The following is a 57,671-nucleotide window of genomic DNA, read 5'->3' on the forward strand; positions in this document are numbered from 1 at the left end:
TTCTAATTTTTATTAAATTTTTCAAGAACAAAAACCGACATAAACGGTGTGAATTTTATCTCTTCTTCTAGTTTCAAATTAGCTTTTTCAAATACGGTTTTCCAAGTTTTTCTTGAAAAAAAATGTATAAACCCAATTGAAAATGCTAAAAAGTTTGGTAAATCTCTAAGATGTTCAACTACTAAAATTTTTCCATCATCTTTTAAAACCCTAGAACATTCATTAAAAAAAAGCTCTTTCTCCTCATTAGATCTCACCTCATGAGCCGCTGAGAGTAAAAACAAAATGTCAATAGATGAATCTTTTAATGGAATTTTACTTGTACTAATCGATTTAGTAGCTGGGTATATCCTACTCACTTTTCTTGCTCTTTTTATAGCCTGTTCAGTATGCCTTGTTTGATCGTAAAAATCGAAAACCTGCAAATTTGATGACTGAAACTTGTTTTTTAGAATGAAACTAGTCTCATCAAAACCTGCGTTAATATTCACAAGGTTATTATTCCCTTTTAAGTTAATAGTATCTACCCACTTAAAATCATAGTATTTCGAAAAATCATATACATAAGCAGAGACTAGCAAGGGAGCTAACAATCCGTAAATAATAATTACAACTAAAAACCACTTTAGGTAATCATTGTAGTTAAATAAATAGTATCCCAAAACAACCGCTAACAAAGCTATTAAGCCAGTGTAATAAAAATGCCTATTGAAACTAAGTATGTTTAATACTCCTTGAAACTTTCTTCTTCTTCTTATTTCCATAATTCAATTTTCCCTCTTTTCCAGTAGTATGGAACGTTTTTAATAATAAATGAGTTAGCAACTCTCACATTTTTAAATCCAAGGTCTTTTATAAATGAAAAATTATAATCGACAATTTCAATAGGCTTGGGTTTCCAATTATTTCTTACTCCTTCAATTATTAATACTTCTTTTTTAGGCTTATTATATGTAAAAGTAAATGGTAAAGGCCCCGCAAAGCGCCTTGCTTCTTTCCAATCAGAAAAAGGCGAAAACTTTGGTAATGACACATCACTTTCTTGATCCTTAAACACTATTTTAAAATCTGATTTTATTGAACTAATACTTATTTTATCACCTAGTTTAGTCTGCTCAATATCAGAAGTTGTGTAGTTATAATGAGTAAATAAATTTCCGGCTATCTCCATTCTTTTACTATTCGTTTCTGATTTTAAAATATACAGTCCTCTTAGTCTCTTTCCTTTTGAATTGGTATATCTTACAAAAATGCGATAGCCAATTAAAAAGAAGTCATTCCCTAAAATTTTCGGAAATCCTTTTGGTCTTAAATTTTTAGTTTGTACCATGGCTACTGCTAAAAAAGCCCACTGATTATTAAAAGTATCCAAGTCCAAACATTCAGGAATAAAGTCTTCTAAATGTTCCTTTGGTATTGCTAAAGTTGTAACAATTGAAGTTTCAAAAAATGCTTCAACAGCAAATGGATGATTTTTTAGTTTCTCCTTCATGCTACAGTATTTTTAGGATTTAACTTAAATTCATTTACATAAACTATAAATACAAACAAAGCAGCAAAAATTATATTAAGCTTACCCCAGAGTAATATGTCTGAAGTAATCATAAATTCAATTACATTCATTGTTGAAACAATTACAATCTGTGTTATTGCGTTTAACCTTGATTTATAATTAGAAATGATCCATATGACCATGACAATTTCCAATATTCCTATCATCGTAGTTAACTCTCTTGCATAACCAGTATTGATTATTTCCCCTATTATTTCTTGATGTCTCGGAACGAGGTTAAGAATTTTACAAAAGATTCCATTTATCAACCAAACACAAACAATTAGAGGTATTAATATTGCAGATAAGTACTTTTTATTCATTTTTGAATTTTCAGAAATTTTTGAAAGATTATATATAAATTTTTTTACTTTTTAATCATTTTAGTAAAGTTTGATAACAACCAATGCTCGTCTGCTTTAATCGCTTTCTCCAAAATACCGTTAACTGTTTTAGTAACTGATGATAAATCATTCATTACTTTTTTAAAAGCTTCTGCTTCTTCTGAAGTGTCATGAACATCTTCTTGTAATTCATCTAATACTTTTAAAACAGGCTCAATTTCTCTTTTTTTACGTTCTTTAGTTACTTGTTTAAACAATTCCCAAATATCTTTATCGGCTACGAAAAATTCTTTTCGTTCTCCAACTACAAATTCTTTACTTACAATTCCCCAATCAATTAGAGCACGTACATTCATATTTACGTTACCTCTTGAAATCTTTAGAGTTTCCATAATTTCATCAGCAGAAAGAGGCTTTGTAGACACTAATAGCAACGCATGTACTTGTGCCATGGTCTTATTAATACCCCAGCTGGTAGCTAAACTTCCCCAAGTATGAATGTATTTTAATTTTGCGTCTTCTAATTTCATACTGCAAACATACAACATTTTATTAAACTTTCAATAATTATTGAAAATAAAAAAACAAAGATTTTAACCTAACTAAAAACAGTCTTTTTCCTTGAAAACGAATAATAAACATAGCATACTTTACTATTTTCTAATCAAATCATAAATAAACATGAGTGCACAATTGTATTTTATTACATCTGGTAAAATGACTATCCAATTAAACGGAATGGCCTTTGGTAAACATTTAAAAGATCCTGTAAAAAACATAAAACATTTCGGAACGAAACAACATAGTCTAGAATTGGTTTCTAATAATCCAAATAACTTTACTGATTGGGGGATTATAGAATTGATAGACCTACATCCTTCAATGGGACAGTTAACTGTATCTATTGATTGTGATGATTGGGGATGGTTCGGTACTGCCCAAATTCAATTAAAAATGAACAACCAAATTGTACTTAACGATAATTTTCAATCGGGAGTTAAAGGTCCAATAGGCAATCCACTTCGTATAAAAAGATTTCCTATTACCAATTTTTAAATTCTATTATTACATAAAAAACATTTTATTATCCTTACAATTAATTTTGTAAGGTTTTTTTTATTTTCAAAAAAAATGAAACTTTCTTGTAATAATTTTACTTTTCAGAATACCTATCAAGAAAACCAAATTTTGAGTAACGATTTTTATATAACATCCATTTTACCACATGCTGGTATTATTATTAAAATATGTAGAGCTTATACGGACTCTCAAGAAGACTTTGAAGACTTTTATCAAGAAGCTTGCTTACAAATATGGAAAAGTAGAGATGCATTCCAAAATAAGTCGAAATGGTCTACTTGGATTTACAGAATTACGTTAAATGTTTGTTTAACCTTAGCAAAGAGAAATACTAAAAAAGAATATTCTTTAGAGAAAACTCCCAATTTATCGGAGGATAATAAAGCTTTTCAAAACGAAGATTTAAACTTGTTATATGATGCTATTAAAAAATTATCTGAAGTCGACAGAGCGATAATTTTACTGCATTTAGAAGAAAATCCTTACAAAGAAATTGCTGCAATTATTGGAACTAGCGCTAACAATATTGCGGTACGCATTAACAGAATTAAAAAACAATTAAAAGTAATACTAGATGGAAAAATCAATTGAAAAAAGATGGAATGAAGCTTTCATTCATGAACAATCATTAATCGCTCCAAAAATTAACGACATCTACAACCAGAAATCTAAATCGGTCATTAATAAAATTAAAAGAACCTACGAATTTGACAACAAAGGCTTGCTTCCTATGGCTGGAATTGTAGTTATTGGGGGGATCCTTTTATCTGAAACTGTTATTGGGGCATACGGTGCTTTTTTAATCTTAAGTTTGTACTTTTTTAATACGAGATTATTAAAAAGATTTAAGACTATTGATGTTAAATCTGACAACCTAACCTATTTAAAAAATTATAGAAGTGTAATTAACTCGGTATCTAAAGCCACAAAAAAGCTATTTGTTTTTGCAATTCCACTAGCAATTGTATCAATTTTTGCTCTCGCTTATAGTGTGAAAGAAAAAAGCTTTCTATCGAACTATATTTCCAGTGACTCTTCATTCTTAGACATTATAGGAGTGGGACTCATCGTAGCAATTGTCACAGGAGGTATTGGTTTTATAATCTATACTATTTCCACTCGAATTTTATATCACAGCCTTATATCTAAACTTGATGATATTATTAAAGAAATGGAAGAATTAAAAAATTCTTAATCAACCATAAACCAGCGTTGTTGTATATGACTCTGGTTTACTTTTTTGTTCTTGTTCGCTTACGAAGTTTAAAAACTCTATCGTCATAATAGGCTTTCAATTCATCAACAAACGACATAGGGTTTTCATAGGTTGTTAAAACTTTATAGGTATAACTCTCTAATAAGTCTTTCAATACTTTTTCTAATCGCTCAACTTCTTTTACTAAATAAGAAGTGCTATTGGTTGTCTTTTGAATTAGCGAAATATCTTTATCAAAACATATAGTCGTATTACCTCCAAAAATATGTGCATGAAAAGCTGCCAACTCTTCCAAACTTCCATTTTGATATATTTCAATTAGCTTTGTTGTTGTTTCTGTCGCTTTAACTTGTTCATTTTCCTGCATCGAGAATTTATCAGGATGTACATGCAACATCGCTTCTTTATATAATCTTTTCTTCTCTTTTTGATTAATTTTTTCTACTATCTCTTTTTTTGAAACAGGCACAATCTCCTTAGGTTCTTTGTAATTTTTACCTTTTCGCTTTTGTACTAATCTTTTCTCTTTTTTTGCTTTCTTTTGTTTCTTATATAAAACAACTAGTTCTCGTTCTTCTACCAACAAATCAGCAATTGCATTGCGTAATGATTGTTCAAAAGGAAACAATTTAGTTTCAACGGAAGTAATTTCAATCTCAAGGTTTTTAATTCTCCCATGCAGTCTTGAAATTTCATCTGACTTAGATTCTGTAGGAAAGTTTTCTTTACTCATGTATAATAAACTTATCTCTTCCTTTGTAAAATAGTTAACCCTACTCGTATTTTCTCATATGGAACTTGTTCTCCTAAAAACTCAAAATACGGTTTTAAAGCAGTTTCATTTTTCAATACTTTTTTGGCATTTGCTACCAAGGCTAAGGTATCCGCTTCTATAAATTCATCCAAACTCACATCTTTCCCTTCTAAATACAGTTTGGATAAATGAGAAAAAATAGTGGTAGGTTTTAGTCCTCGGTTTTCTGCTATTTCTTCAACCGTAAACCCTTCTTTGTACAACTTAAAGGTTTCTAAAGTAGTGTCTTTTTTAGTCCGTTTCTTTTCGTTTAAAAAAGTTGTAATCTCTTCCATAAACTCTGCTCCATACACTTCTAACTTTCGTTGTCCCACTCCGCTTATTGCCAAAAACTCTTCATCGGACTGTGGCCTTTCGTTTTCTATTTCTCTCAGCGTAGCATCATTAAATACCAAATACGCTGCAATGTCTTCTTCTTGAGCAATACGATAACGTAGCTTTCGCAAACGTTCAAATAATGTGTCTTTAACTGTCTTTTTTCTCTTCTCTTTTATTGTTTCTTTCACTTCTTTTTGAAACTCTATAGGTGTAGTTAACTGTACTTTTTCTCCTTCAAAGAGTACTTTATTTGAAAAATCAGTAAGTTGTAAACTGTTATTTAAATGAAAAGCTATTTGACAATACCCTTGGTTAGTTAATTGAATTAAATAGTGCTGCCAATCTCTCCAAGAGATATCTTTGCCCACACCGTAAGTCTTTAATTTATCGTAGTTTTTATCTAAAACTGTAGCGTTTTTTGCTCCTCTAAGCACCTCTATCACCGTTCCCATAGCTTCTTTTCCTTGTAGTCGATAAATAGCTGACAACCCTTTTTGGGCAATCACAGTTCCATCAAAAAATTGTGGTGGATTCTTACACACATCGCAATTCCCACAATTATCTTCTATTAATTCTCCAAAATAACTAAGTAATATTTTTCTTCGGCAAACCGTAGCTTCCGCAAATTGCTTCATACGCTCTAATTTTGCCTCTTGTACTTCCTTATTCCCCGTATTTTCAATAAACTGACGCAATTGAATAACATCAGCATAGCTATGAAATAATAACGCTTTTGCTGGTAATCCATCACGACCTGACCTTCCTATTTCTTGATAATAGCCTTCAATGTTTTTAGGCATATTGTAATGGATTACCCAGCGAACATTCGACTTGTCAATCCCCATTCCAAAAGCAATGGTAGCACAAATTACCTCGCAGTCGTCTTTAATAAACGCCTCTTGAGTTTTAGCTCTATCTTCAAAAGATAATCCTGCATGATATGCTTTTGCATCAACATTGTTTTGTTGCAATTTGCTAGCTAATTGTTCTGTAGCTTTCCTACTTAAACAATAAATAATTCCTGCTTCGTTGGGTCTTCTTTGTATAAATTTGATGATTTGCTGGACTCTATCATTTGCTGGGCGTACTTCTAACCCAATATTTTCTCTATTGAAAGAACTTATAAATTGAGTAGCATTGGGTACTGCTAATTGCTCTAAAATGTCTTGTTGTGTAGCTTTATCTGCTGTAGCTGTAAGTGCTACGATAGGAACCTCTGGTAATGACTTTTTTAAAAAAGCTAGTTGTTTATAAGAAGGGCGGAAATCGTGTCCCCATGCAGAAATACAGTGTGCTTCATCTACAGCAATACAGTTTATATAAGATTGGCTCAATATATTTTGGAGTAAGGATAAACTTTCTGGAGCAACATATAGCAACTTTATCCTTTTTGAAGCTATGGCTTCAAACACTTCTTGTTGTTGTGCTGTTGATTGACTACTGTTAAAAAAAGTAGCAGGAATTCCGTTCGCTCTTAAACTATCTACCTGGTCTTTCATCAAAGCAATTAAAGGGGAAATTACCAATGTTACCCCTTCAAAAAACAATGCGGGTAATTGGTAACATATCGATTTCCCTCCCCCTGTAGGCATGATAACCAAGGTATCTTTTTTTGCCAGAACATTTTCAATAATAGCTTGTTGCTTTAAACGAAAACGATCGTACCCAAAATTTACTTTTAATTTTTCTAACAATTCTTGTTTTGTAACCTGCATCATTTGGCAAAAATAGGAATAAAAAAAACCAAGAATGGTTGTTTTTAAGAGTTGTTCTTAATGATTTTTAGTAAAAAAACGACTAAATACCTTACTAATAATAAAGAGTTTATTTTTTTTTTCTATCTTGGAAAACAAAAATAGATTTCATGAAAAAAATTATACTCTTATTCGTCGCCCTAATAGCTTTCAATTTATCTGCTTTTTCTCAAGCAAAGAAATTATCCATTATAGTAAAAGGACCTGATAACAAACCTGTTTCTGGTGCCGTAATTCTTATTGACAATGTAAAACAAAAAAGATGGACTAACGCCAAAGGTGAGTACAAAATAAAATTAGAAAAAAGCCCCAAAGAAATTAGCGCGTATTCTCCTAAAATAGGAATTATTAAAGTTCCATACAATGGAGAAAAAAAAATAATCCTTAAAATAAAAGAAGGAAGCGACCATTATGTTACTGGCGATGCCAGAAGTAAAAGTATAAACCCTATTCAATACAGAGATATTTACGATTACCTTAGAGGTCAGGTTCCGGGTGTTAACGTATCAGGAGCTAACAACATTAATATAAGAGGCTATAATAGTGTAAATGGGAGTACGACTCCATTGTTTATATTAAATAACACTGCTGTAGATAAAACTATTTTTAGCAACATTGTTCCTACTACTATTAAATCCATAAAAGTACTTAAAGGTCCTGAAACCTCTGCTTATGGATCTAGGGGTGCCAATGGTGTTATTATAGTCGAAACACGTTAAAACACAATAAAAAAAGCTGAGTTTTAAAACTCAGCTTTTTTTATTGTTTATTTTATATCCTGTAACAATACCTCCACAGCCTTCTTTAACTGGGCATCTTCTCCTCTGTCTTTCCAACCAGGTGCATTTTTTACTAAGTAATCGGGTACAGCTGGTGCTTCATTCTCCATATTCTCTCCTGATTTCTTTACATACCACGCTCTAAATGGCATACGAATCATTCCGTTTTGTAAGCGCTTCCCACCTGTAGAAATTACCGCTCCAAAAGTTGGTTGGCCTACTAGTTTCCCTAAGCCTAAGTTTTTAAAAGCATGTGAGAAAATTTCAGCATTAGAATAACTATTCTCATTACATAATGCTACCATTGGCTTGGTATTTACTGATAAAATAGCTCGCTCGTTAAACGGATAGTTCTCTTTAAATTGCTCGTGATTTTTTAAGCTTTTTACAGCTCCTCTCGGAACTGTATACGCATGTTGATCTACATTTAACACCGCCATTAATCGATCTGTTGTCCAACCACCGCCATTGTAGCGAACGTCAATTACAATTCCTTTTTTCCCATAACCACTTGCTTTAAGTTCACGTTCAAAACGTTCAAAACTTGGCATATTCATTCCCTGAATATGGATATATCCTAATTTTCCATTTGAATACGTTTCTACCAATTTCTTTCTTGAGTTTACCCACTCTTCATATTGTAAACTTCTCAATGAGCTTTCTGGGCGTAATACGACTTCTTTACCGTTGTTTAAACTCAATAAAATCTCTTTTGACTGAGTGTTCTTTAATAAACTGTAAAAATTCGTATTCTTTTTTATCTCTCGTCCGTTAACAGCTGTAATAATATCCCCTACTTTTAACTTGCTAGTTGATTTGTCGGCTACTGAATTTGGTAAGACATAAGAAACCTTTACTCCTTTATTAGTGTTCTCTACTTCTAAACCTATTACCCCTACCTTATCGCTTGTATTTCTTGGTGCACTTCCTCGATAGCCCATATGACTAGCGTTTAACTGACCTAACAATAAATTAAACATATATTCGTAATCTTGATGCGTCGTTGCTGACAACACCCAAGGCTTGTATTTTTTCACTAAAGAGCTCCAGTTATAGCCATGAAATTCTGGGTCGTAAAAACCAGCTGTTAAAGCACGGATTCCTTCTTCAAAAACTTGTCGATACACTTCTGCTCTGTTTGTTGTATGGGTAGCACTATGTGGCAAGTTTGTAACCTTATCGGATGTTGTATTTAATTCTGCTAATTTTCCTCTTGACGTAAAGTAAACTTTGTTTTTAGTTGAAGTAAAATTACGTGCATTAACCACTCCTTTTACCAATTTTGGTTTGCTACCATCCCATTTAACTTTATAAGTACTTCTTTTTTCTGTTGCAGGATTGGTTGCCGAGAAATAAATAAATTCGCTATCTCCACTAAATACAGGACTGTACTCATCATCTTGTAAAGAAGTTACTTGTACTAAACGATCATAAATCTTATCCTCGTCAATTTTCACAACTACTTCTTGCTTCTTTTTCTTTCCTTTTTTCACCTCTTTCTCTTTAGAAGGTTCTTCTTTCTTCTGAGAATAATACGCTCCTTCTTCATGATCTAATTTTGATTTTTCCCAATCTGATTTTTCTAACCAAACCATCCAAACATTGTAATTAATTCCACTTCTATTTGATAAAAAAGCCAACTTTTTTCCGTCAGCACTCCAAACTGGATTACGGTCACTTCTAGGGTGCATAGACACATTCATTTTGGTAGACGGATTTGCTACAGATTGAATAAAAATTTCACTATCAAAATTTAAATCTTCTTGTGAATAGGCTATGTATTTACTATCTGGACTCCAAGAAACACCTTCTGCTTCTGCCCAAGAATTAGAGTACTCTTTAGGATTTGTTATTGTTCCTTTTTTAATATCAGCAATCATTAAAATACCTCTTCCTACTTGGTAAGCTATTTTTTTTCCATTTGGTGAGACCAAGGAATATTCAATATCTTCTTTACTGTTGGTTAGTTTAGAAACTTTTGTTTTTAAACTGCGATGTAACCCTACTAAAGTATCTGTAGAAACCGTACTGTACAATTGATAAACTCCGTCTCTATCAGAAGAAAAAACAACTGTTTTATCATCTAACCATTGTGGATTAATGTCTCTATAAGGATGCTTACTTATATTGTTTGAACGTTTCTTTTCTTTATTGTTTTCCTTGACAAAGATTTCTCCATTAACTTCTAGTGCTACATTTTTACCATTAGGTGAAACGGCATAATTACGAATATCTCCCGAAACTGTTTTCGTTTCCTCTTCGTCAAAACGATTGTCAGAAACAAGCTCTAAATTAATTTTTTGAACTTTCCCATTTTCTAGCTTAAAAGCATCTGCTCCACTAGTATATACAATCGTTCCATTGTTACTTACTGAAAATGTTTGCACCCCATCTTTCGTTTGATTTGTTAATTGAATGGCTGCTTCATTTGCAATTCCATTTACTGAAATTACTTGTTTGTAAATATTATATCGTCCGCTTTTTGCCCCGATGTAGTATAAATTTCCAGCCATATCCCAAACTGGAGAGTAATCATTTTTATTACTCGTTGTTATTTGATGGTATTCGTTTGTTTCTGTGTTATAAATCCAAATATCACGTTGCGCAGAACCTGAGTAATCTTCACGAGCAATACGACACGCTCCTTTGGTAAAAGCGATTAATTTTCCGTTAGGAGATACCGAAGCCATTTCACCATAAGCCGTTAATAATCGTCGAGGTGTTTCTCCTTTTTCATTAACTACATACATTTGTTTATCCCATTCAGGACCTCTTAACACGCGACCAGTCGTAAAAACAATATCTCCTTCTTTTGTCCAATCTGTGGGAATATTAACTGTTGGATAGTAGGTTAACTGTTTAGGAACTCCTCCTTTGACAGAAGTTACAAATACATTATCATTTCCTTTTCTATTGGATGAAAATGCTACTGCTGTTCCTTTCTTATTCCATACAGGATTACTTTCGTAACCTTTATGAATTGTTAACCTTTTTGTTTGCTGATTGTTAAAATTATACAGCCATATATCGCCATAATAACTAAATGCCATTTGAGAAGCATCAGGGCTTATCACTGGTTTACGAATTAATGTATGCTGCGCAAATAAAAAATTACTTGCCATTAAAGCCATCCCTAAGAATATCTTTTTAGTCATGTTATTTGATTTTAAATCCCCAAATTACTTCATTACGACTAAAACTCTCTTAAAATTAGGAATATATTAACAATTCTTAACAGTTCTCACAAAATTACTTATCTCTTCAACCCCATTTTTTTCTAATTCTTTAATAAAAGCGGATCCTATAATAGCTCCATTCATGTACTCGCAAGCTGCCGTAAAAGTTTTGTTATCTGAAATACCAAAGCCTACAATCAGCTTACTTTGCAAGTTCATAGCTTGAATTCTTTTAAAATAATTAATTTGTGCTAATGAAACTTCTCCTTTAGCCCCCGTAATTGAAGCAGATGCAACTACATAAATAAAAGCGTTTGTTAAAGAATCTATTTTGCGAATACGTTCTTCAGACGTATGTGGCGTGATTAAAAACACGTTTGTAATCCCATATTTTTCAAACAATTGTTCATAGTGATTTTCATATTCAACCATTGGCAAATCTGGGATAATCACCGTATCAATTCCGCAATCTTTTACTTTTTGACAGAATTTATCTTCTCCATATTTAATAATCTGGTTTAAGTATCCCATTACTACTAATGGAGCTTTATTTGAACCTTTAATCGTTGTTAATTGTTCAAAAACCACATCGAGATTCATCCCGTTTTTGAGCGCTACATCACTACTATGCTGAATCGTTGGTCCATCAGCTAATGGGTCGGAATAAGGCAACCCTACTTCTATAAAATCGACACCACTATCACTTAACTCAGTAATAATTTTTGCGGTATCTTCTAGCTTAGGAAAGCCTGCCGTAAAGAAAATTGACAATAAATTGTTTTCTTTTTGATTGAATATATCTTGAATTGAGTTCATTTTCTATGGTTTTGTCAGTTCGAGTGATTTTCGACTTTAGGAGAAAATCGTATCGAGAACTTATTACATCTCGATACAAATTTGTTCGTTCCTCACAAATTCACTCGATGTGACATTCTTTTTAACTATTAGCTTAAATGTTTTATATATGTTTCTAAATCTTTATCACCTCTTCCTGATAAATTCACTACAATTACTTGATCTTTTTGTAAATCCATTTTTGGCAATACTGCCAAGGCATGTGCACTTTCCAATGCAGGAATAATTCCTTCTATTTTTGTCAATTCGTAGGCAGCATCTAGTGCTTCTTTATCTGTAGCATTCATAAACCTTGCTCGTTTGGTTTCGTGCAAATAGGCGTGTAATGGCCCCACTCCTGGATAATCCAATCCTGCTGAAATTGAATAAGGCTCAACAATTTGCCCGTATGCATCTTGCATTAAAATTGTTTTACTTCCGTGAATCACGCCTACTTCTCCTAATTGTGAAGTAGCAGCACTTTCTCCTGAATTAACTCCTAATCCTGCCGCTTCAACTGCTATCAATTCTACTTCTTCATCTTCCAAATAATGATAAAAAGCACCTGCGGCATTACTTCCTCCGCCTACGCAGGCTATAATAGTATCAGGATTTTCTTTACCCGTTTGTTCTTTTAGCTGTACTTTCATTTCTTCTGAAATCACTGCTTGCAATCGCGCTACCATATCTGGATACGGATGCGGTCCTACCACTGAACCAATTAAATAATAGGTATCTGGGTGTTGAATCCAATAACGAATTGCTTCATTCGTAGCATCTTTTAGTGTTTTGCTTCCACTAGTTGCTGGTACTACTTTAGCGCCTAGCATTTTCATACGAGCTACATTCGGTGCTTGCCGTTGGATATCTGTTTCCCCCATAAAAACAACACACTCCAACCCCATTAAAGCACATACTGTTGCTGTAGCGACACCATGTTGTCCTGCCCCTGTTTCTGCAAGAATCTTAGTCTTTCCTAAATGTTTTGCTATTAAAATCTGGCCAATGGTATTGTTTACTTTATGCGCACCTGTATGGTTTAAATCTTCTCGTTTTAAATAAATAGTTGCTCCATATTTCCCTGACAATCTCTTTGCTAAATACAATGGACTTGGGCGCCCAACGTAGTGCTTTAATAAGTCTTTATATGCTGTTTGAAACTCTTCAGATTCTATAATTTGTATATAATTGTCTTCTAACTCTTTTACGTTTGGGTACAACAATTCAGGAATAAATGCTCCTCCAAATTGTCCGTAATACCCGTTATGGTCTGGTTGAAATTTCATATGATTAGCTGTTAGCTGTTAGCTTTTGGCAATAAGCCTTAAACTGTTCTATTTTTTTTACTGATTTTACTCCTGGTTTTATTTCAAACTTGCTATTTACATCAATGGCATAACAATATTGAGAGGCTTCTCTTTTAAAAAAAGATTCTAATTCGTCTATTTCTTCTAAACCTATGCCCCCGCTTAAAAAGAAAGGTTTGGTTGAGTTATAGTTTTGCAAAACTTGCCAGTTAAATGTTACTCCGTTTCCTCCACGCTCTTTTCCTTTGGTATCAAACAAAAAGTAATCTACTACCTCTTCGTAAGGTGTTAAGACCTCAAAATTAAATTTATCTTTAATTCCAAACACCTTGATTATTTCTAGTTTTGGTAAATGTTTTTTTAACCTTTGAATGTATTCGACAGATTCATCTCCATGCAACTGAATGGCTTCTAATTGATATTCTTCTATTAAAGAAACCACTATCTCTAAATATTCGTTTACAAAAACACCTACTTTTTTGACTCCTTTTGGCAATTCTGGAATGATACCTTCAAAATTTCTTGGTGATTTTTCATAGAAAATAAACCCTAAATAGTCAGGTTGTAATTCAGCTACTTGCTGAATATTTTCTATAAACTTCATTCCACAAACTTTTAGTTTCATATTATTTATATTTCGTCACTTCGAGTAATTTTCGACTTTGTGATAAAATTGTATCGAGAAGTACTTATTCTCGGTACTAATTTATTCGTTCCTCATAAATTCACTCGAACTGACATTATCTAATTTGATCGATAAACTCTTGACATGCCTGACCTGGATTTTCTGTTTTCATAAAGTTCTCTCCTATTAAAAAACCATGAAAACCATGTGCTTTTAACCCTGTTATAATTCTTGGGTCTGATATTCCACTTTCCGAAACTTTTACAACTGTATCAGGAATTTGACTAGCTAAATTTATAGAGTGCTCTAAATCGACTTCAAACGTTTTTAAATTTCGATTGTTAATTCCTATAATTTTATGATCCAAGTCTCCAATCTTATCTAAATCTTCCTGTGTATGAATTTCATACAAGACTTCTACTCCTAAATCTGCAGCTAATTGTCCGTAATTTTTTAACTCTAGTGCCGTTAAACAGGTAGCTATTAACAGTACTGCATCAGCACCAATTGCTTTCGCTTCTACTATTTGAAATCCGTCTACAATAAAATCTTTTCTTAAAATTGGTTTTTGTTGGTTAATTACCCTAGCTTCCATCAAATCTGCCATCGTTCCACCAAAAAAAGAAGTGTCAGTTAAGATTGATTGCGCTGCTACATTGGCGTCTAAATATCCGTTTGTCACCTCAGCTACTGTTGCTTTATCATTGATAATTCCTTTAGAAGGTGATTGGCGTTTGAACTCTGCTATAATTCCTGTTGAATACGGTGCTAACAACGATTTTTTTAATGAAAAAGCTTCTCTTTTAAAGTTGGGACTCTCCACCAGTTTTTTAACAGCAACCTCAGCTTTTATTTTTGCTACTTCTTGTTTTTTAAAGGCTATTATTTTATCTAGTATAGTCATTTCAATTATAAATTATGATTTTTTAATTATGAATTACGAATTGTCTTTTGGATACTTCCTATGATTCTAAGTTTTTCCTCTGTATCATTTAAAAATGATTGTGCTGTATCTTTTGAAAGAAAACTAGTGTCTTTTAACAAACGAATCCAATAATGTGTTTCTCTTGCTTCTTTATATGCTATGGTTAGTTTAGCATAAAAATCTTTTCTGCTCTGACCACCAATTGCTTCTTCTATATTCGCTCCAATTGATGTACCTGAACGTAATAATTGTTTACTTAAAACAAACTCCTTTTTCTCTTGTGATAAATGTTTGTACAAGTTCACAATTCTCACAGCAAAATCATAGCTCTTTTCCTGAATAATATTATCCTTCTTCATAATTAACAACTTATAATTCGTAATTACTAATTCGTAATTAATTTATTTAAACATTCTTTCGCTTTTAACCCTAATAACGAATCTTTTGCTTCTTCAAATGCAGTTTCAAAACTCTTATTTTTATCGAAGGTTTTTAAGGCAAATGCCGCGTTAGTTAACACCACATTATTTTGCGCTTCTGTACCTTTTCCTTTAATAATATTTACAAATATATCCGCAGCTTCTTTCACTGTATTTCCTCCAAAAATAGCTGATGGAGCAATTTGTTTTTGCCCTACATCTGATGGAGAAACTTGCTGCTCTGCTTCTTTCGTAAACAACTTAAAGTCTCCTGTTAATGATATTTCGTCGTACCCGTCTAATGCATGCACCACACCATAGTTTACATTTGATTGCTGTAGCATATAATTGTACACTCTAGCAACCTCTAAATTAAACACTCCTACTAACTGATTTTGCGGACAGCTTGGATTTACCAAAGGTCCTAGCATATTGAAAAATGTTTTCACTCCTAATTCTTTTCGAATAGGCGCTACAACTTTCATTGCTGGATGAAATAACGGTGCGTGTAAAAAACAAATGTTTGCTTCATCTAACTGACGTTTCAAGGTGGTTTCATCATTCGTAAAGTTATATCCTAAAAACTCTAACATATTAGAAGAACCCGATGCGGAAGACACCCCATAATTACCGTGTTTTGCAACTTTATGTCCCGTTCCTGCAACAATAAACGAGGTTAGCGTTGAAATGTTGAAGGTGTTTTTTCCATCGCCTCCTGTTCCGCATAAATCAATTGTATTAAAATCCGATAAATCTACTTTTATCGCCAATTCTAATAAAGCTTCTCTAAATCCTGATAACTCGTCTACTGAAACTGGGCGCATTAAAAACACCGTAATAAATGCTGCTATTTGTGAAGCATTGTATTTTTCTTGTGCAATATTTATCAATACCTCTTTCGACTGTGCTTCGGTCAATCGTTTTTGTTCAAATAGTATGTTTAGTATTTTTTTCATGTGAATGGCTTTAAGCTTTTGGCTTTTGACTTTTGGCAAAAGCAATAAAATTCTGAATCATCTTTTTTCCTTCAGGAGTTAAAATACTTTCTGGATGAAACTGTACGGCTTCAATAGCAAATTCTTTATGACGTAATGCCATAATGCTTCCTTCTTCATCAATTGCTGTTATTTCCAATTCCTCTGGAAAATTCGTATGAGAGGCAATCCAAGAATGGTAACGTGCAGCTTCGAAAGTTTCTGGAATATTTTTAAAGGTAATTGCGTTATTTTTAGTTACTTTCATTTCGGTAGCTACTCCGTGAAATACATCGTTCAGGTTTTCTAACTCGCCTCCAAAAACTTCGGTTATAGCCTGCAACCCTAAACATACTCCAAAGATTGGAATCTTGCCTGCATAAGTCTTAATTGTTTCTTTCAAAATACCTGCTTCATCAGGAATTCCGGGACCTGGTGACAGAATAATGGCATCATAGTTTATAATTTCTTCTACTGAAATTTCGTCGTTACGATACACATCAGGCAACTTTCCTGTAATGTCTTCTACATAGTGTACCAAATTATAGGTAAACGAATCGTAATTATCTAATATTAATATCTTCATATTTATAGTATTGAGTATTGAGGTTTGAGTATTGATAAAACATGTATATCCCACATCTAAATACAAACATCTCAATTCTAATTTTATATTTCTTCTGCTAACACCAATGCTTTTTTGAGTGCTGCTAACTTATTATTCACTTCTTGTAGTTCGTTTTCTTCTTTAGAGTTGATTACAATTCCTGCACCAGCTTGATAAAACAAAGTGTTATTTTTACTTACAAAAGAACGAATTGCGATGGCCTGATTTACATTTCCGTTCAGTCCAATAAAACCAACACATCCACCATAAAATCCGCGCGTTTGATTTTCGTACCTATCTATCAACTCCATTGCTTTGTATTTTGGGGCTCCACTTAAGGTTCCTGCCGGAAACGTATCCCCTACAATTTCTATTGGGTTTCCTGTAATCTTTCCCGTCACTGTAGATACCAAGTGAATTACATGACTAAAGTATTGCACTTCTTTATAGGTTTCAACCGTTACATTAGTAGCATGTTTACTTAAATCATTACGTGCTAAATCAACTAGCATTACATGTTCTGCATTTTCTTTTGGGTCATTTGCCAACTCTTTAGCTAACACCCTATCTTTTTCATCATCTCCTGTTCTTCTAAAAGTTCCAGCTATAGGATTGATAATTGCCTGCCCTTCATTTATTTTAATTTGTGCTTCTGGCGAAGACCCCATCAATTTAAAACTTCCATAATCGAAATAAAACAGATATGGTGAAGGGTTTATAGAGCGTAAAGCTCTGTATACATTAAATTCATCTCCTTTAAATTGTTGTTGAAATTGACGTGATAATACCAACTGAAAAACATCTCCTCTTTTACAGTGTTCTTTTGCTTTTGTTACACTTTCTTTAAACTCTTCATCAGTAATATTAGATGTTTCTCCTCCTTCAAAAGCGAAGTCATATTTAGCAAACGATTGAGAATTTACTAAGTTTTCAATTTCTGACAATCGAGATTCTTCTCCTTCTGGAATGTTTTCTATTAAAAGCATTTCATTTTTAAAATGACTGATGGCCACAATAAATCGGAAAAAACTATATTGTAATAAAGGTATTTCTGAAGGAGCCTTATCTGATTTTAACTGAATTGTTTCAAAGTACTGAACAGCATCGAAAGTCGTATAACCATACAATCCATTAAATGATTTTATTTCCTCTGAACAGTCAACCGAAATAACATTACTAAACGCATCAAACTTCTCGTAAAAATTTCTTTGAATAGGTTCTCTTTCTAATTCTTCTTTTCGATACGACAATAACAACTCATCATTTTCTGTTTTGATGGTTACCAACGGTTCTATACACAAAAACGAATAACTATTCTCTTTACTGTGATAATCTGAACTTTCTAACAGTAAACTATTCGCATACTTATCTCTTGTTCTCAAATACAAGCTAACTGGCGTTATCATGTCTGCCAATTGTTTTTTTGCTATTGTTTTAAAGGTAATTTTTTTCATTTTATTTAATATGTAAAAACAAAAAAGGCTTATCATGAGATAAGCCTTTTCGTTGTATTATAGATATAACAGTATGGTCTCACTAACGTAAGTTATGAGTTTTCCACCACCAGTTATTTAATTGTTGTTTTATCATTACAGTACAAATGTATAAAGTGATTTTGATTTTACAAACTTTTCTTTAAAATTATTTATTACAACTAAAAAATAGTAAGTCTATTTGAGTAAATAAACAAAAACAAGTTTCACTTTAACACAAAAAACCAATTAAAACTATTATTTTATAACTATAATTTTATTTTAACTTACAATTAAAAAACATTCTCTTGTTATTTGTACCAGAAATTAACCCAAAAGAATAAAATTTATAAAAAGATATTATTATGTGTGGAATTGTATGTGCATTCGATTTAAAACAACCTTCAGATAAACTAAGACCTCAAATTTTAGAAATGGCAAAGAAAATTCGCCATAGAGGCCCAGATTGGAGCGGAATTTATAGTGATGAAAAAGCAATTATGGCACATGAGCGATTAGCAATTGTTGACCCAGCTTCTGGACAGCAACCTCTGTTTAGCCATGATCGTAGATTTGTGTTAGCCGCTAATGGAGAAATATACAATCATAAAGAGATAAGAAAACAACTTAAGGAGCAACATAAATTTTTAACAAAATCTGATTGTGAGGTTATCTTAGCTTTATACAAAGAAAAAGGGGTAGAATTTTTAGATGATTTGAACGGAATTTTTGGTTTTGCTGTATACGATTCTATAACCGATGAGTATTTAGTAGCTCGTGATCACATGGGAATCATCCCTTTATACATGGGATGGGACAAACATGGCACTTTTTATGTGGCTTCTGAACTAAAAGCATTAGAAGGAGTTTGTAACAAAATTGAAATTTTTCCTCCGGGACACTATTATACACGTGAAGACGGATTACAAAAATGGTATGCTCGTGACTGGATGGAATACGAAGCTGTTAGAGACAACCAAACTTCTATAAATGAAGTGCGCGATGCTTTAGAAGCAGCTGTTCACCGTCAACTTATGAGTGATGTACCATACGGTGTTTTATTATCTGGTGGACTGGACTCCTCTATCACTTCTGCTATTGCAAAAAAATACGCTGCTAAACGTGTAGAATCAGGTGATAAAGATGCTGCTTGGTACCCTCAGCTACATTCGTTTTCAATAGGTTTAGAAGGTTCTCCAGATTTAGTTGCTGCTAAAAAAGTATCGGAATATATTGACACTATTCACCATGAAATAACCTTTACCATTCAGGAAGGCTTAGATGCTATAAAAGATGTTATTTACAACCTAGAAACTTACGATATTACAACGGTTCGTGCCTCTACTCCTATGTATTTAATGGCACGTGTTATTAAATCGATGGGAATAAAAATGGTTTTATCTGGCGAAGGTGCGGATGAGCTTTTTGGAGGGTATTTATACTTCCACAAAGCTCCGAATGCAGAAGAGTTCCACAAAGAAACTGTTAGAAAATTAGACAAGCTATACCAATACGACTGTTTACGTGCTAACAAAAGCTTAATGGCTTGGGGAATTGAAGGTCGTGTTCCTTTTTTAGATAAAGAATTCATGGATATTGCGATGCGTATTAACCCTGAAGATAAAATGATTAACGGGGAACGCATGGAAAAATGGGTATTGCGAAAAGCCTTTGAAAGCTACTTACCTAAAGAAGTCGCTTGGAGACAAAAAGAACAATTCTCAGATGGAGTTGGCTATAATTGGATTGATACCTTAAAAGAAGTTGTAGAAGTAGCTGTTACTGATGAAATGATGGCCAATGCCTCACATCGCTTTCCTACGCAAACACCTAGAGCCAAAGAAGAATACTATTATCGTTCAATATTTGAAGAGCACTTTCCTAGTGAAACTGCTGCCTTAACAGTTCCATCTGTACCTTCAATTGCTTGTAGCACACCTACAGCATTGGCTTGGGATAAAAGTTTTCAAAACCAAAACGAACCATCAGGTAGAGCCATTAAAGCTGTACATGAAGACGCTTACTAAGAAAATTCTTAGTTTTTTTTCAAATTTTAGTTGTGATAAAATCTCGCTTTTGCGGGATTTTTTTGTGTAAAAAAAACTTAAAACTTTGTTAAACTAACTGTCTTTGAATCATTTCTTATAGTAATAAGAACAATTTTAATAACATATTTTTCTTTTTGCTACTAATTTTGTTCTTCTCAAAAACCGAATTATTACTCATACTCCTCGTTTTTTTTTAACAACCACTAAAACTTAGTATTATGAAGAAATTTGTATTTGGTTTACTTTTTCTAGGCTTAACCAACCTAGTACATTCTCAAAGTAATGGCATTGCTAAAAATATTATTTTAGAACCCGTTACTATCAAACCTTTAAACCTAAGCTATCTCAATGAAGTTCAACACAAGGACACTCCTGAACTAGTTAAAAATCTAGAAAATGAAGCGGCTAGATACGACATCACAGAAGACCCTATTTTCGATAGAGAATTTGAAGCTTACGAAGTTATTTTCAAAACAAAAAAAGAAGGAGGAACAACAGGATTAATAACTGCTACTTACGATGCTAATGGTAAAATTATTAGCTCAATTGAACGTTATAAAAATATCCTTTTACCCCAAATAGTTAGAACTGCCATTCTAAAAAAATACCCTGGATGGAAAATACACAAAGATGTATACCTCGTAACCTATAGAAGTAATAGTAAGTCTAAAAAAGTGTTTAAGGTTCAAATTAGAAATGAAGGAAAACGAAAAAACCTAAAACTAGATTACGATGGCAACATTCATTAAAAAATAGGCTGATTTACAACAATATAAAAAAGTATTTTACGAGTGTCGTAAAATACTTTTTTTAAGGTTTTTTCCCCATTTATTAAAAATTTTCCCTCTTTCCATCTAAGTTGATCCCTTATCAAGTTTCTATTTGTTAACTTTACACATGTCTGTTTATTTGATTCAACATATAACCAACAACAACACCGCTATTAATTTAGCTATCTCCTTTTATTCTAAACTACAACAAATCCTTTTAAAAAAATGTATTAACTGCTGGATTGACCATAAAAAAAACAGTGTTTTTTTCTTGATAAAAGCACCGAACAAAAGTTCTATCCAAAAATTGTACTACCAGTCCATCAACCTTCATCCTTATAAAATAACTTCTGTCAACAGCCATTTAGTCTATGCCTTCTTAAAAAGTGCTCAACAACTTAAAGCTATTCAATCCAAATCATTCTATGAACCTCAAAAGTATTCGGTGTACTTTTTAGCTAAGATATTTAACAAAAAAACACTTTTAGTAAATAAGACAAGAACTTGTGAAGCCTTATCATTTAAAAAAGCCATCATTCAAAATTTAATAACTTCTTATAAAGGATACCAAATAGAGGCCAACGAGGAAATTATAGCTTCATTTTACTCTGTCAAAAATGCATTAGGCTGTACTGCTTCTATACTAGACAAGCTCAACAAAAGGGCAGATAACAGTTCTACTAAAATTATCTTGTACACACATTTAAACAATGGCAAAGAAAATACTTCTATTCAAATAACTCCTAAGCTCACAAAACTACTTTATCTAATAAAAAAGAAAGAACCACTCATCGTTTTTTCAAAAACAAGAAACATGCCTCCTTTACTTTCTGGGTTGAAAAAAACCTATTGGTTGACTCCTGAAAAAGAATCTTTCATCCTTTCATTTATAGACATCCTTTCAAAAAATTACCAGAACCCTAAGTTTAACGTTTCTAGTATATGTACTTTAATGATGATGTCTAAAACCAAACTATACAGAAATTGTAAAGACATTACAGGAAAATCGATTAGCCAACTATTAAAAGAATTTAGGCTCTTAAAATCTATAGACTCAATAACAATGAGTTCCTCTGCTATAAGCCAAATTTCAACAGATGTAGGGTTTAATAGCAGTTCCTATTTTTCTAATTGTTTTAAGAAAAAATTTGGCATCTGCCCTAAGGAACTTTCAAAATAAAAAGTTCCTCTAAGCTTCCCTTACAACATACAACTCTCATAGTTTTATTCATAAAAAAAGCACTCTGAAAACTCAGAATGCTCTTTCACTTACTTATCTCTTACCTTTTAATTTGGCGCTACATAAAAAGGAGATAAGTTCACCTTTGCATTTCTTCTAGCTCCGTAGTAATTATAGTAGCTCTTATTTTTTTCAATAGTATAAAAAGAATCTACATAATCATCATTATTCGCATACCAACTGTCTGGCATCGCTTGAATTATTGCTCCAGCAACTTGTCCCAAAACACTAACCCAAGGTTGCGTTGACACTGTTCCAATAATTTGAAAAACACCGTTTACAATAGCAGCAACTAAATCTTTATAATTGGTATTATCATCTTTTTCAAATAACTGAATATTCGCAGCTTGGTACTGATAGTCATCCCAAAATAACAATATTTGATTTGGATAATAATCAGTATCATCATGATCTAAATAATACATAGGTATTATCTTAATTTCAGGATTGTTTTCATCATCTTTAATTCCTGATGTTATTGCATATACCTCAGCGGCACCACTAATCCATGGCTCTTCATCATCATTTAACCTTATCTTATCTAACTTTGTGGTCTCCAAACCTGTATTTCTTGCAGATTTTGCACTTAAATCTAATGAAGAATTTAGGAACCTATTGTTTTGCACTCCACTTTCTTGAAGATACTTATTCATATAAGTCACCTCTTTTTTTAGGGTTTCAAAACCGTCGGTTTCAATAACAATAACTGTTTGACTCGGCGCTTCTTTAGGATCAAGATAAACAACCTCTTTATCGATCGTATAAGCTTCAACTCTCTTCCATGTTTTTTCATCTCCTTCAGGAGCAAAAGAAAACAACACCTCAGAAAAATTCTCTATTCTCTCTCCATTATGCATCCAAACTTCTAAAATCTCTATCTTTTCTGGCGCAGCATCTTTAGACGCCCTCGCTTCCAACATCGTTGTTTTAGACATTAACTTTTTATACGATTCGTCATGACTCACAAACGCAGAAGTTTGGTCTAAAATTCTAGACATCGCTACACTTGGTTGTTGATTATTCAATAACTCAAGCGTCTTCTCTTTAAAATCTTGATTTTTCATCAAATCAATAAACTGAAAAGTAGCTTCCTTCTTATTGACAAAATCAGAAGTTTGCGATTCTGTTAAATTTTCCACGTCAGTTACTAATTCTTCTGAATTGTTACAACCAACAAACAGCATCGAAGCTAATAAAGCTCCTAATAAAATTCGGGGGGTTTTCATTTTTAAAATATTTTATATATTAATACTAATCCCAATATTAGTAAAAAACATAACAAAAACCTTAAAAAATGTTAATTTTTTACAAAAGAAACACAAACATCACATAAACTTTAGTTTATATACATTTTTTTAACATTAAAAAACTCATTTCATAACCTTTCTTTTTTTTAACGCATTTAAAGCCATATAAGCTATTTTGCAAAAGAACGATTAATACCAACCTCTTTTTTACCTTCAAATTCTAATTTAAAAGTGTTTTTAGCCTTTTTAAGAGCTTTTTTATCACTCAAGCAATTGTTGATAAAATATTACAAAAACCGCTTAAAAACTTTATTTTAAGTTTTAAAAATTGTAAATTTGTATGACAACAACAATCGCTTTCCAGCGATTTTTTTTATGATAAAGACTTTAATTTAATTCTCTTTATAATGAGCGAAGAAAAAAAACATAATTATTCAGCCGATAGTATTCAGGCGTTAGAAGGAATGGAGCATGTACGTATGCGTCCTTCCATGTATATTGGAGATGTTGGAGTACGAGGATTGCACCATTTGGTATACGAAGTAGTAGACAACTCTATTGATGAAGCTTTAGCTGGCCACTGTGACACTATTGAAGTTACTATTAATGAAGACAACTCTATTACCACAAAAGATAACGGTCGTGGTATTCCTGTTGGAATTCATAAAAAAGAAGGTGTTTCTGCTCTTGAAGTTGTTATGACCAAAATTGGTGCTGGTGGTAAATTTGACAAAGATTCATATAAAGTTTCTGGTGGACTACACGGGGTTGGGGTTTCTTGTGTTAACGCACTTTCCGATCATTTAACTGCAACCGTACACAAAGAAGGTAAAATTTGGCAACAAGAATACGAAAGAGGTAAAACTTTATACCCTGTAAAAACTATTGGAGATACAGATTTTACTGGAACTATTGTTACGTTTTTACCAGACAAATCTATCTTTCAACAAACAACAGAATACAACTACGATACTTTAGCCACACGTATGCGTGAATTAGCATACTTAAACAAAGGTATCACCATTACATTAACAGATAAACGTAATCAGGACGATGAAGGAAACGATATTTCTGAGGTATTTCATTCAGAAGAAGGTTTATCTGAATTTGTGAAGTTCTTAGATGGAACAAGAACACAAATTATTCAAGATGTAATTTCTATGGAAGGTGAAAAGAATGGCATTCCTGTAGAAGTTGCTATGGTGTACAATGATTCATATGCTGAAAATTTACACTCATACGTAAACAACATTAATACACACGAAGGCGGTACACACCTGTCAGGTTTCCGTCGTGGTTTAACTCATACATTAAAAAAGTATGCCGATGAATCTGGTTTGCTTAAAAATGTAAAATTCGAAATTGCTGGTGATGACTTCCGTGAAGGATTAACAGCAATTGTATCTGTAAAAGTAGCAGAGCCTCAATTCGAAGGTCAAACAAAAACAAAATTAGGTAACCGTGAAGTAAGTGCCGCAGTATCTCAAGCAGTCTCTGAAATGTTAACGGATTACTTAGAAGAAAATCCAAATGACGCTAAAACCATTGTTCAAAAGGTTATTTTAGCTGCGCAAGCACGTCATGCAGCACGTAAAGCTCGTGAAATGGTACAGCGTAAAACAGTAATGAGTATTGGTGGTTTACCTGGTAAACTATCTGACTGTTCTGAAACTGACCCTGCTCAATGTGAAATATTCCTTGTTGAGGGAGACTCGGCAGGTGGTACTGCAAAACAAGGTCGTGATCGTAATTTCCAAGCCATTCTTCCATTAAGAGGTAAAATCTTAAATGTAGAAAAAGCTATGCAACATAAAGTTTTTGAAAATGAAGAAATCAAAAACATGTTTACCGCATTAGGAGTTACAATCGGAACAGAAGACGACCCTCGTGAATTAAACTTGACCAAATTACGTTACCATAAAGTAGTTATTATGTGTGATGCCGATGTAGATGGTTCTCACATTGCTACTTTAATTTTAACATTCTTCTTCCGTTACATGCGTGAAATGGTTGAACAAGGATATATTTACATTGCCACTCCTCCTTTATATTTAGTTAAAAAAGGACAAAAACGCGAGTATGCATGGGATGACAATCAACGTGATTTAATTGCTCAAAAAATGGGTGGGTCAGTCACTATTCAACGTTATAAGGGTCTTGGAGAGATGAACGCAGAACAATTATGGGACACTACCATGAATCCTGAGTTTAGAACACTACGACAAGTTACTATCGATAACTTAACCGAGGCTGATAGAATCTTCTCTATGCTAATGGGTGATGAAGTTCCTCCACGTAGAGATTTTATTGAAAAGAATGCAAAATATGCGAATATTGATGCATAAAATATGTTCTTACCTTTAAAAAAGCTCACTAATATTATTGAGCTTTTTTTTATTTTATATTTTTACTTCTTAAAACAACACCCTCATAATTATGAAAAAAATTCTTTTACCACTTTTAACTTTAATGGTAAGCTTTAGTCTTAAAGCTCAGGAATTAGAAACTATTTTATTAGCAAAAGAAGATGCTAGCAAATTAACGAATGCTTATTTAGATCCTGCTATGAAAGGTTTTATTTATAGCATGAATAATGGTTGGTATCACACTGCTAAAGTTCATAAAAAATTTGGTTTTGATATTTCTATCGGAGCAAATGCATCTTTTATACCTTCGGAAGATGAAATGTTTAATCTAACAAAAATAGGATTATCTAGTAACACTACATACAACCAGAACACTACAGCTACAGTTGCTGGAAGCAATTCTATAACTCCTGCCGAATTAACATACACTACTACTATAGACGGACAACAAGTTGAAGCTAACTTCACAATGCCTGAAGGTATTAAAGAAGATTTACCTGCCAATGCTGTACCTGCTCCATCTGTCCAAGTAGGTTTAGGACTTCCTTTTAAGTTTGAAGCAATGCTTAGATACTCTCCTAAAGTAGGTTCAGATGATGTAAAAGGTGGATTATTTGGTATTGGTGTTAAAAAAGAAATCACTGATTGGTTTGGACCAATGGATAAAACTCCTTTACATGTTTCTTTATTAGCCGCCTACACAAATATGAATGTAGATTACACTATTGGCGATGTAAATGGAGACATTGAAGCTAGAAATGCAATTACTGAATTTAGATTAAACTCATATACTGTTCAAGCTATAGCCTCTTTAAACTTCCCTATAATCAACATTTATGGAGGTATTGGATATAATGGAGGTAACACAAGTTTAGATATGAGAGGTGATAGCTTTTACGCTACTTACACAACCCCATTAGGAACAACTGAGAGAGAGAACCTAGGAACAAATCCATTATCACTAAGCTCTAGCTCTGGTAGTTTTAACACCACATTAGGTGCTCGTTTAAGTTTAGGTTTCTTTAAAATCTTCGGAAGTTACACCTTACAAGAGTATAACTCTGTTAATGCAGGTATTGCTTTTAGCTTTAGATAAGACTCACTTTATAAAATGCATAATAAAAAATCCTATTTTGTAAAATAGGATTTTTTTAATCTCTATATTCGTGACTAATTTTTAATTTAACAAAATTTTAACCTCTTAATTTTTAAGTGTTATGAAAACAAAATTATTCTTATTATTTCTATTAACTTCTATGTTCGTTTCCGCTCAAAACGAAATTTGGAAAAAAGATCTTAAGAAAGAACTTTATCAAGTTGGATGGATTAAACAAACTAGTGACGGTAATATTATAGCTTCTGGAGCAAAAGGGCTATTAGCCATGAATAATAATACAGGAGAAATTCTATGGCACAATAAAGAATTAAAAGCGGTTGACAAAAACACTTTTTTAAACATCGATGGCTTACCATTCTTCTACGTTGAATATGCTCCTATAGTAGGAAAAGTTAGAGGAATTATACTTAATTCTAGCAACGGTGAAATTGTTTTCGACACTAAGGATAAAGGTTACAGAATTAAAGACTACACCTTACTTCAAGACAAAGGAATAATTCTATTTGAATTACTTGATAATAAAAAACAAAAACTTATGAATTTCGATTTAGTTAAAAGCCAACTAAATTGGATTATTGACCTAGGGGAAGTTGGTAATATTTTCAAAAAACTAGCAGGTAGTTCATTTATTAATCATGGGCCTTTTTTCACCTCTTCTAATAACTTAGTTATTGGTATTAAAGACAAAATTTTTGCTATTAACTTCTCTAACGGAGAAATTGTATGGAAACATAAAACTAAAAAGAAAGTTAATGCTCTAGTATACTCAGAAAAAAACAACAACCTATATGTTGGTATAAAAAAATCTAGCAAATTACTAGTGTTAAACCCAGACACTGGTGCAGACATAACCCCTGGTAAATTAAAATTAAGAGGAGAATTAATAGACGTTACATCTAATAGTAATGGTGATTTAATTTTAGTAGAAACAGAAGGTTTTAACATTATAAACCCTGAAACTAATTTATTTAAATGGAAGAAAAGCTTTAAAATAGATTATTTAAATGAGGTAATACCTCATGAAAAAGGTTTTATAGCTATTGGAAAAGACGAAAAGAAAGGATCTATTGCTCTAGTTTCACCCGAAGGTAAAAAAATATGGAACACTAACGTTAATGGATATGCTTACTACATAACCCCTACTGAAAAAGGAGTTTTATACATTTCAACTGAGAGGTCTAATATTTTAGACTACGAAAAAGGAAAAGACGTTTGGAGAAGAGATGTAAAGTTCAAATCAATTCCTGCTGTCACCTATGATGAAAATGAAAACAAAGTGATTCTTTTTGAAAATAGAAAAGGATATAAATTCGATTTAGAATCAGGTGAAATTAATCAGTTTGCTGATGATATTAGACTAGAAGAAGTAAAAAGAAAAACTCCTTTAGTTGCTGAATATATAAAAGGAGAAGGATATTTATTATACACCGACCAACACATCTCTTTATTAAAACCTGATGGAACAATTAAATATTCTAATTACTACAAACCTGCCTCTTCAATACAAGGATTAACTAGAGTAGCACAACTTGGTCTGGCGTTTGCTGGTGTTGATTTTGACATACAAGGCTCTTTAGATAACATTGAAATGTTGAATGATCTATCAAACGGAGCTTATAGAACTTCAAAAGACCAAACTGATGGAACTTCTGAAACTTCTCAAATAGCAGGTTTATATGTAGGAACTGGTGATGGAAATATGCACGAAATTTTTAATATAACTTCAAAACGTTTTTACAATTCAAAAATTACTAAAGGAAGCCAATTTATTGTTACAAAAGTAAAAAGACAAGACCTTCCATCAATTCATAAAATTATTAAGGTTGATAAGAAAACTGGTACCATTGATAAAGAAATAGACCTATTAGACAAAACACCAAACTACGTGATAGACAAAGTAGATAATATGGTATTTATCAACGAAAACAATACATTAATATCTGCTCACAAATTTTAATCAAAATCTAAGTATAAATAACCTAAAAAAGCTTCCTTAAATTTAAGGAAGCTTTTCTTTTATATCCATAGCCAAATCGCTATTTTTGTGCATCTTGTGCGGATTCCGCACTTATAAACATAATTAATTACAAAAAACATATATAAAATGAAAGTAACGGTTGTAGGAGCAGGTGCTGTAGGTGCAAGTTGTGCTGAGTACATTGCTATTAAAAATTTCGCTTCTGAAGTTGTTTTAGTTGATATTAAAGAAGGTTTTGCTGAAGGTAAAGCAATGGACTTAATGCAAACTGCTTCTTTAAATGGTTTTGACACTAAAATTACAGGAACAACAGGAGATTATAGCAAGACTGCTGGATCAGACATCTGTGTAATTACTTCAGGTATTGCTCGTAAACCAGGAATGTCTCGTGATGAGTTATTAGGAATCAATGCTGGTATCGTAAAATCAGTAGCTGCTAGCTTAGTTGAGCAATCTCCTAATACAATCATCATCGTAGTATCTAACCCAATGGATACAATGACGTATTTAGTACACAAAGCGACTGGATTACCTAAAAACAGAATTATTGGTATGGGTGGTGCCTTAGACTCTGCTCGTTTCAAATATCGTTTAGCAGAAGCTTTAGAAGCTCCTATTTCTGATGTTGACGGAATGGTTATTGGTGGCCACTCTGACAAAGGAATGGTACCTTTAACGCGTTTAGCTACTCGTAACTCTGTACCTGTATCTGAATTCTTATCAGCAGAAAGATTAGAGCAAGTAAAACAAGATACTAAAGTTGGTGGTGCTACCCTTACTGGTTTATTAGGTACTTCTGCTTGGTATGCTCCAGGTGCTGCTGTATCTGGATTAGTACAAGCTATTGCTTGTGACCAAAAGAAAATCTATCCTTGTTCAGCTTTGTTAGAAGGAGAATACGGTTTAACTGATTTATGCATTGGTGTACCAGTAGTATTAGGTAAAAACGGAATAGAAAAAATCGTTGAAATTAACTTAAGCGAAGAAGAAAAAGCAGCTTTAACTTCTTCAGCTGAAGCCGTTAAAAACAACAACACTGCTTTAACTTTCTAAGAAGTTAACAGTCTCAAATATTTAAAAACCTGAGTAATAAAATTACTCAGGTTTTTTTTATAAACTTTTGTTAAAATTCCAATTACTGTGTAAGATTTTGCCCATCTGGGCGTCTTTATAATAGAGAAGCATTAGTAGTGTTTCTTTTCATAGTTTTTCATAGCAATTTTCCCACTTCATTCTTGAAGTGGGTTTGTTTTTATATACTATACTGCTTGCTGTACCACTTCAAACAATTCCCCTCCCTCACATTTAATCACCTTCTGTTTAAATTTCACAATTAATTGATAATCGTGCGTTGCCATAAGAATCGTTTTTCCACTTTGATGAATTTCATTCAATAACTCCATCACCTCTAATGACGTTTTAGGATCTAAGTTCCCAGTTGGCTCATCTGCTAAAATTAACTCAGGATCATTTAATAACGCTCTGGCAATTGCTACACGCTGCTGCTCTCCTCCCGACAGTTCAAAAGTTTTTTTATAGTATTTCTCCTTCATCCCTACCTTATCTAAAACTTCATGAATTTTATCTTTCATTTCATTTTTATCTTTCCAACCAGTAGCTTTTAATACAAATTCTAAATTCTCATAAACATTCCTATCGTTTAACAATTTAAAATCCTGGAAAACAATCCCTAGTTTTCTTCTTAAAAAAGGAATATCCTTTTCTTTCATTTTCTTTAAATCGAAATCAACGATACTTCCTAAACCACGTTGTAAACGTAAATCTCCATACAAGGTTTTTAACAAACTACTTTTTCCACTTCCTGTTTTTCCGATTAAATAATAAAAATCACCTTTATTCAGGGTAAAATTTACTTTTGACAATACTAAATTGTCTTGTTGATAAATATCTGCGTTTTCAAGGTGTAAAACAGGATTTTCCATGGAATGTAGTTTTTTACAAATCTAAAATTTTATAACGTAATTCTGTAACATTTCTTACTTTTGATAAAAAGTCTCCCAACAAAAATAAAAAACTAACGTTATAGTTTCTAGATAACTAAAAAATATGAGATTTAACTGTTTCAAAAAAAGCTGCTACTTATTTCTTTTTTTAACCATTACAACAGCGGTAATAGCGCAAGAATCGGCTATAAACACTGATGCAAATGCCGATTTTCATAAAGCAATACGTTTATACAACAATAAAGCATATGCTGCTTCACAAGAACTTTTCCGTGAAGTTTCTGTAAACTCTGAAAAGCATCATAATTTAAAAGCTGATGCTGACTATTACGATGCTATGTGCGCAATAAAATTACAGCAAGATGATGCTGATGATAGAGTTAATCAATTCGTTCAAAACTACCCGTACAACAATAAAAAAGAGAAGGCTTTTTTAAATGTTGGTAATTATTATTTTGCCAACAGAAAAGCGGCACACGCCTTAAAATGGTATCAAAAAGTAAATGAAAAGCTATTGAGTCTGGAAGAAAAAAATGAACTCAATTATAAAATGGGGTATGCCCTATTGGTTTCTAATTACTTAAGAGATGCCAAATCCCGCTTTCAAACCCTGTTAGGAAATCCTATTTATGGTAACGACGCTCGTTATTACTACGGATACATTGCCTACAAGCAAGAAAATTTTGGAGAAGCTGAAGACAATTTAAGTCAACTAGCAAACGATGCTACTTACCAAGCAAAAGCAAACTACTATATATTAGATATTAGTTTTAAAGCTGGAAGATTTGATAAATCAATTCAAATTGGAGAGCAATTATTAACAACTACAAAAGACCCAAAAGAAACTTCAGAAATTTCTAAAATTGTTGGGGAAAGTTATTTCAATCTAAAAAAATACGAAGAAGCTATTCCTTATTTAAAAGAATATAAAGGTAAAAATGGTCGTTGGACAAATACCGATTACTATTATTTAGGCTATGCTTACTATCAACAAAAAGACTACGAAACTGCTATTAGCAACTTTAATAAAATTATAGGGGGAAATAATAAAGTAGCGCAAAATGCTTATTACCATTTAGGAGAATGTTATTTAGAACTAGATAAAAAACCAGAAGCTTTAAACGCCTTCAAGAATGCTAGTGAAATGGATTTCGATGCTCAAATTACTCAAAGCTCTTCTTTAAATTACGCAAAATTAAGTTACGAAGAAGGGAACCCCTACGAAAGTGTTCCTGATGTTTTAAAAGGCTTCTTAGCGAAATACCCAACCTCTCCAAATGCTGCTGAAATTAGTAATTTGTTAGTGACCTCATACTTACACCAACGAGATTATCAAGGTGCTTTGGATTTTTTAAGCACTTCAGAGACTCCAGAAAGTAAAAGTATTATCAATGAAGTTTCTTTATACAGAGGTATTCAATTATACAACGAAACTAAAATAACAGAAGCCAAACCATACTTTATAAATGCAACGCAATCAGAAAATACTATTGTGAGCAATAAAGGGGCATATTGGTTAGCTGAAACCGAATATTCTTTGGGAAATTATCAAAATGCCCTTAAACACTTCTTATCGGTTACTGATAAAGAGATTAACGAAGCTAAGATGCTAAATTACCAAATTGGGTACACCAACTTCAAACTAAAAAGTTATCCTAATGCTGCAAAATACTTTCAGCAATTTTTAGAACAAAATTTGGATGACAACGATTTAAATGATGATGCTTCTAATCGTTTGGGAGATTCTTTTTATGCTTCGAAAAGCTACACAAACGCTATTAAAGCTTATAATAAAGTAATTCAAGAAGGTGGTGTAGGGGCTGATTATGCGCAATATCAAACAGCTATGAGTAATGGCTTTTTAGGTAAGAATGATGCTAAAGCCCAAGAACTTGAAACTTTAATTAGTAATTATGAAGGTTCTCAATTAAAAGATGATGCTTTATTTCAGTTAGCAACCACGTACACCACCATGAATAATGCGTCAAAGGCACAAAAAACTTACGAACGTTTATTAAAGAACCACCCAAAAAGCAACTACATTCCAAATGTATTATTACGCCAAGGGTTACTGTATTATAGCAACAACAATAACAGAAAAGCTATTGAAAAATATAAAGAAGTAGTTGCTAAACATCCAAATTCTAACGAAGCAAAACAAGCAGTAACCAACGTTAAAAATGTATACATCGATATTGGTAAAGTAGATGAATATGCCACTTGGGTTAAAAACATCCCTTTTGCTAATGTTACCAATGTAGAATTAGACAACGCCACTTATCAATCTGCTGAAAATAAGTTCCTAGAGAACAACAACACTAAGGCTATTGAAGGTTTCAATAAATACTTACAACAATTCCCTAATGGAATTAACGTATTAAAATCTCATTTTTACTTAGCTCAAGCGTATAACAACACAAAGTTATTTGATAAAGCTATTCCTCACTACACATACGTAAACAAGCAAACTAAAAGTGAGTTTACAGAAGAATCTTTAACCAAGTTAGCTAACATTTATTTACAAAAAGAAGATTGGAGCAACGGTATTTTAGTCCTACAACAATTAGAAAAAGAAGCTAACTATCCGCAAAACATCATTTTTGCTCAAAGTAATTTAATGAAAGGATACTATAAAAAAGAGGCTTATAGTAATGCTATCAACTATGCAGAAAAAGTGTTAACAAAAGGAAAAATAGATACTAATATTGCTGAAGATGCTAAAATTATTTTAGCACGCTCTTCTTTCAAAAACAATGATTTTTTAACTGCTGAAGAATATTTTAATGAAGCTAGTAAAAAAGCTACCGGTGAACTGAAAGCTGAATGTTTATATTACAATGCTTTCTTTTTACATGAGAATAAAGAATACGAAGCATCTACTAAAGCTGTACAAGATTTAATTGCTAACTACTCATCATATAAGTACTGGGGAGTTAAAAGTTATATAATTATGGCAAAAAATTATTACGCTTTAAAAGATGCCTACCAAGCAACATATATCTTGGAGAACATCATCAAAAACTTTACACAGTATAAAGATGTAATTGAGGAAGCAAAAAACGAGCTTCGTACCATTAAAAATAAAGAAGCAAAAACAAACGAATCAGTAACTACCCAAAACTAAAATTTGTTAATAACAAACGAAAGTTAAATGACTAGATCGATGAAAAAGCACTTAAGTTTACTTGTGTTATTTGTAGTAGCATATACAAATGCGCAAGAGAAAAACGTCACTAATAAAACAAAAGACACTATTATAAAAACCGAAGTTGTAAATGTGGTAACTTCATATGTTCCTAAAATTACGGATGCTTTTAAAATAAAGCAGAAACCTGTAATTGAACACACTAAAGAAACTCAGAAAAAAGCATTAGAATATCAAATATTTTCAGTGCCTGTTGCCTCTACTTTTATCCCCAAAAGTGGAACAATGAAAAAAGTTGACTTGGGCAAAAGAGAAAAGTTATACCCAAACTACGTATCGGTTGGATTCGGAAACGTACTTTCACCCTTTTTAGAAGCCTATGTAAGACGTAGTGAAAGCTACAATAGTGAATTAGGAGCGCATTTAAAGTTTTTATTATCATCTGACCCTGTAGCTGACACAGAATTAAGTAGTACTTTTTATAATATTGACCTAAACTTAAACTATACTCAACAAGAACGTTACTTTCAATGGTCGGCTGGTTTAGATGCTGAAAAAGACAAATACAACTGGTATGGTTTGCCCACCAATATTACGTTTACCGAAGCCACTTTAAGTGCTATTGAAGAAGGTCAAAGTTACAATCATATCAAAATCTTCGGTCAAGTAAAACCAGACGACTCTTATTTGGACGAAGCAAATGGCGCAATTTCATTTTTTTCAGATTCATTTGAAAGCGCAGAGTTTTTAGTGGATGGTAATGCACAATTTCGTTTTCCTTTAGATAATTTTCACCGTCAATTAAACGATTTGTATGTAAATACTACTATGCATTATTTAGGAGGCTCGTATGCTTACGCTTACGACGCCGTAACTCCTATAGAGTATAAGTTCATCACACTTGGAGTGCACCCTACTTATAAATTCAATGTACAAGATTTAGCAATTCAATTAGGAGCTAAAAGTTACTTTTCAATGGATACAGAAAATAGTGAAAACATTTTTTTCATCTATCCTGACGTGGAGATTTCTTATCCTATCGTTAAAGAACTAGCAAATGTATTTGTTGGTGCTTCTGGTGATTTAACCACAAATATGTATCAATCTTTTACAGATAACAATCCATATTTGTCTCCCACTCTTGACATGAGACAAACTAATAAAAAGTTTGATGCTTTTGGAGGAATTAGAGGTAAGCTAAACCATCAATTTAGTTATCATGCAAAAGTAAGCTATGCTGATATTGAAAATAATCCATTTTTTGTGCTGAATCAATCAAAATCGGAAGGTGATAACATTGCTGGAACTAACGGGTTTACATTCTACGGATATGAATATGGAAACTCTTTTAAAGTTATTTATGATGATATTAAGTTAATGACCTTCTTTGGTGAAGTTGCCTTTGATGGTATAAAAAACTTGACTATTGGAGCGAATGCACAGTTTAATAAATTTACCTTAACCAACGAAACAGAAGCTTGGAACACACCTAAGATAAAAGGAGAAGTTTTTGGAACCTACAAAACTACTAAATGGTTTGCTGGTGCTAACTTATACTTCGTAGGAAATCGTAATGGACGAGTTTATGATACTTTACCTGCTGAGACCTTTACTTCGATAGACTTAAAAAGTTATTTTGATGTAAACTTTAATGGAGGCTATCATTTTGATGATTCTTTTTCTGTGTTCTTAAACCTAAATAATGTTTTAAACAACAGCTATCAACGATTCAATAACTTTAACGTACAAGGATTTCAAGCAATGGGAGGTTTAACTTGGAAGTTTGACACCTTGTTCTAAACAATTAAAATATAAAACTTACATTTAGGGTGTTAAAACGAATACCCAAATGAAAAAACGAACCTTTTTACTACTTACAAGCATTGCTTTTTTTGCTTGTAAAACAGAACAAAAACAACTTACTACCGCTTCTAATACTTATACAGAAGTAAACTACCAACAAGACTCTACACAGATAAAAAAACTATTCAGTACCGCACTTACCCAGGGTAAATCATACGAATGGTTACGCGATTTAACACAAAACATTGGAAGTCGTTTATCAGGATCAGAAGGAGCTGCTAAGTCTGTTATTTGGGGAGAAAAACTCATGAAAGAAGTTGGTTTAGACTCTGTTTGGCTACAACCTGTTATGGTACCTCATTGGGTTCGTGGAGAAAAAGAAGTTGCTCATTATGAATTTAACGGAGAAAAAATAAATGTTCCCATTTGTGCTTTAGGAGGTTCAATTGCAACACCAACTAATGGAATTACTGCTGAAGTTATTGAAGTTAAAAACATTGAAGAAGCCAAAAAGTTAGGAGATAAAGCCAACGGAAAAATTGTGTTCTTTAACGGTGCTTTTGACAACACACTTATTAATACCTTCCAAGCTTATGGAGGCTGTGTAGGACAGCGCTATGGCGGAGCTGCTATAGTTGGAAAATTTGGAGCAAAAGCAGTCATTGTTCGTTCTATGACTAACGGAATTGATGATTATCCACACACAGGTTCTATGGGGTACGGCGATATTCCAAAAGAAGAATACATTCCAGCAGCTGCTATAAGTTCTCGTGCTGCAGAAAATTTAAGTAAGCATTTACAAGAAAAACCTAACTTACAGTTTTACTTTAAACAAAGTTGTGAAAACTTACCTGATGCCCCTTCACACAATGTTGTAGGAGAAATTAAAGGAAGTGAATACCCTAACAAAATTATGGTAATTGGTGGACATTTAGATTCTTGGGATTTAGGAGAAGGAGCACACGATGATGGAACAGGAATTGTACAGTCTTTAGAAGTTGCTTATCTATTAAAAAAGAACAATATTCAACCAAAAAACACCGTACGCATTGTCTTTTTTATGAATGAGGAAAATGGTTTACGAGGAGCAACAGAATATGCTCGTTTAGCCAAACAAAACAACGAATTACATATTGGAGCATTAGAATCTGATGCAGGTGGTCATACCCCTAGAGGTTTTTCTATCGATGCTAATGAAAGAAACTTACAACTAGTTCAAAGCTGGAAAAAGCTGTTGGCTCCTTACGGATTACATGATATTACTGCTGGAGGTAGCGGTGCAGATATCGGTCCTTTAAAAGACGACCATGTTACCTTAGTAGGCTACCGACCAGATTCACAGCGCTATTTTGATTACCATCATGCCGCTACAGATACGTTTGACAAAGTTAATAAACGCGAATTAGAACTAGGTAGCGCCTCTATGGCGAGTATTGTATATTTAATGGATACATATTTATACAACGAAGAAGCTTTAAAACCTTAATTCATGGATACTCTTATCATAGTATTAAGAATCATATTCGGACTATTTTTCGCTTTTGCAGGGATTATGCACTTTATAAAGCCTAAGATTTTCAATCGCTTTATCCCTAATTTTCTTCCAAAATTAGCAATAAACTATATAGCTGGTTTATTAGAGCTGGTAATAGGTATTGGATTACTAATTAATCAAACTTCCAAACAAGCAGCCTTAGCAATGTTGGTATTAATGTTAATTTTCTTACCTATTCATATTTGGGATGTTTTCAGGGAAAAACCTGCAATCGGATCTAAAAAAATAGCCATTATAAGAGTACCTCTTCAGTTTTTACTATTATATATCGCTTATTTAATTTATACATACTAATACTCCTTAATCAAGAAGTATTATAGAAAAACTGTACTAAAGCGACATTTAAAACTTAGTTTTAAATGTCGCTTTTTCATCCCATCCACAACACAACCTCAATACTCTTAAAAAAAATAAAAATATTTTAAAAAAATCCTATCAAAACACACAACAACCTACAACACTACAAATCAAATCGCTAACAAATATCACTTTCTTGATTTTCATATAAAAAAAAACATAAAATTCACTTCTTTTTAACATTAATTTATATAAAACATTAGGGTTTTTAGCAATTCACTTGTTTTAGTACTGAAATTTTATTCTAGAAAAAATTACGCTATATCCATATTCGGATACCTTTTATTATTTATTAATTTTAACATAACACGCATGAAAAATAAAAAAACTCATGGAAGAAAGTATTCTTTTACCCCTAAAGTACTCTTACTTCTTTTTGTTGCCCTTTTAATTAACTCTTCTCTTTCTGCTCAAAATAAATTTAGAGTAAGTTTTTCAGGAGGATTAAATAACAATGATATTACTTATAGCGCCAACAACAGAGTAGATACCGAATATACAAATGAGGATGGAAACTACTTTAAAGCAGGTTTCAACTTTAACGTTTATAAACACATTAGTATACAAACAGGGATAACCTACCTTAATAAAAACTATAGATTTCAAAGAACAGGAACACGAGAAGGCGTTTCTACCCTTCATAGGTCGAGATATTTCAACATTCCCGTAATGGTAGGAATACAACCACTACATCAAGCATTAAAAGACACCAAATTTAACTTTGAAGTTTTTGCAGGAACTTATGTAGGCTGGTGGAACTCTCTTAAAAGAGAAAGTACAGTTGAAGTTTTTGGAGAACTTGATTTTGATGGTTTCCCTAAGAAAACAGTAACTGAAACTTACGACTTTGATAAAAATGAAAATCATTTTAACAGAGTTGATTATGGCCTACAAGCTGAAACTAGATTAGGCTATAACTTTTACAAAAACTTAAGCCTATTTGTTGAATACTCTTTTATGTATGGTTTATCTGACAACCAAAAAGAACAATTAAGAAATACTTCTAATTATTATTATACCACCTCTAATTATGGTATAGGAATATCTTACAACTTTTAAAAACTAAATTATTATGAAAAAACTTAAATACATATTACAAATATTTATAGTAGTTCTATCATTACAAACTCTTCAATCTTGTAGAGAAGACGCTTTAGAAGTAGCTGAATTAGACAGAACTGATGTAGCTAGTTATTCGGATCTTTTCAATGCTTTTTGGGATACCATGAATAACGATTATAACTACTTTAACGAACAAGAAGAAAGTTGGGACAATGTATACAAAAAATACAGTCCAAAATTTAAAGGACTAACAACTTTTAATAAGGCAGATGCAAGTCCTATTGAAGCTGAAAAAGAAGCCAACTTAGCCTTCAAATATTTTGCTGAAATTATTACTGGAAAAGTTTTAGATCAACATTTTGGTTTAAGTGTAACCATTCCTTTACCTAGTGTTAAATTACCAGGTCGTAGCGCTTCTATCTCTGCTGGTTTTTCTAGTAATATGAAGTACAAGTATACTGAAGAAGACGGTTTTGTTAACTTTGGAAGAAATCAAAGGAACCCAAAAGTTAACAAAGATGAAGTAAGCTTGGTTATGACTAATGACAAGCTAGACCCTACTACAATTGTTCAAGAAGGTCCTATTTTAGCTGGTTTCTTAAAAAGTGCCCCAGAAACAATGTATATTCAGTTAACTAGTTTTGAGGTTTATCCAACTGCTATAATAGAAGGAGCATTCCCTTTATTAGAAGACATTAGCGGTATTGATGGTATTAATCAATCGTATTTTGATGACTTAAAAAAATTAGATAATGAAGCTGGTACTGAGTTTGAAGCTTTGATGAAGGGTAATTTATCCTCTTTTAAAACACTAGTAAACACAGTAATTAATTCTAACGAGTATAAAACTTACATAAGCGCTCTTGACAACTTTAAAAACACTGAGTTAATTAGCGACTTTGAAAACAGTTTAGCTCCTTTAGCTAGCTTTACACAGGCTGCTAAAAACGAGTTTAAAACAAAACATGCAACTGTATTACCTATATTAGGCGCTTATTACAATGCTCCAACTACTACAGAAGCACAAAAAGAAGCTGTTAATATATTATACGGAATTTACAATAAGCGCATAACAACTTACCAAAAAGTTTCTAGCTTTGCTAGTACCATTTCTTTTTTTGGCTTTACATTTACTGATGAATTTGACGAATTGTTAAATTCTATCACTTCAAATTACAATTTTGATCTTTATCAAAAATTATACAACCCTATAACCAATGGTACAGCAAAAAAAATAATTTTAGATTTACGTGGTAACGGTGGTGGATATGTAATTGATGCCCGTATTTTTACCGAAAGATTTATAACGCAACAAAAAGTTTGGGGATACCAAAGAACAAAAGAAGGCAATGGTCGTTTTAATTACAGTCCATGGACGCCAGTAGAAACAAAACCTCACAAATTTGCCCTTGAACAAAATATTCCTATAGCAGTTTTAATTGACGAAAACTCTTTTAGCATGGCAGAAATCAGTACTATGATGATTAAATCTCAAGGAGACCATGTAACAATCGTTGGAGACAATAGCGGTGGTGGTACTGCAGGCTTAGGAGGCCAAGATTCATTTAATGGAGGAAATAGATTAAGCAACGGATATTTAGAATTTTACATGCCTTTAATGGCATTTAAAAATAGTAAAGGAAAAGTTGTTGAAGCGATTGGTGTTGCTCCAGATGTAAAAACTATCCCTACACAAGAACAAGTAGATGAATTAACAACAACTTATATTGATCCTGCTTTTGACGCTGCTTTACAAGCCGTTAGTAAATAGGAACTTTTTCTGTTATGTATTTTTATAAAAGGAAAACTAGTTTTAGTTTTCCTTTTTTTGTTTAAGTTTAAATACATTTGAACATCTATACCTTTAACACAATACCAACCATGAAAAAAACACTACTCCCTCTACTTGCTTTTAGTTTCCTACTTTCTTGTAAACAAAAAGAAAAAGTAGACACTATTGTTATTAATTCCAATACCTATACAGTAAACTCTAATTTTGATACCGCTGAAAGTTTCGCTATTAAAGATGGAAAATTTATAGCCATAGGAAACAATAAAGAAATTCAAGAAAAATATAGCACATTCAACATTATTGATGCCAAAAACAACCCAATATACCCAGGATTTATAGATGCACATTGCCATTTTTACGGACTAGGCTTACAACAACAAAAAGTAGATTTAGTTGGAACTGAAAGTTATGATGAAGTACTACAACGCTTAATTGCTTTTCAAAAAGAAAAAAGCACAACCTACATCACAGGTCGTGGATGGGATCAAAATGATTGGGAAGTAAAAGAATTCCCTACCAAAGAAAAATTGGATAGTATATTTCCAAACACACCGGTAGCCATTCGTAGAATTGATGGTCACGCAATGCTAGTCAATCAAGCTGCTATTAATTTAGCTGGAATAACTCTTGACTCAAAAATTAACGGAGGAGAATTTATAAAAAAGGACGGCAAGCTAACAGGAGTACTTATTGACAATGCGATGAATTTTGTTAACAACCCAAAACCATCAAAAAAGGAGCAAATTCAAGCGTTAAAAGATGCTGAAAAAATATGTTTCGATTTAGGATTAACTACCGTTGACGATGCTGGTTTAGATAAAGAAGTTATTGGATTAATTGATAGCTTACAACAATCTGGAGGTTTAAAAATGCGTATATACGCTATGATTTCAAACAATCAAAAAAATCTTGATTACTACCTCGACAAAGGCATCATTAAAACTGATAGATTAAACGTTCGTTCTGTAAAGGTTTATTCTGACGGAGCTCTAGGTTCTCGAGGAGCTGCTCTTAAAGATGAATATTCTGATAAGAAAGGACATTTTGGTGCTTTGGTAAATTCCTATGAGAACCTACAAAAAGTAGCAAAGAGAATCGCTGCTTCCGACTATCAAATGAACACCCATGCTATTGGTGACTCTGCCAATTATGTGATGTTAAAAACCTACAACGAAGTATTGAAAAATAAAACTGACAGACGTTGGCGTATTGAACACGCTCAAATTGTAGATCTGAATGACTTTGATTTATTCAAAAATGTACTTCCTTCTATTCAACCCACACACGCCACTTCTGATATGTATTGGGCAGAAGACCGAGTAGGTGCAGAAAGAATAAAAGGAGCTTACGCCTTTAACGACTTATTAAAAGAATACGGAAAAGTTGCTTTAGGAACCGATTTTCCTATTGAACATGTAAGTCCATTATATACTTTTTACGCAGCTACTATCAGAAAAGATTTAAAAGGGTATCCTGAAAAAGGCTATCAAATGGAAAATGCTTTATCTAGAGAAAATGCCTTAAAAGGAATGACCATTTGGAATGCCTATGCAAATTTTGAGGAAAACGAAAAGGGAAGTATAGAAGTTGGTAAAGTAGCTGATTTTATAATTCTTGATAAGGATATAATGGCTATTGACGGAAAAGAAATTCCGAATACAAAAGTTTTAGCAACCTATATTAATGGTGAAAAAGTAAATTAAAAACAAAAAAATCGACTAAACAAAAAAGCCTTAGAAAATATTTTCTAAGGCTTTTGCTATTTAATAAAATAATTTATTCTATATAAAATGTCCTATTCTGTGGAGCATAAGTTATTCTATTTTGACAAATAGTAGCACAACTACCAGATTGTAAACATTTATAAATTAACTTACCACATGAAAACTTTCCATCACAACCTTTGGTAAATTCATCTGTCCCTCCTTTACAAGTTACTTCATATGCACTCTCTTCGATTCTTCTTTGAATATCTGCTTCACTATCTAAAACAAAAAAATCTGCTTCAGCTTCAATAGAACTAAGATACTCAATAGTGTTATTCTTCTTATCATACTTAACATCTATGTATAAGACATTTTCATCATTTGATGTTTGTATATCCATAGCCGCTACTTTAGAAAAAAACTCATCTGGACTCATTTTTGTATCCGTCAAAGTATCAAGAGATTCATTATCATTACAAGATACTAGACCAAATACCATAATTAATAACCCTAAAATAATCTTTCTTTTTTTCATAATAAATAAAATTTAAAACCAAATTAAACAACTAATATACAGCTATTTAACAAAAAAAACGCATCTTTTTTTATTCTTTGTAGTCTGATTTATAAAGTCAACAAATCATGACACAACTACAACGAAAACAAGAATTTTACAATCAATTAATCTTAGCTAAAAAGGCACTTAAAAGCAAAAGCTTTCGAGTGTCTTTTTATCATTTAGAAAACGCTCATATATTGGGACAAAAACATGTATATAGACATACTTTATCTCATTATTGGATGTTGATTTACGGAATAAAAACAAACAGTAGTAAAGAAATTATTGGACAATTTTTCAGAATTATAGCTTCAATTTTATTTACTTTAATTTGGGTCCCTACAGGAAATACAGGTGGCTCTAACATATCTGCAATTAAACCTATTCCTGTTAGAAAAGACCTTCAAAAATATTTTTAACAATAAATGCATCTTTATACTCATTTTCTAGTCTACTATACAAACACACAAAACAAATAATATCATGAAAAACAATAATCAATGCACCTGCACTTGCGAAGGATGTAAAACAGGAGACTGCTCAAATTGTACTTGTGAAAACTGCACGTGTAATAACTGTAACTGTTAATTAAATCAACTTTTAAAATTCTTGTCACTCTGAACACAATGAAAACAAAATATTCATTTTATTCAGCGTGGCATTTTTCGTAAATTTACTAGCATGGCAACACAACAAGCTTGGAAAAAATACGCAGATGATGTAAAACACTTTATTTTAAGTAAAGTGAAAGACCCCAATGCGACTGATGACCTCTTACAAGAAACATTTATAAAAGTTCATACGAAACTTCACACCTTAAACGACATTACCAAACTAAAATCTTGGATTTTTACGATTGCTCGGAATACGATGATGGATTACTTCAAAAACACTAACCAAACAGTTGAATTAAACAATTTTGAAGCACAAACAGACACAAAAGAACACGAACATACCGAAAAAGATTGTCTTCGTGCAATCATACAAGATTTACCAAAAAAATATAGAGATCCGCTGTTTTTATCAGACATAAAAGGGTTAAAACAACAAGAAGTTGCTGATACTTTACAGCAAAATTTACCTACTACAAAATCTCAAATTCAACGTGCTCGTAAATTGATTGCACAAGGTTTTATGGATTGCTGTGGATTTTCACTTAACGAAGAAGGAAAGTTAGTAGGTGAAATTCAAGACAAAGAAGATTGTAAAGTTTGCAAGTAAGTTATATCTTCAACTTTTCTTCTAACGTATTTTTTTACTATGGTTTCATTCTTTATCAACTTTTATCGCTTTTGTAAACTTGTTTTTATAGGTATCAAAAAAGATACTGAATTTAGATATTTATTCTTTTTCCTTTCTATTCTATTAACGAGCTCTACTATATTCTATCACAAAATTGAACATTGGGAAGTTATAGACTCTTTATACTTCTCTGTAATGACAATGGCAACGGTAGGTTATGGAGACTTCGTACCCACACATAACATTAGTAAAATATTTACAATAATATATACCTTTCTATCTATCGGAACTTTTGTTGCCTTTACCGCTAAAATTGTGCAGTTTACATTGCAAAAAGACAATCAAAAAACACCTTTGCATAAACTAACATCCAAGTTTAAAAATAAGAATCCGTAATTTTTTAAAACTTTCGTAATTTTGTGTAAATTCAACACTAAATGAAGATATCACAAAATATAAAAGTTGCTGTAGATGCTGTTGTTTTTGGTTACCAACAAAAAGAACTCTCTGTCTTATTAATAAAAAGAGGCATCGAACCTTTTAAAGGAGCTTGGGCATTACCTGGTGGATTGGTTTTAGAAAACGAATCACTAGAACATGCTGTTGAAAGAGAACTATTAGAAGAAACTGGAGTCACTATTGATTATCTTGAACAATTGTACACTTTTGGAACCCCAAAAAGAGACCCAAGAAACAGAGTTATTTCTGTTACCTATTTTGGTTTGGTAAGTCCCAATCATTTTAAAATTAGTGCTGATACTGATGCAGCTGAAGTACAATGGTTCCCTATTCATGAACTACCCAAACTAGCTTTTGACCACAATCGTATTTTAACCACAGCTTTACAAAGACTTCAAAACAAAATAAACTACCAACCTATTGGTTTTGAATTACTAAAAAAAGAGTTTCCTTTTTCTGATTTAGAAAATTTGTATCAAACTATTCTTGACCAAAAAATTGACCGTCGTAATTTTAGAAAAAAAATTATGAGCTTTGGGATACTTACCGAAACCGACAAAATACACCAACCATCTAGCGGTAGACCTGCAAAACTATTTAAATTCAATGCTAAGAAATATAAAGAACTAGAAAAGAAAGGCTTCCACTTCGAAATTAAGTTTGCGTAAAAAAAACACTAAAACATTTTTTATTTTAAAAAACCACATTATATTTGTGTAAAAATTACGCAATATGATTTTAAACTTAGACAATAACTTTACTCCTTACGGAACAGAAAACAATATAGACTATAATTTCTTTACTTTTTCAGGAGGGGAACCGCATATTAAAATCATTTCTAAACTTGAAAATGTAACAGAAGTAACAATTACACATCGTATTCAGTCTTTTAATGATATCGGTACACTTTTATTGGCTACTAATGCATTAAAAAACATGGGTATTACAAAGTTACACGTTGTCCTTCCCTATTTTCCAGCCGCTCGTCAAGACAGATTAATGGTATCAGGCGAACCTTTATCGGTAAAAGTATATGCAGATATTATAAATACACAAAACTTTGAGTCAGTAACTGTTTTCGATCCACATTCTGAGGTAACTCCTGCCCTATTGAATAACTGTATAATTATAGATAACCACAAATTCATAGAGCGCATTACTCAACAATTATCAGATAATTTACTACTAATTTCTCCTGACGGAGGTGCTTTAAAAAAGATATATAAAGTTGCTTCGTATCTTCAAAATTATGAAGTAATTGAATGCTCCAAAAGCCGAAACGTAAAAACGGGTCAGCTAACAGGTTTTAAAGTATATGCTGATAATTTACAAGGTAAAGATTGTTTAATTGTGGATGATATTTGTGATGGAGGCGGAACTTTTTTAGGGCTAGCTAAAGAATTAAAAGCTAAGAATGCTGGAAACCTATACTTAGCCGTAAGTCACGGAATATTTAGTAAAGGTTTTGATGAACTTGAAAAACACTTCACCAAAATTTTCACTACAGATAGTTTTAAAACTATTGAAAACCATAATTGTATACAGATTGAACTGGGGAAATTGCTATAAAAACCATAAAAAAATTGCTATGAAAAACAACATTATTAAATCAACATTTATTGGATTAGCTGTAGCTGATGCTATAGGGGTACCTGTAGAGTTTACAAACAGGCAAGAGTTAAAACAAAACCCTGTAATAAACATGAGAGAGTTTGGAACACATCATCAACCCAAAGGAACTTGGTCAGATGATAGTTCTCTTACATTTTGTTTAGCTGAAAGTTTATGTCAAGGATACGATTTAGTGGATATTTCATATAAATTTATCCAATGGATGAATGCTGAGATATGGACTCCACACGGTAATGTTTTTGATATCGGAATCCAAACGCGAAAAGCGATTGAACAACTTTCAAAAATCATAAATAAAAAAGACTATAAAGAACTAGAAATTTTAAAATATTCTGATGATGAATATACCAATGGTAATGGTTCATTAATGAGAATTGTTCCTTTACTCTTTTACATAAAGGATAAAAAAATAAAGGACCAGTTTAATATTATTTGGCAAGTTTCATCACTAACACATCCCCACATAAGATCGGCAATTTCTTGTTTAATATATTTAAAATTAGCTGAATATATTTTAAATGGATTTTCAATTATAGATTCATATAAAAAGATGCAAAAGGAAATTACTGTCTTTTTTTCAGAAAGAAATATTTCTTCTTACGAGCAAAATCATTTCTCTAGAATTTTAAAGCAAGATATATCTAGTTTAAAAGAAGAAGATATAAATTCCAGTGGCTATGTTCTACATACATTAGAAGCTTCACTGTGGTGTCTACTCAGCACTTCTAATTATAGTGAGGCAGTTTTAAAAGCTGTAAATTTAGGGGATGATACTGATACTACAGCTACTGTAGTTGGAGCTATTGCTGGTATGTATTATGGAATAGATAATATACCTCAAGAATGGGTAGATTCATTAGTAAGAAAAGATGATATTATTCTCTTAAGTCAACAATTCTCAAAAAAATATCGTTATGAGAATTAACCGATAAAAACGTAACAAACATTGCTTACGTTTTTGAATAAAATTGAAAAAAAATGAATGAGAAAAACACAAAAAGAATAAGTAAGTTTTTAAGCCTGATATTAAGGCATCAACCTGAAAAAATTGGATTAAAATTAGATATCAGTGGATGGGCTTCAGTAGAAGAACTTTTGAACAAATCAAGCAACAACGGAGTTTCATTTACTAAAGAAGAATTGGATTTAGTTGTAAAAACAAACGATAAACAACGGTTTTCATTTAACGAAGACAAAACAAAAATAAGAGCCAATCAAGGACATTCCTTAAAAAATGTAACCATAGTAACTGAAACAAAGACTCCCCCTCTCTTTTTATACCATGGAACAGTAGCTAAATTTATTCCTTCCATAAAAGAAAACGGATTACAAAAAATGAGTAGGCAACATGTTCATTTGAGTTCTGACCTAGAAACTGCTAAAAAAGTAGGTAGCAGAAGAGGTAAACCTATAATTTTGACTGTTCAGTCAGGTGCTATGCATAAAAAAAATTATGAGTTCTTTTTATCTGAAAATGGAGTTTGGTTAACTAACCTTGTCCCGGCTGAATTTATTGAATTTGAAGATTTATAACAGTATGAAAACATTTGTCATTGGTGATATTCATGGAGGCTTAAAAGCCTTACCCCAAGTTTTAAAAAAAGCCAAAATCACTATAGAAGATACCTTAATTTTTCTTGGTGATTATGTAGATGGCTGGAGTGAATCTGCACAAGTCATTGATTTTTTAATAGAGTTAAACAAAAAACATGAATGTATTTTCATTAAAGGAAATCATGATTTGTGGTGTGAAGACTGGTTGAGAACTGGTGAAGGTGAAGCCATTTGGTTAGCACATGGTGGCGAAGAAACCAAAAAAAGCTACGAATCTTATTCAGAAGAACAAAAACATGAACATCTGGCATTTTTTCAACAAATGAAACCTTACCATATCGATAGTAAAAATCGTTTGTTTATTCATGCTGGTTTTACCTCTATGCACGGAGTGGAAAAAGAAACATTCAAATTAAATTATCATTTTGATAGAACCTTATGGGAAACAGCGTTGGCTACTGATAAAAACTTATCTGAAAAATCTGAACTATACCCAGAGAGGTTTACACACTATTCAGAAATATACATTGGTCACACCCCAACTATACGCTATAATTCACCAAACCCTATAAACGCTTTAAATCTATGGAATATTGATACAGGAGCTGCATTTACAGGATGTTTAACAATTATGGATATCGACAGCAAAGAGTTTTGGCAAAGCAATCCAATAAAAACGCTATATCCAAACGAAAAAGGAAGGAATTAAAAGATATTTTAACTTATCTAAAAAGTAAACATTCAATAATTTTACGAAATATCCTTAGAAGTAACATGCTAGAACAAGATCATTATCAAAAGCTAAACTTAAAATATAATCCTTTTTCATTTCTAAATGACCAAGAATTACTAAAGGTTACAGAAGAACGAATCAACCTTAACGATTTGGCTTTAAAAACAATGTCAACCAGTTCTTGTTTTATTGAGTTTTATGGTAAAAAAGGAAAGGGAAAATCAACTCTTTTACAATCATTACACTCAAAGCACTTAGCTAACTCAACTTTCTTCAAACTAAAGAAGAAAGAACATTCATATATAAATACAATCCCTGGCATTCTCATTATAGACTCCTTTCAGCTCTTGTCCACAAAAAACAAACTGGAACTACTTACAAATCAAAACAAACTAATTATTGGTGCACACTACTCTCATAAAATTCCGTATTTCCCGAAAAGAAAATTATATAAAAAAATAAATTTTAGCAAACTAGAATTAGACATAAACCTTTTAAGAAAAATTGTACATAAAAGAATTGAACTTGCCTGTTTAGATTCTCAAAAAGAATCTATAAAAATTAAAGATGCACATCTTCAAAAATTATTAGAAGATCACGGTAATAATTTACGAGAAATTCAACTATCCTTGTATGATTTTTTCTTAAACCTCAATAACGAACTATATGAGTTATCAACAATTTGTAGATATTAAGGTTACACTTGACAAAAACGAGTTTCAAGCAAATGAGACAATTTCTGGTGAAGTTTTTATTAAAAACCATAGTCCTATTCACTTAGATATTGAAAACATTCAAATTAAATTATCTATAAAACACCAAGGCAAGGGAGAAACTGATGAAATTACTTTGGACTATTATTCCATAAACGATTGTGAAAAAATTTCTAAAGGCCAAACGATAGCTTCTGCATTTACCTTTAAACCTGTTTATAACGTTTCTTTTATTGGGGAAAATATGACACAAACGGTTTTGCTAACAGCTAAAGTCGACATAAAAAAGGAAAGTGAAAAACAGTTACGAAAAGAAAAATTATCTGACTTTAAAATAGGAGGTTATTTAAAAGGGCTCATTCGTCCTGATTTTTATCATGAAATTCCCATCTTACTAATAAAAGGAAACTCCACTTATAAATTTAAAAAAACTTCAGGTAGCATCAAACCCGGTATCAAAAAAGCGCAAACAATTTTATTTTTTGGTCTTATCATAACAGGAATTATAAGTGCTATAATTTATTCACAACTAGGTAGGTTAGAGGTTTTTTATGTCTTTTTAAGCATATATGCCATACTGTGCGGAATAGTTTATTTTTATAAAATACAACCTTCACTGGCTATTGGGGCAATTAACTACAAACTAGAAGCATTAGATGAACACTACTACCAAACTAACTTCAGGTTAAAAAAAAGAACAAATACAATACAACATATAAACTGTCAGTTAATAGGAAAAGAAAAGGTTACCTATGATAACGGTAGTAGTAGATCAACCAGTATTAAAACTTTTTATGAAGGAGAAAAAACAAAAGTAACCCCTATAAATATTTCATCCTTTAAATCTAAATTCCCCGAAGAATCACTCCCTATCTCTATTAAAAATAACGATTTTGAAATTATATGGTACCTTAAAATCGCAGTGTATACAAGAAACAATAAACGCATAGAAGGAGAAGACCTAATTCTTATAGACTTCGAAAAATTACTATAATTATTTATAAAAAAAATTAAGGTTCTGTTGTGAAGTAAATTTAATTTGCGTAAATTTGACACAAACAAAATAACAAACTATGAATCCATTATTATATACAGACGGTTATAAAGTAGACCACAGAAGACAATACCCTAACAACACTACGTTAGTATATTCAAACTGGACACCAAGAAAAAGTAGAATTCAAGGAGTTGAAAAAGTAGTTTTTTTCGGACTGCAATACTTCATCAAAAAATATATCATTGAAGAATTTCAAACCAACTTCTTTAACAAACCAAAAGAAGAAATTTGCAAACAATACAGCAGAAGAATTAATAACTATTTAGGCGAAAACCAAGTAGGTATTGAACATATTGCAGCATTACACGATTTAGGGTACATTCCTATGACTTTTAAAGCATTGCCAGAGGGTGTAGAAGTTCCTATTAGAGTACCAATGTTTACTATGTATAATACATTGCCAGAATTCTTTTGGCTAACCAACTATTTTGAAACCTTATTATCAACCACTGTTTGGTTACCTTGTAATTCTGCAACCATTGCAAAACAATACAGGCAACTATTAGATAAATACGCACAAGAAACCTCATCTGTTCCTGAAATGGTAGATTGGCAAGGACACGACTTTTCTATGAGAGGAATGGCTGGTTTAGAAGCTGCTGAAATGAGCGCTGCGGGTCACCTATTAAGTTTTACTGGAACAGATACTATACCAGCTGTAGACTTTTTAGAAAAGTATTACAATGCAGATTCTGATAATGAATTGATTGGTGGTTCTGTTGCGGCAACGGAACACTCTGTAATGTGTATGGGAACCAATAGCGGTGAAGAAGAGACTTTTAAAAGATTAATTACGGAAGTATATCCAAATGGCATCGTTTCTATTGTTTCTGATACGTGGGATTTATGGAAAGTACTTACCGAATATTTACCTAACTTAAAAGAAGAAGTCTTAGCTAGAGATGGTAAAGTGGTGATTAGACCTGATAGCGGTGACCCTGTGGATATTATTTGTGGAAATACAAACGGTAAGACAGAAGTAGAACAAAAAGGAGTTATACAACTGCTTTGGGAAGTTTTTGGAGGTACAACCAATGTAAAAGGATATAAAGAACTAGATAGTCATATTGGAGCTATTTATGGTGATAGTATTACCCTTGAAAGAGCCACACAAATTTGTGAACGCTTAAAACAAAAAGGATTTGCCTCTACTAATATAGTGCTAGGAATTGGTTCTTTCACTTATCAATACAACACCAGAGATACTTTTGGATTTGCCATGAAAGCTACCTACGGAGAAGTAGATGGAGAAGGAAGAGAAATCTTTAAAGACCCAATTACCGATGACGGAACAAAAAAATCTGCCAAAGGATTATTAAAAATAGCGCTAGAAGATGGAGAGTATACATTACACGATCAAGTAAGCTGGGAAGAAGAACAAGAAGGCGAATTACAAGAAGTTTTTAGAGACGGAAAATTGTTAGTTGATGAAAAACTAAGTGAAATAAGACTTCGTACAAAAAACAGTGTATTAGAATTTTCAAAATAAAAAAAGTAGGAGTTTTACTCCTGCTTTTTTTATTTAGAAGCCTCATAAAAATACTAAATACCAACACCTTACATAAAACTCAATTTGCTGAACTCTTGATTTTTTTGTATCTTATAAGGAACTAAAAAGAAACTTATGACAGATCAAGAGCAAAAAAGACTCGATACAATGAATTCCGTTTTAGTTAAAATGGAAGACATTAAAAACACGCAAAAAAGTTTAATTGAAAAAATTGGTGTGGTTGAAGTTCAACTATTCGATATCCAGTCAAAAGATTTAGACAAAGAACTCGAAAAAGTAATGGTAAGAGCTTCTGATACCTTAAATATTATAAAACAAGCTACTGAAGCTTTTGAAATGAAACGAAACCGTTTAGAAAATGAAGCATAAACAAAAATCCGCTGTTAAGCGGATTTTTTATTCATTTATATAAAAATACTATTTAGGCCATTTCAAGCTTAATAATACATCCAGCGGGGCTTGTTTCCTCTATGGTAATTTCTGCATTAATAGTTTTATTCTTGTTTTTTACATTTAAAGCCCCTTGACTTCCATAATGCTTACCCATATCATCCAAATCATCCCAAAGGTGTTCAAATGACATGTCTTTTGTATAATATTTAGCTTTCACATAATTCGTTTTATTAACTGGTGTCGCTGCCATAACTCCAAAGTAACTATCAGAATCACCATTTAACATTATTTTTAGAACAACATTACACCCAGCTCCTACTGCATGAAAACCAAGCTCAAAAGTAGTAGCATTAACAGGTTTGCTACTATATGGGGTGATCGGTTGTAAAGTACTATTTCCTTTAGAATCGTGAAAATCTCCATGGCCAACATCGTTATTCCAAGCCACTTCCCATTGAACATTTGTTCCATTTTCAACAGCAATAGCTAAATCATTTCTCTCCGAGTTGCCTCCAAATATGTCTTTAATTAATTGTACGGGGTCAATATTGAAATTAACGGTCGTTTTCCTTTTTGTTTTTAACATTGTTTCTCTTTTTAAGTTAGTAAAAATTGCTACTAAAAATCTTGTAACACAGATTTTTTTTCGCTTTGTGGCATTTCTTAATAAGTAAAAACATAAATATTGTCTTGAGTAATAATAATTCCTCAGCTATGTTTTTACATATTTTAATGCTTCATTTATACAACCTAAAAGTAAATTAGCAGCTACTTAATCAAATAGTCAACTTTAGGTTAAACAAATACACATAATTGTATATTTATAAACCAAAAATAAAACATATATAATTGATCTACAGGTATTTAACTCTTAAGCAATCATTAAAAGTTATAACCTAGTGTTATTCAGGAATAAGCGTGAAGTTTTTTCTTTATTAATTTCTTCTTTTCTTCTTGAAACCTTTGTTTTTTCTTCTAGAAGGTTTTGATGGTTTGTAGGTTACAGTATCATCAAAGGTGTTTTTTGCTTTCCCAGCTTTATTTTTACGCCACGAAGTATCTTCTGGAAGTAATTTTTTCAATAAATCAGTACGCCCAACTTTGTTCAATGTGTCTTTAATCCATTGCTTATTTTCTTTTTTATACCAAAAGAAAAACTTGTGCTGATCTTCCTTCTCCTTTTTAGTCTTTGGAGTTTTTACCTCTTTTAAAGTATACGGATGGTAACCACTGTAATAAATTACTGTAGCCACCGTCATCGGTGTTGGGGTAAACCCTTGTACTTGTTCTAACTGGAAGCCCATATCTTTGGTCTCAGCAGCTAAATTTGCCATATCTTCGGCCTCACAAGCTGGGTGACTAGAAATGAAATACGGTATTAATTGAAGTTTTAATTTCTTTTTTACATTGATGCGGTCAAACCTATCTTTAAATAAATGAAAATACTTAAACGAAGGCTTACGCATTAACTTTAGTACAGGATCGGAAGTGTGTTCTGGCGCTACTTTTAATCGCCCAGAAACGTGTTTTGTCATCACCTCCTCTGTATAAGCATCCAACTCTTTAGGATCCGCATTTTTATTGAACTCAGGCACTAACATATCATGTCGAATACCACTTCCAATAAATGATTTTTTCACCTTCGGATGCGCATCAACCGCTTGATATAACTCGGTTAACGGTTTGTGTGAGGTATCTAAATTACTACAAATTACAGGTGAAATACACGACGGAGCAACACATTTGTCACAAATCGCTTGTACTTTACCTTTCATCTTATACATATTTGCCGACGGCCCTCCAATATCTGATAAGTACCCTTTAAAGTCATCCATTTGGGCAACTTGATCCACTTCCTTTAAAACCGATTCTTGACTTCTACTTGCAATAAACTTTCCTTGGTGTGCTGAAATAGTACAGAAACTACAGCCTCCAAAACACCCACGGTGAATATTGATAGAAAACTTAATCATTTCAAACGCAGGTATAGGTCCACGCTTGTTATACTTTGGATGTGGTAAACGTGTAAAAGGTAAATCGAATGAAGCATCAATTTCTTCCTCCGTCATTGTTGGAAACGGTGGATTAATCATCAACTTTTTATTTCCAACCTTTTGAAAAATACGACGTGCGTATAATTTGTTAGACTCCTGCTCTATCACTTTAAAATTAGAAGCATACGCCTTCTTATCTTTCAAACAAGCTTCATGCGAACTAATTTCTACATCGTCCCAGTTCTTATTTTTCGGAGTTTTCTCATCTTCTTCTAATAAAACAGCGGTCTGCTTAATCGTTTTTAAGCTCGAAAATGGCACACCTTTTTGCAACAGCTCTACAATTTCTCTTAGTGGCTGCTCTCCCATTCCGTATACCAACATATCGGCTTTAGACGTTTCTAAAATCGTTGGTAGTAATTGATCAGACCAGTAATCGTAATGAGTAACACGACGCAACGAAGCTTCAATTCCACCAATTAATACGGGAACATCTGGAAACTTCTCTTTTAAAATTTTAGAATATACTGAAGTAGCATAATCAGGTCTGAATCCTTTATCTCCATTAGGCGTATAAGCATCCTTATCACGACGGCGTTTACTCGCCGTGTAATTACTCACCATCGGATCCATACAACCACCGGTAACTGCAAAAAATAATCTTGGAGTTCCTAGCTTCTCAAAATCTTGTAAGTTGTCATGAACACTTGGTTGTGGAACAATTGCCACACGCAGGCCATAACTCTCTAAAATACGTCCAATTACTGCAGGACCAAATGATGGATGATCTACATATGCATCTCCACTGAACAGGATTACGTCTAATGCATCCCATCCTCTTAACTTCACCTCCTTATTTGTAGTCGGTAACCAATCTGAAAGTCGTCTTATTCTCATGCCGCTGCAAAGGTACGGGGTTTTATTTACACTACAATACAGTAAAAAACTGAAAACTACATTATAAACACATCTAACAAAAAAAGAAAATCGTAATTTTTAATTAGATTTATCTCCTAAATCATTTAAATAAAATTTAAAAATGAAAAAAAACATTCTTTTTCTACTACTAGTATTTTTATCCTTTCAAAGCTTTTCTCAACTACAAACTGAAAAAATTGTTCCTCCTGCCAAAGGTAAATCGGCAATTTATTTTCTTAGAACAAGCGGTTTAGGTGCTCTAATGAACATCAGGTATTTTGACAATGAAGAATACTTAGGAAGATTTAATGGTGTTAACTATTTACGTTATGAATGTGAGCCAGGAGAAAAAGTATTTTGGATTAAAGCGGAAAATATTGATGTGCTAGAAGCTAATTTAGAAGCTGACAAAGTTTATTTAGTTGAAACCAATGCAGTGATGGGAGCTTTTTCTGCAGGTGCGAAATTTAAATTAGTGGATTTCAACAAAAAAAATCAAGTGAAAAGAATTAATAAGCTTTTAGAAAAAAAAGAACCGAAAACTTTTACTCAAGAAACTCTACAAGAGCAACTACAGAAAATGAAAGATGTTGTAAACAAGGGCTTAAAAAAAGTACGAAAAAAAATAGAGCGTAAAAAAACGACTAAGCTAGCACCTAATATGAATTATACAATCTAAACTACTCACATCTTTTAGTTTAACTTCCCTTTAACAATTAATTAAGATAAAACCGAAAGTAGTTTTACTAATTTCCGCCCTTATTTATTCAATTAATTTTTACAATGACTAAAAAAATACTTTCAACTATTTTAGTGGTATTTCTTGCTTTAGGAGTTTCTTTGAATGCAGAAGCACAACGAAAGAAGAAAAAAAACGCAAAAAAAGAGACTACCACTAAAAAAGACAGCCCTAAAAAGGGCGGTATACAACCTTACGAAAAGGTGGTTACCAAACAACACAAAACAGACGAAGGTTTGTTTAAAGTGCACTCAAAAGATGCTAAATATTTATTTGAAATTCCAGATTCTCTTCTGAACCGTGAAATGCTAATGGTGACTAGAATTGCCAAAACAGCTAGCGGTATTGGTTTTGGTGGTGGAAAACAAAATACACAAGTATTGCGTTGGGTAAAAAACAAGAAACAAATTTTACTAAAAGTAGTTTCTCACAATGTTGTTGCTGACACCATTTTACCGGTACACGAAGCAGTAGTTAATTCTAATTTTGAGCCCATTTTATTTGCTTTTCCTATCAAAGCATTTAGCAAAGACTCAACAGCTACTGTAATTGATGCTAGTCCACTTTTTGAAGGTGATGTAAAAGCAATTACTTTTCCACAAAGAAGCAGAAAACCTTATAAGATTTCTAAAATGGATAAAACGAGATCTTATATTGACAGAATTAGCAGTTATCCACAAAACATCGAAGTTAGAAATGTAAAAACTTACATTGCTGGAAACCCTCCATCAAATTCAAGTGTAGGTTCTGTAACTATGGAGTTGAGTAACTCTATGATTTTACTTCCTAAAACCCCTATGAAAAGACGTTATTTTGATGAGCGTGTTGGGTGGTTTACGAGTTCTCAAACAGATTATGGTTTAGATGTTCAAAAAAGTAAATCGGTTACCTATTTAGACAGATGGCGTTTAGAAGTAAAAGATGAAGACCTCGAAAAGTTTAAAAGAGGTGAATTAGTAGAACCTAAGAAACAAATTGTATACTATATTGACAGAGCTACACCAAAAAAATGGCGTAAATACATCAAACAAGGTATTGAAGATTGGCAAATTGCCTTTGAGGCTGCTGGATTTAAAAATGCCATCATCGCTAAAGATGCTCCTACTAAAGAAGAAGATCCTGATTGGAGTCCTGAAGACGTACGCTATTCTGTAGTTCGTTACTTGGCTTCTCCTATTCCAAATGCAAATGGACCTCATGTTAGTGACCCTCGTTCTGGAGAAATTTTAGAATCAGATATTAACTGGTACCACAATGTAATGACTCTATTACACAACTGGTATTTTGTACAAACAGCTGCTATCAATCCAGAAGCTAGAACAAATCAGTTTAAAGATGAAATTATGGGGCGTTTAATTCGTTTTGTTTCTTCTCATGAAGTTGGACATACTTTAGGATTGCCTCATAACATGGGAAGTTCTGTTGCCTATCCTGTAGATTCTTTACGTTCTGCTGAATTTACTAAAAAGAATGGAACTGCTCCTTCTATTATGGATTATGCTCGTTTTAACTATGTGGCACAGCCAGAAGACAAAGGGGTTGCTTTAATGCCTAATATTGGTCCTTACGACAAGTATGCTATCAATTGGGGATATAGACCAATAATAGATAAATCTGCTAAGGAAGAAAAACCTGTATTAAATCAGTGGATTAAAGAAAAAGCAGGAAATCCTGTGTATAGATTCGGACACCAACAAGTTCGTAACATTATTGATCCTAGTTCACAAACAGAGGACTTAGGTGATGATGCCATGAAAGCAAGTGCTTACGGTATTAAAAACCTACAACGTATTTTACCTCGTTTAGAAGAGTGGACTACTGA

The 57,671-nt window shown here is 32.4% G+C and carries 52 protein-coding genes (1 of these 52 only partly in view); 32 read left to right on the forward strand and 20 right to left on the reverse strand.

What is annotated here, in order from left to right; translation table 11 throughout:
* Nucleotides 1–2: 2 nt before the first annotated feature.
* Genes ACN0WY_RS01580 through ACN0WY_RS01595 form a run of 4 tightly spaced genes read right to left on the reverse strand, consistent with a single transcriptional unit; the run spans nucleotide 3 to nucleotide 2,426 of the window.
* On the reverse strand, nucleotides 3–764 hold the full coding sequence (locus ACN0WY_RS01580; RefSeq protein WP_330487423.1) for a methyltransferase domain-containing protein: 762 nt from the start codon (nucleotides 762–764) through the stop codon (nucleotides 3–5).
* Complete coding sequence (locus ACN0WY_RS01585) at nucleotides 755–1,492, reverse strand: DUF2071 domain-containing protein (RefSeq protein WP_417799328.1); 738 nt, start codon at nucleotides 1,490–1,492, stop codon at nucleotides 755–757. The genes ACN0WY_RS01580 and ACN0WY_RS01585 overlap by 10 nt, the downstream gene beginning before the upstream one ends.
* Entirely contained in the window at nucleotides 1,489–1,875 is a 387-nt protein-coding gene (locus tag ACN0WY_RS01590; RefSeq protein WP_417799329.1) for a DoxX-like family protein, read from the reverse strand. Before ACN0WY_RS01590 ends, ACN0WY_RS01585 begins: the two co-directional genes overlap by 4 nt.
* 44 nt (nucleotides 1,876–1,919) lie before the next feature.
* On the reverse strand, nucleotides 1,920–2,426 hold the full coding sequence (locus ACN0WY_RS01595; protein ID WP_417799330.1) for a GbsR/MarR family transcriptional regulator: 507 nt from the start codon (nucleotides 2,424–2,426) through the stop codon (nucleotides 1,920–1,922).
* Between the two features lie 151 nt (nucleotides 2,427–2,577).
* Between ACN0WY_RS01595 and ACN0WY_RS01600 the strand changes: the two genes are divergently transcribed.
* From ACN0WY_RS01600 to ACN0WY_RS01610, 3 genes are all read left to right on the forward strand, one after another.
* Nucleotides 2,578–2,952, forward strand: a complete 375-nt coding sequence (locus ACN0WY_RS01600; protein ID WP_159489871.1) for a hypothetical protein — start codon at nucleotides 2,578–2,580, stop codon at nucleotides 2,950–2,952.
* Nucleotides 2,953–3,084: 132 nt separating this feature from the next.
* Nucleotides 3,085–3,567: an RNA polymerase sigma factor gene (locus ACN0WY_RS01605; protein ID WP_417799479.1), complete on the forward strand. Its 483-nt coding sequence runs from the start codon at nucleotides 3,085–3,087 to the stop codon at nucleotides 3,565–3,567.
* Nucleotides 3,551–4,171, forward strand: a complete 621-nt coding sequence (locus tag ACN0WY_RS01610; protein ID WP_417799331.1) for a hypothetical protein — start codon at nucleotides 3,551–3,553, stop codon at nucleotides 4,169–4,171. Before ACN0WY_RS01605 ends, ACN0WY_RS01610 begins: the two co-directional genes overlap by 17 nt.
* 37 nt (nucleotides 4,172–4,208) lie before the next feature.
* Here the strand turns inward: ACN0WY_RS01610 and ACN0WY_RS01615 are convergent, their stop codons facing one another.
* A complete protein-coding gene (locus ACN0WY_RS01615) occupies nucleotides 4,209–4,925 on the reverse strand; it encodes a hypothetical protein (RefSeq protein ID WP_417799332.1) in 717 nt (238 codons plus the stop codon).
* Nucleotides 4,926–4,936: 11 nt separating this feature from the next.
* Nucleotides 4,937–7,042 carry a DNA helicase RecQ gene (gene recQ / locus ACN0WY_RS01620; protein WP_417799333.1) on the reverse strand — a complete coding sequence of 702 codons (2,106 nt, stop codon included), beginning with the start codon at nucleotides 7,040–7,042 and terminating at the stop codon, nucleotides 4,937–4,939.
* A 146-nt stretch (nucleotides 7,043–7,188) separates the two neighbouring features.
* Between recQ and ACN0WY_RS01625 the strand changes: the two genes are divergently transcribed.
* Nucleotides 7,189–7,797, forward strand: coding sequence for a TonB-dependent receptor plug domain-containing protein (locus tag ACN0WY_RS01625; protein ID WP_330487431.1), 609 nt, complete (start codon nucleotides 7,189–7,191; stop codon nucleotides 7,795–7,797).
* 47 nt (nucleotides 7,798–7,844) lie between these two features.
* On the opposite strand, the gene ACN0WY_RS01630 is transcribed toward ACN0WY_RS01625, so the two are convergent.
* From ACN0WY_RS01630 to ACN0WY_RS01670, 9 genes are all read right to left on the reverse strand, one after another.
* The gene (locus ACN0WY_RS01630; RefSeq protein WP_417799334.1) at nucleotides 7,845–11,012 is read right to left on the reverse strand and encodes a S41 family peptidase; all 3,168 of its coding nucleotides are present in this window, start codon (nucleotides 11,010–11,012) and stop codon (nucleotides 7,845–7,847) included.
* Nucleotides 11,013–11,078: 66 nt separating this feature from the next.
* Entirely contained in the window at nucleotides 11,079–11,849 is a 771-nt protein-coding gene (gene trpA / locus ACN0WY_RS01635; RefSeq protein ID WP_330487433.1) for a tryptophan synthase subunit alpha, read from the reverse strand.
* Nucleotides 11,850–11,977: 128 nt separating this feature from the next.
* Nucleotides 11,978–13,153, reverse strand: coding sequence for a tryptophan synthase subunit beta (trpB, locus tag ACN0WY_RS01640; RefSeq protein ID WP_417799335.1), 1,176 nt, complete (start codon nucleotides 13,151–13,153; stop codon nucleotides 11,978–11,980).
* Between the two features lie 4 nt (nucleotides 13,154–13,157).
* The gene (locus ACN0WY_RS01645) at nucleotides 13,158–13,778 is read right to left on the reverse strand and encodes a phosphoribosylanthranilate isomerase (protein WP_417799336.1); all 621 of its coding nucleotides are present in this window, start codon (nucleotides 13,776–13,778) and stop codon (nucleotides 13,158–13,160) included.
* A gap of 136 nt (nucleotides 13,779–13,914) precedes the next feature.
* Nucleotides 13,915–14,703: an indole-3-glycerol phosphate synthase TrpC gene (gene trpC, locus ACN0WY_RS01650; RefSeq protein WP_417799337.1), complete on the reverse strand. Its 789-nt coding sequence runs from the start codon at nucleotides 14,701–14,703 to the stop codon at nucleotides 13,915–13,917.
* A gap of 26 nt (nucleotides 14,704–14,729) precedes the next feature.
* On the reverse strand, nucleotides 14,730–15,083 hold the full coding sequence (locus tag ACN0WY_RS01655) for a four helix bundle protein (protein ID WP_417799338.1): 354 nt from the start codon (nucleotides 15,081–15,083) through the stop codon (nucleotides 14,730–14,732).
* Nucleotides 15,084–15,109: 26 nt separating this feature from the next.
* On the reverse strand, nucleotides 15,110–16,099 hold the full coding sequence (gene trpD, locus ACN0WY_RS01660; protein WP_330487438.1) for an anthranilate phosphoribosyltransferase: 990 nt from the start codon (nucleotides 16,097–16,099) through the stop codon (nucleotides 15,110–15,112).
* Nucleotides 16,100–16,109: 10 nt separating this feature from the next.
* A complete protein-coding gene (locus ACN0WY_RS01665; protein ID WP_417799339.1) occupies nucleotides 16,110–16,703 on the reverse strand; it encodes an anthranilate synthase component II in 594 nt (197 codons plus the stop codon).
* An 83-nt stretch (nucleotides 16,704–16,786) separates the two neighbouring features.
* Entirely contained in the window at nucleotides 16,787–18,178 is a 1,392-nt protein-coding gene (locus ACN0WY_RS01670; protein ID WP_417799340.1) for an anthranilate synthase component I family protein, read from the reverse strand.
* A 383-nt stretch (nucleotides 18,179–18,561) separates the two neighbouring features.
* On the opposite strand from ACN0WY_RS01670, the gene asnB reads away from it, so the two are divergent.
* The 3 genes from asnB to ACN0WY_RS01685 all read left to right on the forward strand — a co-directional run bounded on the left by asnB (nucleotide 18,562) and on the right by ACN0WY_RS01685 (nucleotide 22,194).
* Nucleotides 18,562–20,223 carry an asparagine synthase B gene (gene asnB / locus ACN0WY_RS01675; RefSeq protein ID WP_417799341.1) on the forward strand — a complete coding sequence of 554 codons (1,662 nt, stop codon included), beginning with the start codon at nucleotides 18,562–18,564 and terminating at the stop codon, nucleotides 20,221–20,223.
* Between the two features lie 239 nt (nucleotides 20,224–20,462).
* A complete protein-coding gene (locus tag ACN0WY_RS01680; RefSeq protein WP_330487442.1) occupies nucleotides 20,463–20,993 on the forward strand; it encodes a hypothetical protein in 531 nt (176 codons plus the stop codon).
* A gap of 148 nt (nucleotides 20,994–21,141) precedes the next feature.
* Nucleotides 21,142–22,194, forward strand: coding sequence for a helix-turn-helix domain-containing protein (locus tag ACN0WY_RS01685; protein WP_417799342.1), 1,053 nt, complete (start codon nucleotides 21,142–21,144; stop codon nucleotides 22,192–22,194).
* Nucleotides 22,195–22,301: 107 nt separating this feature from the next.
* Here the strand turns inward: ACN0WY_RS01685 and ACN0WY_RS01690 are convergent, their stop codons facing one another.
* Nucleotides 22,302–23,480 carry a DUF3103 family protein gene (locus tag ACN0WY_RS01690; protein WP_330487444.1) on the reverse strand — a complete coding sequence of 393 codons (1,179 nt, stop codon included), beginning with the start codon at nucleotides 23,478–23,480 and terminating at the stop codon, nucleotides 22,302–22,304.
* Between the two features lie 428 nt (nucleotides 23,481–23,908).
* Here ACN0WY_RS01690 and gyrB point away from each other — a divergent pair, with 428 nt between their 5' ends.
* From gyrB to mdh, 4 genes are all read left to right on the forward strand, one after another.
* Entirely contained in the window at nucleotides 23,909–25,846 is a 1,938-nt protein-coding gene (gene gyrB / locus ACN0WY_RS01695) for a DNA topoisomerase (ATP-hydrolyzing) subunit B (protein ID WP_330487445.1), read from the forward strand.
* Nucleotides 25,847–25,937: 91 nt separating this feature from the next.
* Nucleotides 25,938–26,963 carry a DUF6588 family protein gene (locus ACN0WY_RS01700; RefSeq protein ID WP_417799343.1) on the forward strand — a complete coding sequence of 342 codons (1,026 nt, stop codon included), beginning with the start codon at nucleotides 25,938–25,940 and terminating at the stop codon, nucleotides 26,961–26,963.
* A 121-nt stretch (nucleotides 26,964–27,084) separates the two neighbouring features.
* Nucleotides 27,085–28,941 (forward strand): hypothetical protein, encoded by a 1,857-nt coding sequence (locus ACN0WY_RS01705; RefSeq protein ID WP_417799344.1) that lies wholly within the window; start codon nucleotides 27,085–27,087, stop codon nucleotides 28,939–28,941.
* 147 nt (nucleotides 28,942–29,088) lie between these two features.
* On the forward strand, nucleotides 29,089–30,015 hold the full coding sequence (gene mdh / locus ACN0WY_RS01710) for a malate dehydrogenase (protein WP_417799345.1): 927 nt from the start codon (nucleotides 29,089–29,091) through the stop codon (nucleotides 30,013–30,015).
* Between the two features lie 206 nt (nucleotides 30,016–30,221).
* Here mdh and ACN0WY_RS01715 read toward each other — a convergent pair whose 3' ends face one another.
* Nucleotides 30,222–30,905 (reverse strand): cell division ATP-binding protein FtsE, encoded by a 684-nt coding sequence (locus ACN0WY_RS01715; protein ID WP_330487449.1) that lies wholly within the window; start codon nucleotides 30,903–30,905, stop codon nucleotides 30,222–30,224.
* A gap of 124 nt (nucleotides 30,906–31,029) precedes the next feature.
* Between ACN0WY_RS01715 and ACN0WY_RS01720 the strand changes: the two genes are divergently transcribed.
* The 7 genes from ACN0WY_RS01720 (at nucleotide 31,030) to ACN0WY_RS01750 (ending at nucleotide 42,343) form a co-directional block, all read left to right on the forward strand.
* Complete coding sequence (locus ACN0WY_RS01720) at nucleotides 31,030–34,050, forward strand: tetratricopeptide repeat protein (RefSeq protein WP_417799346.1); 3,021 nt, start codon at nucleotides 31,030–31,032, stop codon at nucleotides 34,048–34,050.
* A gap of 39 nt (nucleotides 34,051–34,089) precedes the next feature.
* A complete protein-coding gene (locus tag ACN0WY_RS01725; protein ID WP_417799347.1) occupies nucleotides 34,090–35,871 on the forward strand; it encodes a hypothetical protein in 1,782 nt (593 codons plus the stop codon).
* Between the two features lie 49 nt (nucleotides 35,872–35,920).
* Entirely contained in the window at nucleotides 35,921–37,360 is a 1,440-nt protein-coding gene (locus ACN0WY_RS01730) for a M20/M25/M40 family metallo-hydrolase (RefSeq protein ID WP_417799348.1), read from the forward strand.
* 3 nt (nucleotides 37,361–37,363) lie between these two features.
* Complete coding sequence (locus ACN0WY_RS01735; protein ID WP_330487453.1) at nucleotides 37,364–37,723, forward strand: MauE/DoxX family redox-associated membrane protein; 360 nt, start codon at nucleotides 37,364–37,366, stop codon at nucleotides 37,721–37,723.
* Nucleotides 37,724–38,098: 375 nt separating this feature from the next.
* Nucleotides 38,099–38,845, forward strand: a complete 747-nt coding sequence (locus ACN0WY_RS01740; protein WP_330487454.1) for an outer membrane beta-barrel protein — start codon at nucleotides 38,099–38,101, stop codon at nucleotides 38,843–38,845.
* A gap of 13 nt (nucleotides 38,846–38,858) precedes the next feature.
* Nucleotides 38,859–40,619, forward strand: coding sequence for a S41 family peptidase (locus ACN0WY_RS01745; protein WP_417799349.1), 1,761 nt, complete (start codon nucleotides 38,859–38,861; stop codon nucleotides 40,617–40,619).
* Nucleotides 40,620–40,729: 110 nt separating this feature from the next.
* Complete coding sequence (locus ACN0WY_RS01750; protein WP_417799350.1) at nucleotides 40,730–42,343, forward strand: amidohydrolase; 1,614 nt, start codon at nucleotides 40,730–40,732, stop codon at nucleotides 42,341–42,343.
* A gap of 73 nt (nucleotides 42,344–42,416) precedes the next feature.
* Here the strand turns inward: ACN0WY_RS01750 and ACN0WY_RS01755 are convergent, their stop codons facing one another.
* Nucleotides 42,417–42,845 carry a hypothetical protein gene (locus ACN0WY_RS01755; protein WP_417799351.1) on the reverse strand — a complete coding sequence of 143 codons (429 nt, stop codon included), beginning with the start codon at nucleotides 42,843–42,845 and terminating at the stop codon, nucleotides 42,417–42,419.
* 143 nt (nucleotides 42,846–42,988) lie between these two features.
* Here ACN0WY_RS01755 and ACN0WY_RS01760 point away from each other — a divergent pair, with 143 nt between their 5' ends.
* The 12 genes from ACN0WY_RS01760 to ACN0WY_RS01815 all read left to right on the forward strand — a co-directional run bounded on the left by ACN0WY_RS01760 (nucleotide 42,989) and on the right by ACN0WY_RS01815 (nucleotide 52,174).
* The gene (locus ACN0WY_RS01760) at nucleotides 42,989–43,324 is read left to right on the forward strand and encodes a DUF3703 domain-containing protein (protein WP_417799352.1); all 336 of its coding nucleotides are present in this window, start codon (nucleotides 42,989–42,991) and stop codon (nucleotides 43,322–43,324) included.
* A 262-nt stretch (nucleotides 43,325–43,586) separates the two neighbouring features.
* The gene (locus ACN0WY_RS01765; RefSeq protein ID WP_417799353.1) at nucleotides 43,587–44,126 is read left to right on the forward strand and encodes a sigma-70 family RNA polymerase sigma factor; all 540 of its coding nucleotides are present in this window, start codon (nucleotides 43,587–43,589) and stop codon (nucleotides 44,124–44,126) included.
* A 39-nt stretch (nucleotides 44,127–44,165) separates the two neighbouring features.
* Nucleotides 44,166–44,543, forward strand: coding sequence for a potassium channel family protein (locus ACN0WY_RS01770; protein WP_417799354.1), 378 nt, complete (start codon nucleotides 44,166–44,168; stop codon nucleotides 44,541–44,543).
* 41 nt (nucleotides 44,544–44,584) lie between these two features.
* A complete protein-coding gene (locus ACN0WY_RS01775; protein ID WP_417799355.1) occupies nucleotides 44,585–45,274 on the forward strand; it encodes an NUDIX domain-containing protein in 690 nt (229 codons plus the stop codon).
* 64 nt (nucleotides 45,275–45,338) lie between these two features.
* Nucleotides 45,339–46,175 carry a ribose-phosphate diphosphokinase gene (prs, locus tag ACN0WY_RS01780; protein WP_417799356.1) on the forward strand — a complete coding sequence of 279 codons (837 nt, stop codon included), beginning with the start codon at nucleotides 45,339–45,341 and terminating at the stop codon, nucleotides 46,173–46,175.
* Nucleotides 46,129–47,163, forward strand: coding sequence for an ADP-ribosylglycohydrolase family protein (locus tag ACN0WY_RS01785; RefSeq protein ID WP_417799357.1), 1,035 nt, complete (start codon nucleotides 46,129–46,131; stop codon nucleotides 47,161–47,163). Before prs ends, ACN0WY_RS01785 begins: the two co-directional genes overlap by 47 nt.
* A 53-nt stretch (nucleotides 47,164–47,216) precedes the next feature.
* Nucleotides 47,217–47,771, forward strand: a complete 555-nt coding sequence (locus ACN0WY_RS01790; protein ID WP_417799358.1) for an RNA 2'-phosphotransferase — start codon at nucleotides 47,217–47,219, stop codon at nucleotides 47,769–47,771.
* 4 nt (nucleotides 47,772–47,775) lie between these two features.
* Nucleotides 47,776–48,501, forward strand: coding sequence for a metallophosphoesterase (locus ACN0WY_RS01795; protein ID WP_417799359.1), 726 nt, complete (start codon nucleotides 47,776–47,778; stop codon nucleotides 48,499–48,501).
* 65 nt (nucleotides 48,502–48,566) lie between these two features.
* The gene (locus ACN0WY_RS01800; RefSeq protein ID WP_417799360.1) at nucleotides 48,567–49,220 is read left to right on the forward strand and encodes a hypothetical protein; all 654 of its coding nucleotides are present in this window, start codon (nucleotides 48,567–48,569) and stop codon (nucleotides 49,218–49,220) included.
* The gene (locus ACN0WY_RS01805; RefSeq protein ID WP_417799361.1) at nucleotides 49,192–50,232 is read left to right on the forward strand and encodes a hypothetical protein; all 1,041 of its coding nucleotides are present in this window, start codon (nucleotides 49,192–49,194) and stop codon (nucleotides 50,230–50,232) included. The genes ACN0WY_RS01800 and ACN0WY_RS01805 overlap by 29 nt, the downstream gene beginning before the upstream one ends.
* 79 nt (nucleotides 50,233–50,311) lie before the next feature.
* Entirely contained in the window at nucleotides 50,312–51,784 is a 1,473-nt protein-coding gene (locus ACN0WY_RS01810; protein ID WP_417799362.1) for a nicotinate phosphoribosyltransferase, read from the forward strand.
* Between the two features lie 135 nt (nucleotides 51,785–51,919).
* Nucleotides 51,920–52,174, forward strand: coding sequence for a hypothetical protein (locus ACN0WY_RS01815; RefSeq protein WP_047788492.1), 255 nt, complete (start codon nucleotides 51,920–51,922; stop codon nucleotides 52,172–52,174).
* A 52-nt stretch (nucleotides 52,175–52,226) separates the two neighbouring features.
* On the opposite strand, the gene ACN0WY_RS01820 is transcribed toward ACN0WY_RS01815, so the two are convergent.
* The gene (locus ACN0WY_RS01820) at nucleotides 52,227–52,784 is read right to left on the reverse strand and encodes a hypothetical protein (RefSeq protein ID WP_330487469.1); all 558 of its coding nucleotides are present in this window, start codon (nucleotides 52,782–52,784) and stop codon (nucleotides 52,227–52,229) included.
* A gap of 349 nt (nucleotides 52,785–53,133) precedes the next feature.
* Nucleotides 53,134–55,089 carry a YgiQ family radical SAM protein gene (locus ACN0WY_RS01825; protein WP_417799363.1) on the reverse strand — a complete coding sequence of 652 codons (1,956 nt, stop codon included), beginning with the start codon at nucleotides 55,087–55,089 and terminating at the stop codon, nucleotides 53,134–53,136.
* A 142-nt stretch (nucleotides 55,090–55,231) separates the two neighbouring features.
* On the opposite strand from ACN0WY_RS01825, the gene ACN0WY_RS01830 reads away from it, so the two are divergent.
* Entirely contained in the window at nucleotides 55,232–55,789 is a 558-nt protein-coding gene (locus ACN0WY_RS01830; RefSeq protein ID WP_417799364.1) for a hypothetical protein, read from the forward strand.
* Between the two features lie 104 nt (nucleotides 55,790–55,893).
* A protein-coding gene (locus tag ACN0WY_RS01835; RefSeq protein ID WP_330487472.1) for a zinc-dependent metalloprotease crosses the window boundary here: on the forward strand, nucleotides 55,894–57,671 show its 5' portion. The gene runs 721 nt beyond the window's last position; 1,778 of the gene's 2,499 nt are visible here — the first part of the coding sequence; its start codon is at nucleotides 55,894–55,896; the stop codon falls past the right edge of the window.

This window comes from Tenacibaculum sp., from assembly GCF_048269885.1.
Taxonomy (GTDB): domain Bacteria; phylum Bacteroidota; class Bacteroidia; order Flavobacteriales; family Flavobacteriaceae; genus Polaribacter.

Excerpts from the sequence above, each read along its gene's own strand:
- ACN0WY_RS01750 (WP_417799350.1), top strand. The coding sequence starts at position 40,730 with ATGAAAAAAACACTACTCCCTCTACTTGCTTTTAGTTTCCTACTTTCT.
- ACN0WY_RS01815 (WP_047788492.1), top strand. The coding sequence starts at position 51,920 with ATGACAGATCAAGAGCAAAAAAGACTCGATACAATGAATTCCGTTTTA.
- gyrB (WP_330487445.1), top strand. The coding sequence starts at position 23,909 with ATGAGCGAAGAAAAAAAACATAATTATTCAGCCGATAGTATTCAGGCG.
- ACN0WY_RS01770 (WP_417799354.1), top strand. The coding sequence starts at position 44,166 with ATGGTTTCATTCTTTATCAACTTTTATCGCTTTTGTAAACTTGTTTTT.
- ACN0WY_RS01680 (WP_330487442.1), top strand. The coding sequence starts at position 20,463 with ATGAAGAAATTTGTATTTGGTTTACTTTTTCTAGGCTTAACCAACCTA.
- asnB (WP_417799341.1), top strand. The coding sequence starts at position 18,562 with ATGTGTGGAATTGTATGTGCATTCGATTTAAAACAACCTTCAGATAAA.
- mdh (WP_417799345.1), top strand. The coding sequence starts at position 29,089 with ATGAAAGTAACGGTTGTAGGAGCAGGTGCTGTAGGTGCAAGTTGTGCT.
- ACN0WY_RS01600 (WP_159489871.1), top strand. The coding sequence starts at position 2,578 with ATGAGTGCACAATTGTATTTTATTACATCTGGTAAAATGACTATCCAA.
- ACN0WY_RS01585 (WP_417799328.1), bottom strand. The coding sequence starts at position 1,492 with ATGAAGGAGAAACTAAAAAATCATCCATTTGCTGTTGAAGCATTTTTT.
- ACN0WY_RS01805 (WP_417799361.1), top strand. The coding sequence starts at position 49,192 with ATGAGTTATCAACAATTTGTAGATATTAAGGTTACACTTGACAAAAAC.
- trpA (WP_330487433.1), bottom strand. The coding sequence starts at position 11,849 with ATGAACTCAATTCAAGATATATTCAATCAAAAAGAAAACAATTTATTG.
- ACN0WY_RS01715 (WP_330487449.1), bottom strand. The coding sequence starts at position 30,905 with ATGGAAAATCCTGTTTTACACCTTGAAAACGCAGATATTTATCAACAA.
- ACN0WY_RS01810 (WP_417799362.1), top strand. The coding sequence starts at position 50,312 with ATGAATCCATTATTATATACAGACGGTTATAAAGTAGACCACAGAAGA.
- ACN0WY_RS01825 (WP_417799363.1), bottom strand. The coding sequence starts at position 55,089 with ATGAGAATAAGACGACTTTCAGATTGGTTACCGACTACAAATAAGGAG.
- ACN0WY_RS01775 (WP_417799355.1), top strand. The coding sequence starts at position 44,585 with ATGAAGATATCACAAAATATAAAAGTTGCTGTAGATGCTGTTGTTTTT.
- ACN0WY_RS01655 (WP_417799338.1), bottom strand. The coding sequence starts at position 15,083 with ATGAAGAAGGATAATATTATTCAGGAAAAGAGCTATGATTTTGCTGTG.
- ACN0WY_RS01720 (WP_417799346.1), top strand. The coding sequence starts at position 31,030 with ATGAGATTTAACTGTTTCAAAAAAAGCTGCTACTTATTTCTTTTTTTA.
- ACN0WY_RS01595 (WP_417799330.1), bottom strand. The coding sequence starts at position 2,426 with ATGAAATTAGAAGACGCAAAATTAAAATACATTCATACTTGGGGAAGT.
- ACN0WY_RS01685 (WP_417799342.1), top strand. The coding sequence starts at position 21,142 with ATGTCTGTTTATTTGATTCAACATATAACCAACAACAACACCGCTATT.
- ACN0WY_RS01700 (WP_417799343.1), top strand. The coding sequence starts at position 25,938 with ATGAAAAAAATTCTTTTACCACTTTTAACTTTAATGGTAAGCTTTAGT.
- ACN0WY_RS01740 (WP_330487454.1), top strand. The coding sequence starts at position 38,099 with ATGAAAAATAAAAAAACTCATGGAAGAAAGTATTCTTTTACCCCTAAA.
- ACN0WY_RS01820 (WP_330487469.1), bottom strand. The coding sequence starts at position 52,784 with ATGTTAAAAACAAAAAGGAAAACGACCGTTAATTTCAATATTGACCCC.
- ACN0WY_RS01670 (WP_417799340.1), bottom strand. The coding sequence starts at position 18,178 with ATGAAAAAAATTACCTTTAAAACAATAGCAAAAAAACAATTGGCAGAC.
- recQ (WP_417799333.1), bottom strand. The coding sequence starts at position 7,042 with ATGATGCAGGTTACAAAACAAGAATTGTTAGAAAAATTAAAAGTAAAT.
- trpB (WP_417799335.1), bottom strand. The coding sequence starts at position 13,153 with ATGAAATTTCAACCAGACCATAACGGGTATTACGGACAATTTGGAGGA.
- ACN0WY_RS01665 (WP_417799339.1), bottom strand. The coding sequence starts at position 16,703 with ATGAAGATATTAATATTAGATAATTACGATTCGTTTACCTATAATTTG.
- ACN0WY_RS01630 (WP_417799334.1), bottom strand. The coding sequence starts at position 11,012 with ATGACTAAAAAGATATTCTTAGGGATGGCTTTAATGGCAAGTAATTTT.
- ACN0WY_RS01730 (WP_417799348.1), top strand. The coding sequence starts at position 35,921 with ATGAAAAAACGAACCTTTTTACTACTTACAAGCATTGCTTTTTTTGCT.
- ACN0WY_RS01755 (WP_417799351.1), bottom strand. The coding sequence starts at position 42,845 with ATGGTATTTGGTCTAGTATCTTGTAATGATAATGAATCTCTTGATACT.
- ACN0WY_RS01795 (WP_417799359.1), top strand. The coding sequence starts at position 47,776 with ATGAAAACATTTGTCATTGGTGATATTCATGGAGGCTTAAAAGCCTTA.
- ACN0WY_RS01705 (WP_417799344.1), top strand. The coding sequence starts at position 27,085 with ATGAAAACAAAATTATTCTTATTATTTCTATTAACTTCTATGTTCGTT.
- trpD (WP_330487438.1), bottom strand. The coding sequence starts at position 16,099 with ATGAAAAAAATACTAAACATACTATTTGAACAAAAACGATTGACCGAA.
- ACN0WY_RS01645 (WP_417799336.1), bottom strand. The coding sequence starts at position 13,778 with ATGAAGTTTATAGAAAATATTCAGCAAGTAGCTGAATTACAACCTGAC.
- ACN0WY_RS01580 (WP_330487423.1), bottom strand. The coding sequence starts at position 764 with ATGGAAATAAGAAGAAGAAGAAAGTTTCAAGGAGTATTAAACATACTT.
- ACN0WY_RS01590 (WP_417799329.1), bottom strand. The coding sequence starts at position 1,875 with ATGAATAAAAAGTACTTATCTGCAATATTAATACCTCTAATTGTTTGT.
- ACN0WY_RS01745 (WP_417799349.1), top strand. The coding sequence starts at position 38,859 with ATGAAAAAACTTAAATACATATTACAAATATTTATAGTAGTTCTATCA.
- trpC (WP_417799337.1), bottom strand. The coding sequence starts at position 14,703 with ATGACTATACTAGATAAAATAATAGCCTTTAAAAAACAAGAAGTAGCA.
- ACN0WY_RS01725 (WP_417799347.1), top strand. The coding sequence starts at position 34,090 with ATGAAAAAGCACTTAAGTTTACTTGTGTTATTTGTAGTAGCATATACA.
- ACN0WY_RS01790 (WP_417799358.1), top strand. The coding sequence starts at position 47,217 with ATGAATGAGAAAAACACAAAAAGAATAAGTAAGTTTTTAAGCCTGATA.
- ACN0WY_RS01830 (WP_417799364.1), top strand. The coding sequence starts at position 55,232 with ATGAAAAAAAACATTCTTTTTCTACTACTAGTATTTTTATCCTTTCAA.
- ACN0WY_RS01800 (WP_417799360.1), top strand. The coding sequence starts at position 48,567 with ATGCTAGAACAAGATCATTATCAAAAGCTAAACTTAAAATATAATCCT.
- ACN0WY_RS01610 (WP_417799331.1), top strand. The coding sequence starts at position 3,551 with ATGGAAAAATCAATTGAAAAAAGATGGAATGAAGCTTTCATTCATGAA.
- prs (WP_417799356.1), top strand. The coding sequence starts at position 45,339 with ATGATTTTAAACTTAGACAATAACTTTACTCCTTACGGAACAGAAAAC.
- ACN0WY_RS01625 (WP_330487431.1), top strand. The coding sequence starts at position 7,189 with ATGAAAAAAATTATACTCTTATTCGTCGCCCTAATAGCTTTCAATTTA.
- ACN0WY_RS01765 (WP_417799353.1), top strand. The coding sequence starts at position 43,587 with ATGGCAACACAACAAGCTTGGAAAAAATACGCAGATGATGTAAAACAC.
- ACN0WY_RS01735 (WP_330487453.1), top strand. The coding sequence starts at position 37,364 with ATGGATACTCTTATCATAGTATTAAGAATCATATTCGGACTATTTTTC.
- ACN0WY_RS01690 (WP_330487444.1), bottom strand. The coding sequence starts at position 23,480 with ATGAAAACCCCCCGAATTTTATTAGGAGCTTTATTAGCTTCGATGCTG.
- ACN0WY_RS01760 (WP_417799352.1), top strand. The coding sequence starts at position 42,989 with ATGACACAACTACAACGAAAACAAGAATTTTACAATCAATTAATCTTA.
- ACN0WY_RS01615 (WP_417799332.1), bottom strand. The coding sequence starts at position 4,925 with ATGAGTAAAGAAAACTTTCCTACAGAATCTAAGTCAGATGAAATTTCA.